Source organism: Amycolatopsis sp. MtRt-6, assembly GCF_017308975.1.
Lineage (GTDB): Bacteria > Actinomycetota > Actinomycetes > Mycobacteriales > Pseudonocardiaceae > Amycolatopsis.
The window spans coordinates 1-54,775 of sequence record NZ_JADWPD010000027.1 but is presented as its reverse complement, the minus strand read 5'-3'; the positions used below and the strand labels follow the sequence as shown (position 1 = coordinate 54,775).

The 54,775-nt window shown below is 66.7% G+C and carries 54 protein-coding genes, 1 tRNA gene and 3 pseudogenes (1 of these 58 cut by a window edge); 33 read left to right on the top strand and 25 right to left on the bottom strand.

All coding sequences use genetic code 11. The features are described 5' to 3' along the window. Nucleotides 1–205, top strand: partial view of a nitroreductase family deazaflavin-dependent oxidoreductase gene (locus tag I4Q55_RS35255; protein ID WP_242547351.1) — the final stretch only. 242 nt of this gene lie to the left of the window's left edge; the window shows 205 of its 447 coding nt (coding positions 243–447); its start codon lies off the left edge, out of view; the stop codon is at nucleotides 203–205. A 1-nt stretch (nucleotide 206) separates the two neighbouring features. On the opposite strand, the gene I4Q55_RS35250 is transcribed toward I4Q55_RS35255, so the two are convergent. Together I4Q55_RS35250 and I4Q55_RS35245 are read right to left on the bottom strand one after the other, a co-directional pair. Further along, nucleotides 207–980, bottom strand: coding sequence for an ANTAR domain-containing protein (locus I4Q55_RS35250; protein ID WP_307793401.1), 774 nt, complete (start codon nucleotides 978–980; stop codon nucleotides 207–209). Nucleotides 981–1,045: 65 nt separating this feature from the next. Continuing rightward, complete coding sequence (locus I4Q55_RS35245; protein WP_206794355.1) at nucleotides 1,046–1,477, bottom strand: Hsp20/alpha crystallin family protein; 432 nt, start codon at nucleotides 1,475–1,477, stop codon at nucleotides 1,046–1,048. Between the two features lie 104 nt (nucleotides 1,478–1,581). Here I4Q55_RS35245 and I4Q55_RS35240 point away from each other — a divergent pair, with 104 nt between their 5' ends. The 3 genes from I4Q55_RS35240 to I4Q55_RS35230 all read left to right on the top strand — a co-directional run bounded on the left by I4Q55_RS35240 (nucleotide 1,582) and on the right by I4Q55_RS35230 (nucleotide 2,671). Next, nucleotides 1,582–2,181 (top strand): DUF3156 family protein, encoded by a 600-nt coding sequence (locus tag I4Q55_RS35240; protein ID WP_206794352.1) that lies wholly within the window; start codon nucleotides 1,582–1,584, stop codon nucleotides 2,179–2,181. A 62-nt stretch (nucleotides 2,182–2,243) separates the two neighbouring features. Next, the gene (locus I4Q55_RS35235) at nucleotides 2,244–2,477 is read left to right on the top strand and encodes a DUF6480 family protein (protein WP_206794350.1); all 234 of its coding nucleotides are present in this window, start codon (nucleotides 2,244–2,246) and stop codon (nucleotides 2,475–2,477) included. Between the two features lie 20 nt (nucleotides 2,478–2,497). Continuing rightward, nucleotides 2,498–2,671 carry a hypothetical protein gene (locus tag I4Q55_RS35230; RefSeq protein WP_167344367.1) on the top strand — a complete coding sequence of 58 codons (174 nt, stop codon included), beginning with the start codon at nucleotides 2,498–2,500 and terminating at the stop codon, nucleotides 2,669–2,671. Here I4Q55_RS35230 and I4Q55_RS35225 read toward each other — a convergent pair whose 3' ends face one another. Genes I4Q55_RS35225 through mdlC form a run of 4 tightly spaced genes read right to left on the bottom strand, consistent with a single transcriptional unit; the run spans nucleotide 2,672 to nucleotide 7,083 of the window. Continuing rightward, a complete protein-coding gene (locus I4Q55_RS35225) occupies nucleotides 2,672–2,830 on the bottom strand; it encodes a hypothetical protein (RefSeq protein ID WP_206794348.1) in 159 nt (52 codons plus the stop codon). A 31-nt stretch (nucleotides 2,831–2,861) separates the two neighbouring features. Then, nucleotides 2,862–4,073 carry an aromatic acid/H+ symport family MFS transporter gene (locus I4Q55_RS35220; protein WP_206794346.1) on the bottom strand — a complete coding sequence of 404 codons (1,212 nt, stop codon included), beginning with the start codon at nucleotides 4,071–4,073 and terminating at the stop codon, nucleotides 2,862–2,864. Nucleotides 4,074–4,084: 11 nt separating this feature from the next. After that, a complete protein-coding gene (locus tag I4Q55_RS35215; RefSeq protein ID WP_206794344.1) occupies nucleotides 4,085–5,512 on the bottom strand; it encodes a benzaldehyde dehydrogenase in 1,428 nt (475 codons plus the stop codon). A 2-nt stretch (nucleotides 5,513–5,514) separates the two neighbouring features. Then, on the bottom strand, nucleotides 5,515–7,083 hold the full coding sequence (mdlC, locus tag I4Q55_RS35210; protein WP_206794342.1) for a benzoylformate decarboxylase: 1,569 nt from the start codon (nucleotides 7,081–7,083) through the stop codon (nucleotides 5,515–5,517). Nucleotides 7,084–7,176: 93 nt separating this feature from the next. Between mdlC and I4Q55_RS35205 the strand changes: the two genes are divergently transcribed. Then, the gene (locus I4Q55_RS35205; RefSeq protein WP_206794340.1) at nucleotides 7,177–8,067 is read left to right on the top strand and encodes a LysR family transcriptional regulator; all 891 of its coding nucleotides are present in this window, start codon (nucleotides 7,177–7,179) and stop codon (nucleotides 8,065–8,067) included. Here I4Q55_RS35205 and I4Q55_RS49660 read toward each other — a convergent pair. Beyond that, nucleotides 8,064–8,615 (bottom strand): cellulose binding domain-containing protein, encoded by a 552-nt coding sequence (locus I4Q55_RS49660; RefSeq protein WP_307793400.1) that lies wholly within the window; start codon nucleotides 8,613–8,615, stop codon nucleotides 8,064–8,066. The genes I4Q55_RS35205 and I4Q55_RS49660 overlap by 4 nt on opposite strands. 531 nt (nucleotides 8,616–9,146) lie before the next feature. Here I4Q55_RS49660 and I4Q55_RS35195 point away from each other — a divergent pair. Further along, a tRNA-Leu gene (locus I4Q55_RS35195) sits at nucleotides 9,147–9,230 on the top strand. Here I4Q55_RS35195 and I4Q55_RS35190 read toward each other — a convergent pair. From I4Q55_RS35190 to I4Q55_RS35160, 7 genes and pseudogenes are all read right to left on the bottom strand, one after another. Next, the gene (locus tag I4Q55_RS35190; RefSeq protein WP_206794338.1) at nucleotides 9,212–10,966 is read right to left on the bottom strand and encodes a recombinase family protein; all 1,755 of its coding nucleotides are present in this window, start codon (nucleotides 10,964–10,966) and stop codon (nucleotides 9,212–9,214) included. The genes I4Q55_RS35195 and I4Q55_RS35190 overlap by 19 nt on opposite strands. Next, a complete protein-coding gene (locus tag I4Q55_RS35185) occupies nucleotides 10,956–11,120 on the bottom strand; it encodes a hypothetical protein (RefSeq protein ID WP_206794336.1) in 165 nt (54 codons plus the stop codon). Before I4Q55_RS35185 ends, I4Q55_RS35190 begins: the two co-directional genes overlap by 11 nt. Next, nucleotides 11,117–13,252 (bottom strand): FtsK/SpoIIIE domain-containing protein, encoded by a 2,136-nt coding sequence (locus I4Q55_RS35180; RefSeq protein WP_206794334.1) that lies wholly within the window; start codon nucleotides 13,250–13,252, stop codon nucleotides 11,117–11,119. The genes I4Q55_RS35185 and I4Q55_RS35180 overlap by 4 nt, the downstream gene beginning before the upstream one ends. Further along, nucleotides 13,245–13,933 (bottom strand): annotated as a pseudogene (locus I4Q55_RS35175) (hypothetical protein). The gene I4Q55_RS35180 and the pseudogene I4Q55_RS35175 overlap by 8 nt, the downstream one beginning before the upstream one ends. Further along, nucleotides 13,930–14,259, bottom strand: a complete 330-nt coding sequence (locus tag I4Q55_RS35170; RefSeq protein ID WP_206794331.1) for a hypothetical protein — start codon at nucleotides 14,257–14,259, stop codon at nucleotides 13,930–13,932. The pseudogene I4Q55_RS35175 and the gene I4Q55_RS35170 overlap by 4 nt, the downstream one beginning before the upstream one ends. Next, on the bottom strand, nucleotides 14,256–14,591 hold the full coding sequence (locus tag I4Q55_RS35165; RefSeq protein ID WP_277992030.1) for a WhiB family transcriptional regulator: 336 nt from the start codon (nucleotides 14,589–14,591) through the stop codon (nucleotides 14,256–14,258). The genes I4Q55_RS35170 and I4Q55_RS35165 overlap by 4 nt, the downstream gene beginning before the upstream one ends. Beyond that, nucleotides 14,588–14,776, bottom strand: coding sequence for a helix-turn-helix domain-containing protein (locus tag I4Q55_RS35160; protein ID WP_206794329.1), 189 nt, complete (start codon nucleotides 14,774–14,776; stop codon nucleotides 14,588–14,590). Before I4Q55_RS35160 ends, I4Q55_RS35165 begins: the two co-directional genes overlap by 4 nt. Before the next feature lie 156 nt (nucleotides 14,777–14,932). Here I4Q55_RS35160 and I4Q55_RS35155 point away from each other — a divergent pair, with 156 nt between their 5' ends. The 3 genes from I4Q55_RS35155 (at nucleotide 14,933) to I4Q55_RS35145 (ending at nucleotide 17,367) form a co-directional block, all read left to right on the top strand. Beyond that, a complete protein-coding gene (locus tag I4Q55_RS35155) occupies nucleotides 14,933–15,313 on the top strand; it encodes a helix-turn-helix domain-containing protein (protein WP_206794327.1) in 381 nt (126 codons plus the stop codon). A 144-nt stretch (nucleotides 15,314–15,457) separates the two neighbouring features. Beyond that, nucleotides 15,458–17,020, top strand: a complete 1,563-nt coding sequence (locus I4Q55_RS35150; RefSeq protein ID WP_206794571.1) for a transcriptional regulator — start codon at nucleotides 15,458–15,460, stop codon at nucleotides 17,018–17,020. After that, entirely contained in the window at nucleotides 17,017–17,367 is a 351-nt protein-coding gene (locus I4Q55_RS35145) for a signal peptidase I (RefSeq protein WP_206794325.1), read from the top strand. Before I4Q55_RS35150 ends, I4Q55_RS35145 begins: the two co-directional genes overlap by 4 nt. Here I4Q55_RS35145 and I4Q55_RS35140 read toward each other — a convergent pair. Continuing rightward, entirely contained in the window at nucleotides 17,356–18,837 is a 1,482-nt protein-coding gene (locus I4Q55_RS35140) for a helix-turn-helix transcriptional regulator (protein ID WP_206794323.1), read from the bottom strand. The two genes, I4Q55_RS35145 and I4Q55_RS35140, sit on opposite strands and share 12 nt — an antisense overlap. 419 nt (nucleotides 18,838–19,256) lie before the next feature. Here I4Q55_RS35140 and I4Q55_RS35135 point away from each other — a divergent pair, with 419 nt between their 5' ends. From I4Q55_RS35135 to I4Q55_RS35125, 3 genes are all read left to right on the top strand, one after another. After that, nucleotides 19,257–19,598: a MarR family transcriptional regulator gene (locus I4Q55_RS35135; RefSeq protein ID WP_206794321.1), complete on the top strand. Its 342-nt coding sequence runs from the start codon at nucleotides 19,257–19,259 to the stop codon at nucleotides 19,596–19,598. Nucleotides 19,599–19,681: 83 nt separating this feature from the next. Beyond that, nucleotides 19,682–20,509: a Scr1 family TA system antitoxin-like transcriptional regulator gene (locus I4Q55_RS35130; protein ID WP_206794318.1), complete on the top strand. Its 828-nt coding sequence runs from the start codon at nucleotides 19,682–19,684 to the stop codon at nucleotides 20,507–20,509. Then, on the top strand, nucleotides 20,506–20,763 hold the full coding sequence (locus tag I4Q55_RS35125) for a hypothetical protein (RefSeq protein WP_206794316.1): 258 nt from the start codon (nucleotides 20,506–20,508) through the stop codon (nucleotides 20,761–20,763). Before I4Q55_RS35130 ends, I4Q55_RS35125 begins: the two co-directional genes overlap by 4 nt. Nucleotides 20,764–22,088: 1,325 nt before the next feature. Here I4Q55_RS35125 and I4Q55_RS35120 read toward each other — a convergent pair. Further along, entirely contained in the window at nucleotides 22,089–23,603 is a 1,515-nt protein-coding gene (locus I4Q55_RS35120; protein WP_206794314.1) for an RNA-directed DNA polymerase, read from the bottom strand. A 325-nt stretch (nucleotides 23,604–23,928) separates the two neighbouring features. Here I4Q55_RS35120 and I4Q55_RS50735 point away from each other — a divergent pair, with 325 nt between their 5' ends. The 4 genes and pseudogenes from I4Q55_RS50735 to I4Q55_RS35100 form a co-directional block, all read left to right on the top strand. Next, nucleotides 23,929–25,050, top strand: coding sequence for a Shedu anti-phage system protein SduA domain-containing protein (locus I4Q55_RS50735; RefSeq protein ID WP_206794312.1), 1,122 nt, complete (start codon nucleotides 23,929–23,931; stop codon nucleotides 25,048–25,050). Nucleotides 25,051–26,043: 993 nt separating this feature from the next. Then, the gene (locus I4Q55_RS35110; RefSeq protein ID WP_206794310.1) at nucleotides 26,044–28,989 is read left to right on the top strand and encodes an NACHT domain-containing NTPase; all 2,946 of its coding nucleotides are present in this window, start codon (nucleotides 26,044–26,046) and stop codon (nucleotides 28,987–28,989) included. Nucleotides 28,990–29,409: 420 nt separating this feature from the next. Beyond that, a complete protein-coding gene (locus I4Q55_RS35105; protein ID WP_206794309.1) occupies nucleotides 29,410–30,900 on the top strand; it encodes a pentapeptide repeat-containing protein in 1,491 nt (496 codons plus the stop codon). 12 nt (nucleotides 30,901–30,912) lie between these two features. Then, a pseudogene (locus I4Q55_RS35100) lies at nucleotides 30,913–31,143 on the top strand (pentapeptide repeat-containing protein); the annotation flags it as partial. Nucleotides 31,144–31,324: 181 nt separating this feature from the next. Here I4Q55_RS35100 and I4Q55_RS35095 read toward each other — a convergent pair. Continuing rightward, nucleotides 31,325–33,781, bottom strand: a complete 2,457-nt coding sequence (locus I4Q55_RS35095; protein WP_206794305.1) for an NACHT domain-containing protein — start codon at nucleotides 33,779–33,781, stop codon at nucleotides 31,325–31,327. 4 nt (nucleotides 33,782–33,785) lie between these two features. Further along, complete coding sequence (locus tag I4Q55_RS35090) at nucleotides 33,786–34,172, bottom strand: hypothetical protein (RefSeq protein ID WP_206794303.1); 387 nt, start codon at nucleotides 34,170–34,172, stop codon at nucleotides 33,786–33,788. 149 nt (nucleotides 34,173–34,321) lie between these two features. Here I4Q55_RS35090 and I4Q55_RS35085 point away from each other — a divergent pair, with 149 nt between their 5' ends. The 3 genes and pseudogenes from I4Q55_RS35085 to I4Q55_RS35075 all read left to right on the top strand — a co-directional run bounded on the left by I4Q55_RS35085 (nucleotide 34,322) and on the right by I4Q55_RS35075 (nucleotide 36,533). After that, nucleotides 34,322–34,660: a CoA transferase gene (locus I4Q55_RS35085; RefSeq protein WP_242547349.1), complete on the top strand. Its 339-nt coding sequence runs from the start codon at nucleotides 34,322–34,324 to the stop codon at nucleotides 34,658–34,660. Then, a pseudogene (locus I4Q55_RS35080) lies at nucleotides 34,651–34,824 on the top strand (response regulator transcription factor); the annotation flags it as partial. The gene I4Q55_RS35085 and the pseudogene I4Q55_RS35080, both read left to right, overlap by 10 nt. Before the next feature lie 509 nt (nucleotides 34,825–35,333). Further along, nucleotides 35,334–36,533 carry a serine hydrolase gene (locus tag I4Q55_RS35075; protein ID WP_206794301.1) on the top strand — a complete coding sequence of 400 codons (1,200 nt, stop codon included), beginning with the start codon at nucleotides 35,334–35,336 and terminating at the stop codon, nucleotides 36,531–36,533. Here the strand turns inward: I4Q55_RS35075 and I4Q55_RS35070 are convergent. Further along, nucleotides 36,512–38,521, bottom strand: coding sequence for an APC family permease (locus I4Q55_RS35070; RefSeq protein WP_206794299.1), 2,010 nt, complete (start codon nucleotides 38,519–38,521; stop codon nucleotides 36,512–36,514). The two genes, I4Q55_RS35075 and I4Q55_RS35070, sit on opposite strands and share 22 nt — an antisense overlap. A gap of 178 nt (nucleotides 38,522–38,699) precedes the next feature. Between I4Q55_RS35070 and I4Q55_RS35065 the strand changes: the two genes are divergently transcribed. Continuing rightward, nucleotides 38,700–39,005, top strand: coding sequence for a hypothetical protein (locus I4Q55_RS35065; protein WP_206794298.1), 306 nt, complete (start codon nucleotides 38,700–38,702; stop codon nucleotides 39,003–39,005). Between the two features lie 7 nt (nucleotides 39,006–39,012). Here I4Q55_RS35065 and I4Q55_RS35060 read toward each other — a convergent pair whose 3' ends face one another. Then, on the bottom strand, nucleotides 39,013–39,249 hold the full coding sequence (locus tag I4Q55_RS35060) for a hypothetical protein (protein WP_206794296.1): 237 nt from the start codon (nucleotides 39,247–39,249) through the stop codon (nucleotides 39,013–39,015). A gap of 427 nt (nucleotides 39,250–39,676) precedes the next feature. Between I4Q55_RS35060 and kdpF the strand changes: the two genes are divergently transcribed. From kdpF to I4Q55_RS35025, 7 genes are read left to right on the top strand one after another with little or no spacing between them, the layout of a single operon-like run. Continuing rightward, nucleotides 39,677–39,778, top strand: coding sequence for a K(+)-transporting ATPase subunit F (gene kdpF / locus I4Q55_RS35055; RefSeq protein ID WP_206794294.1), 102 nt, complete (start codon nucleotides 39,677–39,679; stop codon nucleotides 39,776–39,778). Continuing rightward, nucleotides 39,778–41,436: a potassium-transporting ATPase subunit KdpA gene (gene kdpA / locus I4Q55_RS35050; RefSeq protein ID WP_206794292.1), complete on the top strand. Its 1,659-nt coding sequence runs from the start codon at nucleotides 39,778–39,780 to the stop codon at nucleotides 41,434–41,436. Before kdpF ends, kdpA begins: the two co-directional genes overlap by 1 nt. Continuing rightward, the gene (gene kdpB / locus I4Q55_RS35045; protein WP_206794290.1) at nucleotides 41,433–43,523 is read left to right on the top strand and encodes a potassium-transporting ATPase subunit KdpB; all 2,091 of its coding nucleotides are present in this window, start codon (nucleotides 41,433–41,435) and stop codon (nucleotides 43,521–43,523) included. Before kdpA ends, kdpB begins: the two co-directional genes overlap by 4 nt. A 2-nt stretch (nucleotides 43,524–43,525) precedes the next feature. After that, nucleotides 43,526–44,137 carry a K(+)-transporting ATPase subunit C gene (gene kdpC / locus I4Q55_RS35040; protein WP_206794288.1) on the top strand — a complete coding sequence of 204 codons (612 nt, stop codon included), beginning with the start codon at nucleotides 43,526–43,528 and terminating at the stop codon, nucleotides 44,135–44,137. Between the two features lie 3 nt (nucleotides 44,138–44,140). Next, the gene (locus I4Q55_RS35035) at nucleotides 44,141–46,651 is read left to right on the top strand and encodes a DUF4118 domain-containing protein (protein WP_206794286.1); all 2,511 of its coding nucleotides are present in this window, start codon (nucleotides 44,141–44,143) and stop codon (nucleotides 46,649–46,651) included. Next, nucleotides 46,648–47,343: a response regulator gene (locus I4Q55_RS35030; protein WP_206794284.1), complete on the top strand. Its 696-nt coding sequence runs from the start codon at nucleotides 46,648–46,650 to the stop codon at nucleotides 47,341–47,343. Before I4Q55_RS35035 ends, I4Q55_RS35030 begins: the two co-directional genes overlap by 4 nt. Further along, on the top strand, nucleotides 47,340–47,549 hold the full coding sequence (locus I4Q55_RS35025) for a hypothetical protein (protein ID WP_206794282.1): 210 nt from the start codon (nucleotides 47,340–47,342) through the stop codon (nucleotides 47,547–47,549). The genes I4Q55_RS35030 and I4Q55_RS35025 overlap by 4 nt, the downstream gene beginning before the upstream one ends. Before the next feature lie 193 nt (nucleotides 47,550–47,742). Here the strand turns inward: I4Q55_RS35025 and I4Q55_RS35020 are convergent, their stop codons facing one another. Both I4Q55_RS35020 and I4Q55_RS35015 read right to left on the bottom strand, forming a co-directional pair. Then, complete coding sequence (locus tag I4Q55_RS35020) at nucleotides 47,743–47,889, bottom strand: hypothetical protein (RefSeq protein WP_206794280.1); 147 nt, start codon at nucleotides 47,887–47,889, stop codon at nucleotides 47,743–47,745. Nucleotides 47,890–47,971: 82 nt separating this feature from the next. Further along, on the bottom strand, nucleotides 47,972–48,538 hold the full coding sequence (locus tag I4Q55_RS35015) for a hypothetical protein (protein WP_206794278.1): 567 nt from the start codon (nucleotides 48,536–48,538) through the stop codon (nucleotides 47,972–47,974). Nucleotides 48,539–48,717: 179 nt separating this feature from the next. On the opposite strand from I4Q55_RS35015, the gene I4Q55_RS35010 reads away from it, so the two are divergent. Then, the gene (locus I4Q55_RS35010) at nucleotides 48,718–49,209 is read left to right on the top strand and encodes a hypothetical protein (RefSeq protein ID WP_206794277.1); all 492 of its coding nucleotides are present in this window, start codon (nucleotides 48,718–48,720) and stop codon (nucleotides 49,207–49,209) included. A gap of 56 nt (nucleotides 49,210–49,265) precedes the next feature. Here I4Q55_RS35010 and I4Q55_RS35005 read toward each other — a convergent pair whose 3' ends face one another. The 3 genes from I4Q55_RS35005 to I4Q55_RS34995 all read right to left on the bottom strand — a co-directional run bounded on the left by I4Q55_RS35005 (nucleotide 49,266) and on the right by I4Q55_RS34995 (nucleotide 52,096). Further along, a complete protein-coding gene (locus I4Q55_RS35005; RefSeq protein WP_206794275.1) occupies nucleotides 49,266–50,492 on the bottom strand; it encodes a serine hydrolase in 1,227 nt (408 codons plus the stop codon). An 81-nt stretch (nucleotides 50,493–50,573) separates the two neighbouring features. Next, complete coding sequence (locus I4Q55_RS35000) at nucleotides 50,574–51,335, bottom strand: ABC transporter permease (protein ID WP_206794273.1); 762 nt, start codon at nucleotides 51,333–51,335, stop codon at nucleotides 50,574–50,576. After that, the gene (locus I4Q55_RS34995; RefSeq protein ID WP_206794271.1) at nucleotides 51,332–52,096 is read right to left on the bottom strand and encodes an ABC transporter ATP-binding protein; all 765 of its coding nucleotides are present in this window, start codon (nucleotides 52,094–52,096) and stop codon (nucleotides 51,332–51,334) included. Before I4Q55_RS34995 ends, I4Q55_RS35000 begins: the two co-directional genes overlap by 4 nt. Nucleotides 52,097–52,184: 88 nt before the next feature. Here I4Q55_RS34995 and I4Q55_RS34990 point away from each other — a divergent pair, with 88 nt between their 5' ends. The 5 genes from I4Q55_RS34990 to I4Q55_RS34970 all read left to right on the top strand — a co-directional run bounded on the left by I4Q55_RS34990 (nucleotide 52,185) and on the right by I4Q55_RS34970 (nucleotide 54,717). Continuing rightward, the gene (locus I4Q55_RS34990; protein WP_206794269.1) at nucleotides 52,185–52,511 is read left to right on the top strand and encodes a PadR family transcriptional regulator; all 327 of its coding nucleotides are present in this window, start codon (nucleotides 52,185–52,187) and stop codon (nucleotides 52,509–52,511) included. Next, complete coding sequence (locus I4Q55_RS34985; protein WP_206794267.1) at nucleotides 52,508–52,864, top strand: DUF1048 domain-containing protein; 357 nt, start codon at nucleotides 52,508–52,510, stop codon at nucleotides 52,862–52,864. Before I4Q55_RS34990 ends, I4Q55_RS34985 begins: the two co-directional genes overlap by 4 nt. 1 nt (nucleotide 52,865) lies before the next feature. Next, nucleotides 52,866–53,183 carry a DUF1048 domain-containing protein gene (locus tag I4Q55_RS34980; protein WP_206794265.1) on the top strand — a complete coding sequence of 106 codons (318 nt, stop codon included), beginning with the start codon at nucleotides 52,866–52,868 and terminating at the stop codon, nucleotides 53,181–53,183. Nucleotides 53,184–53,284: 101 nt separating this feature from the next. Then, the gene (locus I4Q55_RS34975; protein ID WP_206794262.1) at nucleotides 53,285–54,232 is read left to right on the top strand and encodes an ATP-binding cassette domain-containing protein; all 948 of its coding nucleotides are present in this window, start codon (nucleotides 53,285–53,287) and stop codon (nucleotides 54,230–54,232) included. Continuing rightward, nucleotides 54,229–54,717 carry an ABC transporter permease gene (locus tag I4Q55_RS34970; protein ID WP_242547347.1) on the top strand — a complete coding sequence of 163 codons (489 nt, stop codon included), beginning with the start codon at nucleotides 54,229–54,231 and terminating at the stop codon, nucleotides 54,715–54,717. The genes I4Q55_RS34975 and I4Q55_RS34970 overlap by 4 nt, the downstream gene beginning before the upstream one ends. Nucleotides 54,718–54,775 lie beyond the last annotated feature (58 nt).

Sequence of the window (54,775 nt, the reverse complement as noted above, 5' to 3'; positions counted from 1 at the left end):
GACCCGGGGCCGCCGGTCGTCGGCCGCCCGGCTGACCGAGCTGCCGGTCGAGGAGCGGCGGCCGGTCCTGCGCCGGCTGGTCGAAACGAGCCCGGCGAGCGTGGGGAAGCGGTTCGTGACCACCGGCTTGGCGGCGGCGCCCACGCCCGACGCCGTCGCGGCGGCCGCGGAGCACATCGCGGTGTTCCGGGTCGAACAGCGCTGAGTCAGCGACGCCGCTCGAGGGTGCGCAGCAACTGCCGGGCCGCGCGGCGGGCCTGGGGGCTCGGGTGGATCGTGCGCTCGCCGTCCGGCTGGGGTGCCGGTGCGCCGGCGAGCAGCTCCACCAGCGCGACGGCGAGCTCCCGGACCTTGACGTTGCACTCCTGGCTCGCCCGGCGCAGCGTGTGCCACGCTTCATCGGGGTCGCAGCGGCGCAGGGCGATGACGATGCCCTTCGCCTCCTCCAGCGCCGCGCGCGACTGCAGGAGATCCAGCATCTGGCCGGTCCGGTCCGGCTGGGCCGCTTCGGCGACGACCAGCGCCATCGCGGCGAGCCGCTCGTGGCGCCGCAGCACGTCCACCGTCTCTTCCGTGGCGGGCCGGTCGAGGGTCACCGACAGGACCAGCGCCCCTTCGGCGTCCCACGTCGACGGCAGGGCCGCGATCCCGCGTAGGCGCGGCCAGTCCGTGGCGTGGGCGGGGTGGTGTTCCAGCAGGCCGCTCAGTGTCAGGGACGGCCAGCGGTCGTCGGCGTAGACGTCGGCGGTCACCACCGGCTCGCCGGTGCGGGCCGCGGTGGGGACCGGGCCGCCGAACCCGTTCAGCTGGGCCGGGACGAGGGCCGTGGAGAGCCCGTGTGCGGCCGCCACGCGCAGGGGGCCGCCGCGGTGGTGCACGGACACCGCGGCGCCGAGGGCGCCCGGTACGTCGCCCGCGATCCGGACGAGGAGTTCGTCCAGCAGGGGAGTGACCCCGTGCCTCGTGGCTATTCCGGTCACCGCAAACCCCTCCTCGGCGCGGTGGAGGCGGGGCCGGTGCGCACCCGGCCCCGCCCCGATCGGGGTCAGGCCTTGATCTGCTTCTGGTCGCCGGCGCCGTCGATCTCGATGCGCCGCGGCTTCGCCTTCTCGACGATCGGGATGCGGACGGTCAGCACCCCGGCGTCGTAGTTCGCGGTGATGTGCTCGGTGTCCAGGGTGTCGCCGAGGAACAGCTGGCGGGAGAACACGCCCAGCCGCCGCTCGGAGACGTGCATCCGGACGTCGTCACCGGTCGGCAGGGGCCGTCGTTCGGCCTTGACCGTGAGGACGTTGCGCTCGACGTCCAGCTCGACGGCGCCGGGATCGACGCCGGGGAGGTCGAAGCACACCACGAACTCGTCGCCGGCGCGGTAGGCGTCCATCGGCATGGCGGCCGGTTTCGACCAGGTGCCGGCGCCGAAGACCTGCTGGGCGAACCGGTCGAGGTCGCGGAACGGGTCGGTGCGCATCAACATCGGGATCCACCTCCTGAATTGACAGCTCTGGTGTCAACACGCAGGTCTGTTCTAGCATGTCGTCAAAACGATGACAAGATGTGGGTCGTCGAAAGGATGACGTGATGGACGCAACCGATCCCACCGGCGCGCTGCGCCGGATCCAGGAGGTGGTCACGGCCGCCCGGGCCGGGGCCGGCGACCGGGAGCAGGTGCTGGCGGCGCTGTCCGGCCTGCGGCTGCTGCGGGAAGAACTGGCGAGCTGGGAACCGGAGCTGATCACGGCGGCCAGGGCGGCCGGCGCCAGCTGGGTGGCGCTCGCGCCCGCGCTGGGCGTCGCCAGCCGCCAGGCCGCGGAACGGCGTTACCTGCGGCTGCAGCCGTCGCACACCGGCGAGAAGACCGGCGAGGCGCGGGTCGACGCGGAACGCGACCGGCGCGCGGGCGACCGGGCCGTCGCCGACTGGGCCCGGCGCAACTCCGCCATCCTGCGCCAGCTCGCCGGCCGGGTCAGCGCGCTCGACGGGCTGGGGCCCGCCGCGCAGGAGAGCGCCGACCGCCTCGGCGCGGCCCTCGGCGACGACGACCCGGCGACCCTGCTCCCGCCGCTGGCCGCCGCCCGGCCGCACCTGACCGGCGCGCTGGCCGAGCAGCTCGGGGAGATCTCCGCCCACACCGACCAGCTGCGCCGGGACGCCGCCGGCAACCGCCGCTCCCGGGAGTGACCGGGTTTGCCCGGCCGCCTGCCGGGCACCCGCCGCGGGAGCGACGGAAGGACGGTGCCGCCATGACCGCCGAACCCCCGGACCCGGATCCCCGCCGGACGCCGGACCTGGAAGCCGGGGGCGGGGTGCCCCCGGGCAGCACGCCCCCCGACTCCGCCCAGACGTCGGGGCTGTCGCGCCCGCAGCCGATGCCGTCCAAGGCGATGCCGGTGCTGTGGCTGGTCCTCACCGGCGTGCTCGTGCTGATGGTCGCCGGACTGGTGATCGCACTCGCCGTCGGCTGGTTGCGCGTCTGAGATCCGGGTACCCGCGAAGCATGGACGACACCCCTGACCGGACGGAAACCCGGGCCGAGCTGCTGCCCGAAGAACAGGCCGTCGACAGCGCGGATCCCGAGGGCCAGGCCCGCGAGGTGCTGCGCGACTCCGACCGCCGCACCGAGCATCCGGAGGCGACGCTGGGGCGCCGCAAGCCCGAGGACACGGTCTAGCTAGTCGCCGCCGCGGAAGTTGTCCTCCGTGGCCGGGTGACCCGGCCGCGACTTCGCGTCCTCGTCTTCCAGGGGCCCGTCGGGCTCGTTGCGGCGCGGCGGTTCGACCGGGTTCCCGCTCGAGTCGACTTCGCCGGTCTCGTCGTGGGGCTGGGACATCGTTCCTCCTCGGGTGGCCGATCCTTCGCGGCTACCCGGCGGACACGCGTGTCAACCGCTCCTCGGCCGGCGTCTCGCGGCGCAGCGTCAGGACCGCGACCAGGCCCAGCGCGGCCACGACGGCGAAGAACCAGAAGCCCCACGGGTAGGCGATCCCGGCCGTGACCAGCGCCCCGGTGACGAACGGGCCGAGGATCGAGCCCAGCCGCCCGACCGCCGACGTCAGCCCGAGGGCGGTGCCCCGGACGTGCGCCGGGAAGGCGTGCGCGACGTAGCCGTAGATCAGCACCTGCGCGGAGAACACGAACACGCCGGTCAGCAGGACGACCGCGTTGAGCAGCACCGCGTTGCCGATCTTCAGGCTCAGCGCCGCGAGCAGGACCGCGCCGGTGCCGAACCAGATCCGCGCGATCGGCCGGATGCCGAAGCGGTCGGCGACCGTCCCGGCCAGCACCAGCCCGAGCACCGCGCCGACGTTGAGCACCAGCAGCAGCGTGATCGACGTCGAGATCGGGTAGCCCGCCGTCCGCATCAGCTGCGGCAGCCACGTGTTGAGCCCGTAGACCAGCAGCAGCCCCATGAACGAACCGGTCCACACGGCGATGCTGATCCGCCGGAACTTCCCGCCCAGGAGGTCTTTGAGCGCCACGCGCCCGGGTTCGTCCTTGGCGGCGAGGTAGGCGGCGGATTCCGGCAGCTTCCACCACATCAGCGGCACGGCCAGCAGGCCGGCGATCCCGCCGCCGTAGAACAGCAGGTGCCAGTCCTCCTGAACGGACAACGCGAGGACCGACGTCAGCACCGCGCCGACGTGGTAGCCGGTCATGGTGAACGTGCTCGCGCTCGCGCGCCGCCGGGCGGGCAGGTTCTCCGACATCACGGTGAGCGCCACCGGCATGCACGCGCCGAGGCCGAGCCCGGCGGCGAACCGGAACACCCCGAACATCGCCACGTTCGGCGCGAGCGGCGTCAGCAGGGTGAACAGCGAGAACAACAGGACCGAGCCGATCAGCAGCGCGCGGCGGCCAAAGCGGTCGGTGAGCGGGCCGAGGAACGCCGCGCCGACGGCCACGCCGATCAGCGACACCGTGGCGACGGCGGTCGCGCCGGCCGCGGTGAACCCGAGGTGGCCGCTCTTGAGCAGGGTCGGGATGGTCGCGCCGAGCGCGACCAGGTCGTAGCCCTCGAGCAGGACGGTCAGCCAGCAGAGGACTGCCGTCCACGCGCCACGAGACGTCGTCATTGCCGTGCTCCTCAGAACGGGTACTGCGCGATGTCCGCGCGGACGGTCAGCCACTGGGTCTCGGTGAAGGCCTCGATGTTGGCCTTGGCGCCGCCGAAGCGGGAGCCGTTGCCGGAGTCACCGACGCCGCCGAAGGGCGCGGTCGGCTCGTCGCCGACGGTCTGCTCGTTGATGTGCACCTTGCCCGAGCGGACCTCCTCGGCCAGCTGCATCGCGGTGCCGACGTCGCCGAGGATGCCGACCGACAGGCCGTACTCGGAGTCGTTGACCAGCCGCGCGGCCTCGTCGAGGTCGCGGTAGGCGCGCACCGGCGCGACTGGCCCGAAGATCTCCTCGCGCCAGGCGGGGCTGTGGTCGTCGAGTCCGAAGAGGACGGTTGGCGGGTAGAACGGCGCGTCGGGCTTCCCGCCCGCCAGCACCCGCGCGCCGGCCGCGACGCTGCGGTCGACGACGTCGGTGACGTGCGCGAGCTGGCGGTCGTCGATGATCGGGCCGAGCGCGACGTCGCCCTCGGCCGGGTTCCCGACGGGCAGCCGGCGCGCCTTCTCCGCGAGCGCCTCGACGTATTCGTCCACTTGGGACTCGTGGACGAGGTGGCGGCCGGTGGTCATGCAGATCTGGCCCTGGTGCAGGAACGAGCCGAACGCGCCGGCGGAGGCCGCCTTGGCGACGTCGGCGCCGGGCAGCACGACGAGCGCGTTGTTCCCGCCCAGCTCCAGGTGCACGCGCTTGAGCGAGCGCGCGGCGGCTTCGCCGACCTTCCGCCCGGCCGCGGTCGAGCCGGTGAACGACACGACCGACACCTCCGGCGCGTCGACCACCGCGGCGCCGACCCCGGCGTCCCCGGGCAGCAGGTGCAGGAGTCCTTCGGGCAGGCTGGCCTCCTCGAAGACGCGCAGGATGCTCACGCCGCCGCACACCGCGGTCCGCAGGTCGGGCTTGAGCAGCACGGCGTTGCCGAGCGCGAGCGCCGGCGCGACCGAACGGATGGCCAGGATCAGCGGGAAGTTGAACGGCGAGATCACCGAAACGACGCCGGCCGGCACCCGCCGGGCCAGCGACCAGCGGGGTTCGCCGGTGCTCAGCACCTCGCCGAGCGGGTGGGTCGGCAGGGCCGCGGCTTCGAAGCAGATCCCGGCCGCCAGCTCGGTCTCGATTCCCGCCTTGGGCCGCGTCGAACCGGCCTCGCGGACGATCCAGTCCTGCACCTCGGCGGCGTGCGCCTCCCACAGCTCGCCGGCGCGGCGCAGCACCGCGGCGCGTTCGGCGGGCTTGCGCCGGGCCCAGTCACGCTGGGCCTTGGCCGCGGTCGCGGCGGCTTCGGCGACGTCGTCCGGCGTCGCGACGCCCACGCTGCCGAGGGTCTCGCCGGTGGCCGGTTCGACGACCGCGTGGGTGCCGCCGGTACCGCCGTCGAACGCGTTCTCGAGCAGGGTCATGATCACTCCGGTGTGGTCGGTTCGGTGTCGACCTGGATCAGCCGCGGGCCGTCCGGGGTCGTCTTGAGCTGGGCGCGCAAGTCGTCGGCGTCGCGGGCGGTGGTGGCCTCGACGCCGTAGCCGGCCGCGATGGCCGTGAAATCGAGCCCGGGGATCTCCGTACCGGGCACGTCCGGCGTCCCGAGCAGCTCGCCGAACCACCGCAGGGCGCCGTAGACGCCGTTGCGCAGGATCACGAAGGTGACCGGCACGCGGTAGTGCGCGGCGGTCCACAACGCCGTGATGCCGTAGTTGGCCGAGCCGTCGCCGACGACGCCGACGACCGGGCGGTCCGGGCTGCCCAGGGCGACGCCGACTGCCGCGGGCAGGCCGAAGCCGAGCCCGCCGGCGGCCGGGAAGAAGTACGAGCCTGCGCGACGCAGGTCCATCTGCCGCCACCAGGCAGAGTTCGTCGACGTCGACTCGACGACGTAGCGCGTGTCGCCGGCCTGGGTGTCGCGCAGCGCGGCGAACACCTGCTCCGGGTGCAGCGCCCGCTCGCCGGTCCTGGGCTCCGGGGTGGCGACGTAGTTCGTCCGCGTGGCGCGGCCGGGCACCTTCGCCAGCAGCGCCTCGATCACCGGCGCGGGGTCGGCGACCAGCGCCTCGCCCATCGGCGCGCGGGCCGCGGCGCCGACGTCGTCGGTGACCTGGATCAGGCGGGTGCCCGCGGGCAGGTAGGCCCCGGGCACGTGCTGGTGGTAGCGGAACACCGGCGCGCCGAGCACGAGCACGAGGTCGTGCCCGGTCAGCGCGGCCGACACCGGCGCGATGCCGGCGGGCAGCACGCCGCGGAAGAGCGGGTGCCGGTTGGGGAAGGGCAGCCGGTACGGCGACGGCGCCACCCAGGTCGGCAGGCCGAGGTGCTCGGCCAGGGCGACGGCCCGGTCGAAGAGCCCGGTGGCGTCGATGTCGCCGCCCAGCACGAGCGCCGGGTTCCTCGCCGCGGCGACGCTCGCGACGAGGTCGCCGAGCTGGGCTTCGCTCGGGCTGAGCCCTCGCTGGACCTGCCGGTCGAGCGTCGCCGTCTCGGTGAGCTCGGCGGCCCAGTCGTCGTAGGGCACGGAGAGGTAGGTCGGACGCCGCTGCAGCTCGGCCTCGAACACCGCCTGCGCGAGGGACCTCGGGACGTCTTCGGCGCAGCTCGGCTCGCCGGCCCAGCCGGCCAGGGGCCGCATCAGCTGCGTCGCGTCGACGTTGGCGAGCAGCGCCTCCGGTCCGATCGCCGTCCGGACCTGCTGGCCGGCCGTGAGCACCAGGGGAGAGCGCGAGGAGACGGCGTTGGTGAGCGCGCCCATCGCGTTGCCGGAACCGGCGGCGGCGTGCAGGTTGACCAGCACGGGACGGCCGGTCGCCTGGGCGTAGCCGTCGGCCATCCCGACGACGGCGCCTTCGTGCAGGCCGAGGACGTAGCGGAAGTGCGCGGGCAGCTCGGCCAGGAACGGCAGCTCGTTCGAACCGGGGTTGCCGAAGATCGTGGTCAGGCCACGGCGGTCCAGGAACTCGTGGGCGAGCCGGCGGACGGTGGGCATCGGTGGCACCTCCTCGAAGTCGGACCGACCCTATGGACGTGCGCCGCCGTGTTCCAATAGATGTTGGCGCGTTGCTTCATAGATGGGATCGATATGCCGGACTTCGACCTGAACCTGGTGCGCACGTTCGTGCTGCTGTACGAGACCCGCAGTGTGACGGCGACGGCCGAGTCCCTGCACGTCACGCAGCCGACGATCAGCTACAGCCTGCAGAAGCTGCGGCGCCGGTTTTCGGACGAGCTGTTCCGCCGCACCGGCGGCGGCCTGGTGCCCACGACGACGGCCCGCGCGTTGTACGAGCCCCTGCACAGCGCGCTGTCGGAGATCGAGACGGCGGTGAGCGGCGCGAAGTCGTTCTCGCCGTCGACGGCCCGGGCGGCGTTCACGCTGTGCCTGTCGGACCTGGGGGAGATCTCGCTGCTGCCGCGCCTGATGGCGGAGCTGCCGTCGCGGGCGCCCGGGGTGACGCTGACGGTCCGGCCGCTGGACGTCGACCGCGCGGCCGACCAGCTCGGCCGCGGCGAGATCGACGCGTTCATCGCGTCCTCGCTGATCAGTTCCCAGCGCATCGCCCGGATCCCGTTGTTTTCCGAGGGCTACCTGGGCATGGTGGCTGCCGACCACCCGCGGCTTTCGTCAGCGGTTTCGTTCGGCCGGCTGGCGGCCGAGCGCCACGTGACGGTGTTCGGCCCGACGGGCCACGACGGCCCGCGTCGCGCGCTGGAGGCGTGCGGCCTGCTCGACCGCGTGGTGCTCGAGGTGACCCGGTTCGCGGCGCTGCCGTACCTGGTCCAGGACGGCGAGCTGGTGGCGATGGTGCCGCGCCTGGTGGCGGAGATGTTCGCGGCCGAGCACCGGGTCCGGCTGTTCGAGCTGCCGCTCGAGGTCGAGCCGGCCCAGGTGTCGGTGTACACGCGGCACACGCACGCCCGCACCCCGGCCCAGCACTGGCTGGTGGGGTTCATGCGCGAGGTGCTGGGTTAGGCGGTGGTGCAGCGCGCGCCGTCGAGGGTGAACCCGACGGGCGTCGGGTTGCCGCGGTCGAAGGAGCCGTTGAAGCCGATGTTGACGGTCGCGCCGGGGGCGAGGCTCAGGTTGTAGGAAACCGCTTTCATGGTGACCCGTGAGCCGCTCTGGGAGAAGTCGCCGTTCCAGCTGTGGGTGACCCGCTGCCCGGCGGTGAAGTTCCAGGTGGTGGTCCACGGGTTGAGCGTCTGGTTGCCGGTGTTGGTGACCCAGAGGTTGGCGGTGAAGCCGTTGGGCCACTGATCGGTGACGGCGTACCGCACGGTGCACGAGGCAACGGGAGCGGGCGGCGGCGGAGCGGCCGGCGGCTGGCTGCCGGCGGTGGCCGTGGTCTTGGGCGCGGTGGTGGTGGGAGAGGCGGAGGTCTGCCGGATGACGGTGGGCACCGGCGTCGGCGTGACGGCGCTGGGCACGGTCCGCGGAGTGGTGGTGGCGGGAGCGAGCGAATCGGGCGCAACGGCCGCCTGCCGGCCGGAAGAGCTCTCGGAGGTGACGGAGATGATCACGAGGCTCCCGACGACGACAAGGCCCCCACAGAGAGCGGAGACCCACCGAATCCGCCGCCCAGCACGCTGCTGCCCAGCGGCGGCCTCCTTGGCACGCTGCTCGAGCCGTTCCCGGTACCCCGTACCGGTGTCGTCCTCCCGCGCCTTCGTGGGGGGAGAGTAGGCCCCCAGCGACCGAGGCATGGCCCCGGTTTCCCGCAGAAGGTCATCAACGGAGATCTCATCATCAGGCCGCCACCCGGCGCGCGCCATAACCGGAACCTCCAGGTCCTGCAGGGGCGCTCGAACGCGCTGGCTTGCCCGGCGAATCCTAGGAAGCGAAGACGGTCTTGTAAACCATGTGGGCCAACGTTTTTCGCAGGTAGGTGACCACTTAACAGCCTGCTTTGACAGGAGGTGCGGGGGTGACGTTCCGCTGCTGGATCGATGCAGGGAGTCGAAACCTGTCGATCATGCCAGAGGGTGCCGGGGTGCTGATGTGCACCCCCCTGAACAAGGGGTTCGGGGGGCCGTATACTCTTTCTTCAGCAGGTCCGAGTGGCGGAATGGCAGACGCGCTAGCTTGAGGTGCTAGTGCCCTTAACGGGCGTGGGGGTTCAAGTCCCCCCTCGGACACACGCACTATCTACACCCGGGCTGGTCGTCGCATAGACGGCCAGCTCTTTTGGTTCGTAGCGTAGCTCCAGGTTCAGCGCTCGGTACAGGCGGCTCAGGCCCGCCGTCGTTGCGTCGGCCAGTGTCCCGCAGACGTCGCCGAGTGCGTCGATCCTCGCGTAGATCTCGGCACGGCTTACTGCCGAGTCGGCCGGAACGCTCTCGATCTGTGCTTTCGCGGCCGCTCGTTCTGCCTGTGCCTGGTTCATTGGCTCGACGAGTGCTTCGGGATCGACGCCGGCCGCGATCGCGGCCTGGTACCGCTGAAGCCTCGCCTCTGCGTCCGCCAGCCGGTTTCGCGCCGCCTCCAGCGGTCCACCGCCGGCCGTGCTTCCGTCCGACCCGAGAAGGGCGGCCGCCGTCCGGTCGCGGTTGTCCGGGTGGAACAGCTCGTGAAGCCATCCGTTGATCGCCTCGACGACCACGCCTTCGCGCAGGTTCACCGTCTTCGGGTGGTCTGCCAGTTGCAGCGAGCCCGGCGCCATCGTCCGCGAGGTGCAGCGGTAGTACGCGCCCTTTCTGATCGTGGCGCCTTGCATCTTCCGGCCACAGATTCCGCATCGGACCAGTCCGCGCAACAGATATGACCGTGCAGTATTCCGGGCGCCTCGCTCGGCCTTGCGTGCCGTCTTCAACCCGCCCGCAGACTTCGACCGCCGCAGTAGTTGAGCTTGCGTGAAGGTCTCCACGGAGACGATCGCCGGATGCGCCTGCTCGCGTGACCGCACAATCCGGTCCGGCGCCGCGCGCTTGAATCGCACCACGTGGCCCGCGGCGACGTCTTCCGGATCAAGCAACGTCTCGTGCTTCGTCCAGCGCCCGAAGATGGCGTAGCCGGTGTACCGCGGGTTATCGAGGATCGCTCGTACGGAGCTTCCTTGCCAGCCGTCGGCTAGCCGGTGCCGATTCTGGTCCGGCCGATGTGCGGAGGGACAAGGAATACCGTCGCGGTTGAGCAGGTTGGCGATCGCTCGATCGCCGTTGCCGTCGAGATACTCGGCGAAGATTCGTTGCACGACGTCCGCCGTCGACTCGTCGATCGCCAGCACTCGCAGCTTGAACCCTTCCGCAGCTTTCCGCGGGTTCGGATGTGGCCCGCTGTCGACGACGACGTACCCGTAGGGCGCCCGGCCACCTTGGTGCCGTCCTTCGTTGATCACCTGCGCGTCCATTGCCGCCCGGACGCGAGCCTGAACGTGCTGGCGCTCGGACTCGCTCATTCCGCCGAGCACGCTCATCAGCATCTTGTGCGACGGGTTCCGCGCGTCGTACTTCCCGCCCAGTTCCGGCACCCAGAGATCAACCCCGTAGGCGGCGAACTTTGGCGCGATAAGCGAGAACTGGTTACCGAACCAACACCGCGTGCCCTCGCCGACGACGATCCCATCCCATCCGCGGCGCGGATTCTTCAACTCGGCGAGCAGCCGTGCACCCTCAGTCCGCCTTTCCCACGGGACAGACCGTGACTGCCCGACGTCGAAGAACTCCGCCACGATCTGCCCGCCGAGCGGCTCGACGAACTTTCGCGCGTTCCCGAACTGCCAGCCGCGGGACGTCTCCGGGTCCTGGTTGTCCTCGGTCGAGCACCGCCCGTAGCCTGCCAGGTTCCCGATTCCATCGTCCGTCACGTCGGCGACCTCAAGGCCCAGGATGTCATCCAGTGTTGCCCACGGATCGCTGATGATTTCAGCTGCCATGGTTCACCTCCTCCGCCGGAACGTCGAGCACCGGCACCTCAGTAACCTCGATCAGAACGGCCAGCAGTGCACGCGCGACCGGAGGCGTCAGATCAGGCAATCCCGCAGGTAGGATAACCCGGATCTGTGGCACTTCGGAACGAGCGGCGCTCATGGTCGACCGTCCTCGTCTGCGATGCTGGCGCCAGCGGTGGCCCGGCTGATCGCGCTTCTGATTTCAGCCGTTCGGTACCCGCGAACCTGCCGCGTCTCGCCGTCTTCGCTTGTCACGCGGTCTCGTGTCGGCCGGCATCCCACCTCGGCCATCTCCTGCGCGAACGTCCGCGAGTCGATTTCCAGAACGTCCAGCAACTCAGCGGTCGGCACAAAGTCTCGGCCGTCTGGCCCGAGATCGTCTCCCAAGTACTCGACGAGCGACGCGAGCACCTCGGGCAGCTCACCGGGCGGCTGAGCTTCGCCAACCGCGTGACCTGCACCGATTGCCTTGACTGCAGCCGCGTGGTCGAGCACAGGCACGGTGTCCTGCCCGGCCGCGTGCCCGGTGAGCGTCCCGGCCGCCTCGCGCAGCGTCCGGCCCTGCTCGCAGATGGTCCGCCAGTCCTCGTTCGGCATGTAGTAGGTCCGAACCGTCATGGCCAGGACATCGGCGCCGGCTGACGTGTCGCCGTCCGGTCGCAGGATGCCGACGCCCTTGTGCGAGGGCAGCAGCCGGCTGGAGTCGAACCCGCGCGTGTTCATCTGCTCGCCGAGAACGATGTTCGAGTCGCGCCAGTCCATGACCCGCAGCGCAAACCGCGACCCGAGTACCGCACGCAGCCCGGACGGGATCGTCTTCGAGTCCGGCCGCTGAGTAGCGAGCACGAGCACGATCCCAGCGGCCGGTCCCTTCTTCGCTAGCCATGTCAGCAGCTCGCCGACGTACTCACCCGCGGTGAGCTTCTTTCCCTGCACATCAACGGGCGTGCGGTCTTCGAGAGGAACCTGAATCTCATCGATGAAGATGGCCGTGATCGGCATGTTCAGCGTCTTGTCACGGGACATCTCCGGCGTCACTTTCGACTCCGGACACGTAAGGTCGTCCAGGTCGCGCATCCGCCGGAACCGCGCCTGAACCTCGCCGACGAGCTCAATCAGCCAGCCAACGAGCGCCAGAACGTGTTCGGGTTCGTCACCGGACATGAAACGGTGCGCCACCAGGCCGGCCGCGTCCCAGTCCTTCCCGGCCTTGAAGTCGGCCACGTACAGCCGCACCCAAGCGTCCAAGATGAGCCCGGCCGCCGCGAGCCGGGCGGCGAAGGTCTTGCCCTGACGGGGGATGGCCCCGACCAGCAGGGATGTCCACACCAGCGGAAGGTCGATCCGCCGGTCCCGCGCATCCCGTCCGAACGGGATCGGCCGCCACGCATCCCACTGCGCCACGCCGAGCAGCGGCGTCCGCAACGGCGGAGAGGCGTACGGGTCCTCATCCGCAACCCACATCGATACCCGTCCGGCGTGCCCACCGTTCCCGCGGACCCGTTCGACGATCAGTTGGACCTCATCGACGGCGAGCGCCGACGCGAGGGCATCGCGGTTCTTCACCACGTCGGCCGCCTTGCGCGTGGCCGGAAGGTCGACGGTGACCGCCCAGCCGTCGCCGACGCGCGTCGCGCGCTCTACGAGCCGCAACGCCTCGTCCTTGCCGATCAGCTTCGCGTCCCGAAACGCGTCCACCAATACCTGCGGGTCCATGGTCCAAGTCAAGGTCCGCGGCCCGGCGAGCGCCGGTTTTCGGCCGGGACTGCCGTCCTTCTTGCGCCCGAGGATCGCTAGCGCCATGGAGGCGGCGGCCCCGCCGATCCACAGAGAATCGGTGCCGTACACCAGGTCAACGATGGCCACCCCGACGGCCGCAACGACCAGGACGGCACCGGTCACCTTCCAGCGGAACAGCGTGAGCGCCCGAATCTCCGTGAACTTGTCAGCCAGCTTCTCCGACTCCTCGGCGGCCGTCCGGTAGTCCCGGACGGTGACCCACCCGCGCCACCACCGAACCCCGACGACCAGGCCGCGAACGACCGCGCCGACGTACCGCCACGGCGATTTCACCAGCCCAACAACAGCATCCTTGCCCGCCTGGACGGCCTGCGGCTTGCTCTTCAACCACAACGGCACCCGCGGAGAGTGCCGCCACCACCGGACGAAGCGGTTCGTTTTCGGCTCCCGCCGACGCGGTTGAGGCAACGTGTCGTCGACCAACTCGCCGTCGAACACGGGATCGGCCTTGACCGGCAATGAGTCAGCCATTGCCCACCTCCGACCGCAGCGCCCGCGCCAGCCGGGGCGACAGGCCCCGCGAGCAGCCGGTAGCCCGCCGCACCCACGCTGGCGTGATCTCGACTTCCGGCGTCCAGCTCTCCCGAGCGATAGCGAGGTAATCGGCGAACAGCACCCGTCGCCCGGTCTCCTGTGGACAGGACGCCGTTCAGCCGCGACCAAGACGGCATCGGTGAGCTTGTCCCGCAGGTCGGTGATCGCCTCGACGGCGACGAACACAACGAGCGGCGGCACCGAGTGCAGCACGATTGCCGCAGCCTCCCCGGCCGCAAACGACGTCCAGGTGTTCATGACGTAGGTGGCGGCAAGCGTGAACCACTTCGCCCGCCGCACCCAGACACCCGTCCGGACCTGGTACCGCGCGGTGACCTGCTCGGCCCGCAGAATTGCCAGCAGAACGAGGGAGACGGTCGGGTCCAGCACCCACGCAGCCAGCCACGGCAGCGACCCCGGCCGAGTGCCGGCCGACGCGAAACCCTGGACGTTGGTCATCGTGAACGCCAACCCGAGCACGATCCCGGACCAGCACATCCAGTCGACCTGCCGCCGCACGCGCTCGATCCGCAGGGCGACGACGTCCGGATCGGTCTGGTAGGCGCGCACCTCCGCGGCTTCGGCGGCGTCCTGCGCGAGCCGTTGCGCCCGGTTCATCGCCGACCACCCCGCTTCGGCGTGTCGACGGTGGTCACCGTCATGGCACGGGTTAGCGCGTAGGACGCGAACAGCGCCGGCAACCCGAGCACGGCGAACAGCAGCCACGGGTTACCCGGGTGAGCGATCACGACCCACTGAACAGCGACGATCAGCCCGGCGTTGAACAGCACCCGCCCGGCCAGCGACACGAACCGCGCCCCGCTCCGAGCAGCTTCGGCAGCGGCCTTCGCCCGCCGGGAACCGGCCCGCCAGACCCAGAGCAGCACGAGCAGCACGCCGACACCGGCGAGAATCTGCATGGGCGTCACGGTGAGTCCGTTCATCGCGCACCCCGATCGGTCCGCTCGCCGCGCCGCAGCCAGAGCGGGTACAGCGCGCGCCGATCGTCGTCGGTCATCCCGCCCCAGACGCCGACCGTGTCGAGGCCGGCCGTCCGCAACTCCAGCTCCAGGCACTCGTCCCGGACAGGGCACCCGCCGCACAGCCGCTCGGCCAGCTCGCCGTCGCTGTCAGCGTCGGGTGGTCCGTCGTCCGGCGGGCGCCACATGCAGACTCCTTCGCTGGTCACGACGTCGGTCAGGACCTCGGTCGGCACCCAACGCAGCCGGTCCAGCCGCCAGGCAATCCCGATCAACTGCAGGTCGTCGGCGCTCATGCGACACCTCCGGCCTGACGCGACCCGAGCAGACGGGCCAGCTCGGTCGACGACACACGGAGACCGGAACGGCAGCGGGTGGCGCGCAGCTCGCGGGTCCGAATCGCCCGGCTCACCGCGGCGCGGGACACGCCGAGCAGCCAGGCCGCTTCTCGAATGGTGTGAAAGGTGATGTGCGAGTTCATAAGAAAGACCAATCTGATGATTTCAATACTATATTGTTGATTTCAGCTCTTCGATGGGCGCGTTTGTCCGACGCGCCGCCAACGAAGTGCTAGGCGACGTGGTGGAAGCGCGAAGAACCGCTAATCTCGGCGCTGAGGCGGAGCGCGGAGGAATACGTGACGGAGGACTGGGCGGCAGTCGCCAAGGCCATCAACATGCGCGTGAACGAACTCGGCTGGCGACAACGCGAGCTGGCCGAGCGGTCGCACGTGTCGCAGGCGATCGTGCGCGAGCTCCAGCACCACACGGTCGAGCGCCGCCGGAGCGCGCGCACGCTCGAAGCGCTCTCGACGACGCTGGGCTGGCACCCACAGCATCTGTTGGCGGTGCTGCAAAACCGCACCCCGCCGCACCCGGACGAGCCGGCCGACGACGGTCACGAGCTGTGGTCCCGGCTGGACGCGCTCGAACAGCGCCTGGCCGAGATCACCGACCGGCTGGAGGACGTCCAAACGAGCCTCGCGACCGTGGTCGAGCACGTGAAGCCGAAGCCTTAGCGGAGGGCGATTCGGGCTGGTGAACCAGGTGATTTCCATACCTAGAATTCAAGGCCGAAACGACGTCCGATCCCATGCACAACCAGTGCAGAAGCAGTGCGCAACCACTGCATATCCGCTGCACAAGAGCGCTTTGGGGTGGCAATGAGCGGGGTAGGTGGCTGGACCGGACGGTCAGCGTCGGCGCTGCAATCCGCCTTGCGGCTGAGCAATGAGAAATTCGCCGAGAAACTCGGAATCGGCGCACGTACGGTCGCCTCCTGGCACCAGAAGCCGGACCTTCGCCCGCAGTCAGAGATGCAACAGGTCCTCGACACCGCGTATGAGCGAGCGTCGGACGCCGAGCGAGCCCGCTTCGCCGAGCTGACCGGCGACGGGCCGGCCGCTCACACCAGGCCGGACACGAAGGAAGCCGATCGACGGCTTGCCGCGGACCCCCACATCGGCGCGGCTCTCGAATGGCTCGACCAGCACGCCTACCGGAGCCCTGGCGCCGCGCGCCGCGCCGTTGCCGAGCAGGCCGCGCGCGTCGATGCGCAGGAGGCCTACGCTCGGGCCACGCGCCGCGCGTGGGTCGACCAGCGCGCCGTGACCGACGCGCTCGCCGAGTACTACGGCCGGCACCATGGTGAACACGGCTTGTACGCCGGAAGCTGCGGTGACCAGGCCGTGAACACCAGCATCCTGACCTGCGCTGATTGGCTCGACCTGGCGTGCGAACTACGCCCACCGCACGACGGGCTCACGATCGCGAGCGCCCGGCCAGACCCGCGGGAAGTGCTGGACGAGCACGCGACGAATGCAGCGGTCAACCGGCTGGCCGAGACGGTGGCCATGAACACGCGGCTTATGAACGCGCCGCTGTACCGACTGCTGAGCACGGACATCCATGAACGCCACCTCGGCGGCACGTTTGGGGTGGACCACTTCGTCCACTACGCCCTGACGATGGACCTGCTCGAAGGCGAGCTGCTCGACGCGCTCGCGGCCGGCGACGCGACGTCGCTGCCCCTGCGTGATCGCTACCTTCCAGACATCGGCGCCGTCCTGAACGTCGGCGGCCGACTCTGCGCAGGCGGAGCCCTCGCCTTGACGGCCATCGCTCGGCCGGCCGACCCGTACCGCGGCGAAGCGGACTACGTGCTCTTGGTCCAGGAACGCTCCGGCCACGTACTCAACGCCACGCGCCGACTCGCCGTCATCCCGAAGGGCTTCCACCAGCCGCTCACCGACGTCCGGCGAGAAACCCAGATCGGCGCCACCCTGCGCCGAGAGATGGAAGAAGAGCTGTTCGGCCGACCGGACGCTGACAACACCGTCGCCGACACGCTGACTGCGGACCCGATGCACCCGACCAGGCTCACGGAGCCGATGCGCTGGCTCCTCGCCGAGCCCGGCCGCCTACGGATGGAGTGCACCGGGTTCGGCCTGAACCTCGTGAGCGGCAACTACGAGTTCGCGAGCCTGATCGTCATCGACGACGAAGAATTCTGGACACGCTACGGCGGAGTGGTCGAAGCAAACTGGGAATCCGCGACTCTTCGTCAGTATTCGACTACCGACGCGGAACTCGTCACCGAGTTGTTGAGTGATGTAACGTGGAGCAACGAGGGACTGTTCGCCATGACGCAAGGGCTTCGGCGCCTTGCGGAAATCGGTGGAGAGCGCGTTAAACTGCCCGCAATCGAATGGGAGATAGGCCAGTGAGCGACGGTTGGACCGCCGGCAACGCCAACGAGGACGCGGCCGACACGCGCGGCTGGTTGGTCGGCCACTTCATCGACCCGTCGCAGGGCGTACGAGCCTCCAAAGACGTCGAAGTCAAGTGGGCCAACCACCCTGCGGGCGACAAGCGGCCCGAGTGGACGTCCGATGACCAGCGAACCACGCTGGTGATGCTGGTCTCCGGCGAGTTCCGCGTAGAGGTCACCGGCGGCGGCAAGATTATGACGCGTCAGGGTGACTACGTGATGTGGGGCCCGGGAATCGACCATTCTTGGGAAGCGTTGGCGGATTCGGTCGTGCTGACAGTTCGCTGGCCCTCAGCAACGTAATTCGACGGCGGGAATATTTACCCGATCACCGCCGATCTCGGCGAGTCGACGTAAACCTTGGAGAAACGCGAACAGTCCTTCGTTGCTCCAGTTTTCGTCACCGATCAGTTCGGTGACCAAGTCACCGTCGAGCGTCGAATACTGCTGTAGGCCGGCGGCCTCCCAGTTCGCCTCAACGTCGCCGCCGAACCGCGGCCAGAACTCCTCATCCTCGATCACGACGAGGCTGGCGAACTCATAGTTCCCGCTGACCAGGTTGAGCCCGAACCCGGTGCACTCCATCCGCAGCCGCCCAGGCCTCTCGGTCAGCCACCGCATTGGAGCGGACAGCCTGGTCGGGTGCATGGGATCGGCGACTCTGAGGTCTCCGGCAGACCGGTCGACGTCCGTCCTGCCGAACAGCTCCTCCTCAAGCTCACGGCGCAGGGTAACGCCGATCCGGGCGTCCGCTCGCCGGTCCGCGAGCGGTCCATGGAAGCTCTTCGGGATCACCGACAGACGGTTGACCGTGTTCACGACCTGCGCGGACCGCTTCTGAACCAGCAGCACGAAGTCGGCATCACCGCTGAACGGGTCCGCCGGCCGTGCGATCGCGGTCAACGCCAGCACGCCACCCGCGCAGAGGCGCCCAGGCAGGTCGAGCACAGCGGCCACGTCAGGCAGCTGGCGGTCGCGGAGCGGCATGTGCCCTGGACGCGCGGTGCGACCGCCCGCCAAGTGCTCGATCAACTCGCGTTCCAGCAGGTCAACGCTAAGCGCGTACTCGGCGAACGACGCGATCCCGACTTTCGTCCGCACTGCCCCGCGCCGCGGGTCGACCTCGATCAGCCGGTACAGGGGAACGTCGGCGATCCGGATGCCGGACGCGGCTGCATCCGCGAGACGCTGCACCGCAGCCCGCTCGTCAACCGCCACGGACGGTCGCGCACCGCTACTCTCGAGGGCGGCCTGCTCGCCTGTGGCCGTCAGCGAGCAGGCGAGATCCAGCCACGCCGGCCGCGTCAGGACGCTGGTGATCACCTCCGTTCGACCACAGCGTGCGGTGTACGGCCGGTGGTCGCTGGTCGGCGGTGCGTAGTAGTCACCCAGGGCATCTGCGATGACGCTTCGCGGCGGATTCGGCCGGTCCCGAGTCGAGATGGCTGCACTCGCGTAGACCTGTTCACGGGCTCGCCCCAGCGGCCACCCGGCGTGCCGATCGAGCCACGTGAACACCGGCTCGAACGAGTCGTCGGGGTCGATCTCACGCGTGACGGCGCTCGGACCGATCAGGGCCTGCAACTCGTCTCGTGAACGACCGAGCACGTTCGCGAGCTTCGGCCAAAGGTAGGGGAGTGGCACGAAGTCGCCCGCCTCCCAGCGCGCAACGGTCGACCGGTCGACGTGCAGCACGTCCGCCAGACGCTCTTGAGTGAAGCCGGCAACCTTACGAGCTGAGATCAGCCCATCGCGACGTCGCCCTACGGGCATGAACGGCCTCCAACCCTGCTTGACCAGATCAATGTAGCAGCAGTAACTGCAGCTCAGACACGCTAGTGCGGCGTAGGCGCCACACAACCGCCGCACTGGTGCTCTGGTCGTCGGATCTGACTCCCGTTTGACTGATTTCATCAGACCAGGAGGTCGAAGGGAGGGGACATGACAGGCACTAGCTGCAGGTCGTTGCATCCAGCGCTCTACATCAGCTGGTACCGGTGCGTCCTGGACGGCCTGACGCACGCGGTCACGGATGAGGAGTTCCTGCGCGGCATCCGCCTTCAGCAAGGCCGGTACCACTCCCTCTGTGGCCACGAAGTGCTGATTCACTCCTGCCTGGCACCGGCCGACCGTTCATGTCCGACGTGTCGTGAACTCGTGAACGCCTCCGCGCGCGTCGCGGTGAGGCGACGATGACGCCGATCTCGCCCCCTTCGCGTACGGACCTTGACGCGCTGTTGCTCCAGCCGGTCCGCCTGTACATCGCCTGCCTGCTGGCCGACACCAGTTGGCGTTCGCAACTCGCAGTTCAGCAGGCTTTGGGGCTTCCCACGCCCGACCTGGAACTGCACATCGAGTTCCTGCGCGCGGCTGGCTACCTCCGTTGCCGTGCCGAATCCCGCGAACTCCGCCTGACCCCGCTGGGCCTGGACCGCCTGCTGGAGCACATCGACGCGCTAAAGACGGTCGCGGCAACAGCCGGCGCTCTGGTGGCGGAGGTCCGAGCTGCGCTCCCTGCCGAGAGCCCGCCCTGACAGCAGGCCACCCAACGCCCGTCCTCAATCCGCAGCTCCCATGCGCGCGCCTGCCGCCAACAGCCCTCAGCAAGGACTCGAAGATGCCCAAGCCGATCATCCGTCCGCCCGCGACTGTTGCCGTCAGCAGCAGCCTGCGCGATGCCCGCAAGCGCCGCGGAATAGGCCTGCGCAGGCTGGCAGAGAAGATCGGTGTTCACCCCGCCGTGCTCTCGGCGTGGGAGCTGGGCGTTAGAGTCGCGCCGGAGACCGCCGTGGCATGGATCCTCGGGTATCTCCGGGTCGATTGTGCCGAGTACGACCGGGTGATGGCGCTCGCCCCGCGCGCTGGCGAAGCGAACCTGATCGACCAGTCTGATCCGCAGCTAGGGCACCTGCTGTGGACATACGAACAGCTCTCCAGCCGCGTCGTGGAGTGGGCACCCTCGTGCATCCCCGAGCTTCTCCAGACCCGGGCGTATGCCGAACGAGCGCTCGACAAGGCCGTGTTCCAGGACGACCGCAGGGACATGGACCTGCTGAGCCGCCAAGTCCGCCAGCAAGCACTGAGCGACGGAAACCGTCGTTACACGTTCGTGATCGCTGACCAGGCACTCCGCAGCATGGACGACCTGCACAGCGAGCAAATCGAGCACCTCCGCGCCGTGGTGCAGCTCAAGCACGTGACTGTCCGGTTCGTGCCGTCAACGGAGACTGCCCTGAAGTCGATCGGCGCCTTTACGCTCTTCGAGGATCGATCCGATCCGATCGCCGTGGTGCTCAGGCACCACCACTGCAACACCTACCTGACCGACCGCAAGATCCTGAGCTGCTACCGCGACACGGCAAGGGGCCTCCTGCGCCGCGCGTTCGATGAGCCGGCGAGCACGTCGGCCTTGAGCGCATCTGCGCTGATTCGAGCGACGCGGTGACCGCGGCAATCTACATCGACCCGCTCATCATCCAGCCGGTAATCGACGGCGAGTGGCATCGGACCCGTCTGACGGAGATCCCGGCGCCTGGACAGATCATCACGATGATCTGTGGCGCCTCCGGCGCCGCGTTGTTCGAGCTGTCCGACGAGCGTCGGCGACACCAGATCCCTCGGCAGTGCGAACGCTGCGACACCATCTATCGACGTGAGCAGGGAATCCCACCTCGGCAGGGTCGGATCGGTCGTCCTTGAGCCACTGACCGCGTACCGCGGCGAGATGGTCGACGCCAGCGAAATTTTCGCCGCCCGACGTGACAGGTACTCTGTCTCGGACTCAAATCCAGCGCCGCAGAGCCCATATGCAACCGCTGTGACGGGTTCAAGGCGAACGCGTCACAGCGGTAACGAGTAACATCTCCGCAGGTCGACACACCTTTATAGCTGTCACGCTAGTGTGACAGCGAGACCGCCCGCAGGACGGATGGGACGGCCAGATACGTGACACTGTTCGTGGCCAATAGCTCAACTCCCCGTGTCATCGTCACGAAACTAGTCTCGAAAGGCTGAAGAGGTCGGCGTGGCCGAACCGGTCCGCGGTGGCTTCGGCAAGAGGCATCCTCGGCCCAGCGGTGGGGGCCCGGCGACATATCGCGGTCGGCGCGCCCGCCGCGAGGGCGGCTGCTGCCCATCCTTCCGCTACCGACCTGTTGTCCTTGCTCGACCAGCGCCTGGACAGGCCATCGCCAACGCGCGCCGCGTCGTGACGCCTGCGATGATCCTCACTCTGCGATCGCCGAACTGGCCGCTGTAACCGACCTTGTCAACGTCCGTCATGTGCTCGACGTCGCAACCACCCTTTTTGTGGAGGTCAGGCGTCCGTCACCGACTTCTGCGGAACCGGCGACGGGCAAAAATTCTGTCACGAGGCAGTCTTCCGACAGAGAGCGCACGACGGACGCCGAATCGCGCGTACCGAAGACTTGAGCCTTCGCTACGGAATGCCAACTGACGAGTCGACGCTGAGAATAAAAGCCCTGCAAGCTGAAAACACCTTTGACAAGGTACTCGCGCCAAGATATAGGTAATTCGCGCCAATCATCACATCGATTCGAGACAGCATAGGACCTATGTTTGCGTTCCCGCGCTGCCTCGCTGTCAGTCTGCCGAGACCGTGTGCCAAGCAGTTGCGGACCTGGATGGCTGCCTCAAATTCTTTCCATCCTGTACATTTGTTCAAGTCTATTCCATGGTGCGTCTTGAAGGTCGACCTCCTGGATGACCATGAGCTGGTCGAAGATACTTCAATTTCTGCAACTAGGCGTGCGAGGACCTCGGAGGAGGTGTCAACTATAGTATTGAACCGGTGCATTGACAGCGCGTCGATGTAAGACTCGGTGATGCTAACGTACCTCAAGAATGAGGAGTGTTCTTCAGTCTGGCGTCCAGCGATATAGTCGCCCGGCGGTCGGATGCGAGGTGTGTTAGTTGCGGCCCGAGATACGCTTTCTGCGTAGACCTTGCCAAGAAGTCGGAGTGCGTCTTCGGTAACCTGAAACCTGGGAGATATCTGCATTTGATTAGCTCTCCAGGATTAACTTGTAGAACGGTGAAGTGCTTTTTACGGCTTGGATTCGGTTCTGCTCTGCATTGCCGCTCGATATCAACTCTCTCATTGCGAGCAGGTACCAGGGCGCAACGGCTTCGGCCCTGACGCGCAACGCAATATCTAGGTCGGAGAACTCAATTGCGCCTTGCTCTGCCAGCGCAAGCGACAGCTCGGCGTGAAATAGGTCGTTTTCTGCCATTTTAAGCTGTGCTGACAGCCAAGCATTGCATAGGCTGATATCGTTTGCGGGAATCTGAATTTCTCGCAACAGGTACGTCAACCAGATTTTTTGCCAGTCGCTCAGGGTTCTCCCGTGGTCATCGGTCAAACCTTTCCAAATGTCCATGACCTCGTCGACGTTCGCGTCGGAAACGGCAATCAGATATTCGATAAGCCTCGGTGTTAGGGACGGTCCATAAAGGAAAAGTCCTGTCACTCGGCCTAATGCGGACTCGTCACCATATTTAGCCAGCGTGCCGAGCGATTTGCGAAGGGTTCGCAAATCGTCGACTGTAAGCTTCGCGAGATTCATCCTTCCTGGCTGTCCTGCTTCTAGGTCCAGTCGTGAAAGTTCGTCGCGAGCTTTCTCGAGCCTCTCCTCGTCATTGAGGTCTTCATAGTCTGCATTGGGATCGAATTCTGCGGGGTCGATGTGAGCGTCTTCATCGTCGGCAGTGGTGGTGGCATAGCGCATAAAATATGTCATTGTACGGTAGATAAAAGTTTTGTTCTCGCCAATAGTTAGACCTAGAGTGCGAGCACTTGCGGCGACTCGCTCCAGTGAGTTTTGAGCCGCGGCGTAACTAGCGGCACCAATTCTGAAGTCGTCGTTGTAGCGCCAGACTTGCAGGCCTTGGCGTACGAGGTCTCGCTCCATGATTGCTATATAGATCTCTGATAAACGATCTGAAGAATCAATAAGCTGAGGTAATCCGAAGGCGGCGTTCTGAATTTCGCCAAGCGCCTCAATCAACGCCCTTGCCTCGTGAACCATGCCGGTCTGGAGCTCTATTTCTTGGCGAAGGATCTCATGGTCAACATACTGATAGAATGCAGTGATGTCGGTCTCGACTACGTACTTCCATCGAGCACGACGAATTCCTGCGGGTGTTGCTGCATTCCCTGTGAAGGTGTCATCGATAGGGCCAAGGACGAAGCGCTTATAGTCTTCCATTGACCTGGCTGGGGGAGATATTTCTGCTAACGCCAAGTTTGTCAACGCGCGAATCGCAACTCGCTCACCTATTCCAACCACAGGTACTGGTCTGATTCCCTGGCTTGGCTTCTTTGCATTTACGATCATTGCTGGGCTGTTTCTCATTCCAGCTCGCAGCCTCGACTCCACCCATCGAGCAATATCGTCTGCCTTCTGTACGCCGATCGGCTGCCATGGCTCCGGCGGCAAGAGGTTTCTCGTCGCTACCGACTCTTGTTGCGTTGCGGTTTTCAGGTCGAGCTTACCGAGGATTGTGTCTGAAATCGGCAACAAGGTTGGTCTCCTGCTCGGTGTTTGTGACTGGCGTCGTCCGGCTCGTTGTAGTTGAGCGCTCTTGCGAAGATCGGTCCAATGAGTTGATCGGTTACTTCTCAGTCTAGGCCGAACGGGTGAACTTGTAGATGTTACTTATGTCCCCGCATGCAGGTTGTTAGGTGACTTTCTGGCGTCGAAGCTCGATGAGTTGCCGCCCGAGGCCATCGATGTTGGGTGAGTTTGCGACGTTCGGAGCGTCGCGGGTTGCGCGTCGGTGTGGAGTTGTAACTCCAGCTGGGCAGTAAGCGATCAATAGTACAACCTCGTCGAGGGAGGACATGTGAGTGAGCCCGGTGATGCCCAGGGGAGCCCTGAAGGCGAGTTAAGGATTTGGGTCAATGGCAGACGTGGAGCACGGCTGCAGCATCGTGGAGCCATACTCAAAGATGGCCGCGATGTCAAGAAGACGGTCGAGTTGACCCACTATGGTAGCCGTGATTCGGGAGAGATTCGTAAGCGGGAGCTGAGGTTTACTAGTTTCGACGTCCGCGTTAGCGGAGACGCAACCCAGGAGGCCGGCGCTAATACAAAGAACTCCTGGCACTGTGAGAACGACGAGATTGACCGTTTGCTAGCTTTCCTATGCAACGACACATCGCGTACTGGTCGATATCAACTTGTTGATGCTGATTCACCTGGGGCGGCACTGCTCGATCTGCTTGCGAAAGGCAAGGTTTCTCCGAATGCAATCGCCGAAGCGCTCGCGCGACATGCATATATTGGCGAGATTGTCAAACTTCTCGCGGATAGCGATGCAGGGATTTCTGCGGCGGGTGCAGCAGTACTTGAGCGTCGTCGCAAGATGGTAGCAAGCCTTCGCAGGCTTACTGACGACGCAAATTGTACAGAGTTGGCAATCCAGAAATTAATAGGCGACGCCTACTGGATCTTTGGGGGTAATTATGTGGGCGTTGCCCAGCGGAGAGCCCTTACAATGCTTGACCAGACGGATATCCCGTTGCTCCGTGCGGACGGAACTCTGCATATCGTCGAACTCAAACGTCCCAGTATTAGTAGACTGGTTGTGCATCATCGCAATCATTGGATCGCGGGCCCTGATGTGCATGAAGCTACAGCTCAGGCTATGAACTATCTCCGGGCGCTTGACGAGCAGGGAATCACTGTTTCGGGTGTTCTTCGAAATGAACTTGGCCAAGAGTACGACATGAGTCGGGTGTTCGCGACCGTCGTCATCGGTCACAGTGGTCACGACAGCCCGTCAGAAGCTCCGGCTAACGTTGTTGCACGGACACTGCGTCAGTACAACGCTGGTATCAACCGAGTAGAGGTCATCACGTATGACCAGCTCGTCGAAAACGCTGAACGCTCGCTCGCCTTCGAACGCGACGCGCAACAGGCGCGCTCGGCGTCTGCTTCTACTGCCTCCGCGCAATCAACTTAGTTGGGGTGGTCGAATAGCGGTGCATGGGGCAACGCGGCCAGTGCAGTGTCGACGCGGTGAGGAGATCGGTGACTCGTTTGGTTGGCACAGGGTCGCACGGATGTGGCTTTGACCAGCTAAAACTTGGCCGATCAGTTGAGCCACAACGTTGTAGATGGTGGGTAAGATCGTCTCGGATGCTCAATTAACCCATAGGGTCGCGCATCGCAGCCGGGGCAGAGTAACAGCAGCTGGTTGCTGACAGTCTCGTCTGCCGTGGTAAGTCTGCATGGTGGGCTGCAGACCTTGGCTTCTCCTGCGGGGTACCACGCAGGATCGACAGGTGACCTGACCTCCGGTAGCCGCGAGCGAGGCCCCGACGTCGCCGATGGACTCGGCGAATTGCGCGAGCCGGCTGACCCCGTCGGATAGACTGTGGCCATCGAACCCACCCGGAGCAAGCTGTTGCGTCGGCTGACCGCGGTCACGACTATGGTCGTCCTGGTCGGTCTTGCCGCGAGGCTAACGTGCCGAACCGAACCGAGGTGCTTGCGACGAGTGCGGATTAGGCCGGACGCGACGGTGAAGGTCTGGTGTGACAGCGGTAGCGGCAGCCACGATTGAACAGCATGTGAAGGTTCTGGTCTTGCGGAACGATCTTGGGCGAAGGTCGTGATACGAGTGGCTTCGCCTTGCGAGTACCGAGACATACCGATGATCATCTATCTCTGATCAGCGACAGGCCTGCCCACCAACACATCCGGGCCAGAATGAAAGGATCAGTCTAACTTCCTCCGGCCTCGCTGCGGGCTGACGAGGCGTAACAGCTGCGTGGATAACTCCGATCATGTATGCATGGCTCTCTTCAACGCGCGTCGCCCTTGTACCTCGCAGCGAGTGCGTGGGTGGAGGATGACGGCAGTCGGTGTGGTGCCGCGACCGGGTGTGGGATGCATTGCCCCCATACTGCAGACTTCGCGGGCTGGCGGCTCGCCGGATAGATGAGGTGCTCGTATGCCTGGCTTCGAAGAAGCACTCGTCGGCCGGCTCCTGGGCCAAGCAGCAAAGCCTGTCTTGCACGGAGTGAGACATGCATTGGCACGAAGAGGGTATGGGCGCACGGATATTTACATGGCTCTTGGTCGCCTTAGTTTGAATCCGACGACGCTCAGTATTCTAGCGCAGATACCGGCTGGGATCACGCAGCGTGACATAAAAGCCGTACTGGATTCGCCAAATGGTATTGAAATTTTCAAGAGAATTATCGCTCTACAGCTTGAGGCTAACAGTCGGCGGAAGACGGGTGGCGAGGAAGATGTAGCCATTGCGCCAGAAACTGGTGCAAAGATAAAGAAGTCGCTTGCATTTCTGATTCGAAGTCAAGTAGCTGCCCGATATAAGACTGATCAACATCAATCGATGAAGTTTCAGGAGGTTCGTTTCGATCAGTTAGAGGCGTATACCTCCGACCTATTTGAACTCTTAGCCGAGCGTGGTAAAGCATGGGCGGAAGCATTGGTTCGCTCTTTGCGTACGCCAGAACGCGCGCTTGACTGGGCCTTTAGGACATTGATCCGAAGCCAACTCGAAGGGATCGACCAATATTTGGAAGTAATTTCAAGAAGCGTCGAACCGGGGATTGTGGACTTCGCTAACTGGAAGCGTGCCTACCGTAAAGTCTTTGAATCTCGTCACTCGACTATCCAGCTTCCGCAGGTTGAGCGACGACTCGTGCCACACGAACAACTTTTCGTGCGAGGCGAGTTTCAACCGTGGAGTCCTAGTGCGCATAACTTGACATCGGGAAGCCGAGTTGAATTTGAAGGATTCTTCAAATTCATCAACAAGGCAGTCGTCCTGGGTGACCCTGGTGCGGGAAAATCGACAACTTCGACCTTGTTGGCTCGACAGTCATTTGGCTTTGGCATGGTACCGTTCATAGTTCGTTTGAGAAATATTCAAGTAGGACTTGACGGATTCTCTGTCGAGTCAGTCATCGAAGAAATTCTCCGCAACCGCTATCAAGCTGGCGCGCCCACTGGTGCAGTGCGTAGAATTTTGACGGAAGGAAAAGCCTTCCTGGTATTCGATGGCCTTGACGAACTGATCGATTCGGCGGCCAGGGAGGCGGCCGCGCAAACTATTGATGCGATAGCCGCTTTATATCCTTTCGTGCGGATCGTCGTTACGTCTAGGCGTGTAGGCTATTCGGTGGCGCGATTAAATCCGGAACTTTTCGACGAGTTTGTCATTAGCAGCTTTAGTCAAGATCAGGTAGGCGAATACGCGCAACGCTGGTTTAGTCTGACCCACGAGTCAGACGATATGCCAATAGCCGGCGTTGTGCGAAAGTTCCTGGAGCTAAGCAGGCCTATCGCAGATCTCCGTACGAACCCGCTGATGCTCGCCTTTATATGCATTTTGTATCAGGAACATGGGAGTATTCCCCACAGGCGAGCGGAGATCTTCCGGCAATGTGTCGACTTGTTCCTCTATCGCTGGGATGGCAAGCGTCGATTCGGTGGACGACCGAACAATCTGGATCTTGTGGAAGTCGCGCTCAGCTATGTTGCATACGCGGTATTGACCGATCGGCACTACCAAGACGGCGTGACCGAGAAAGAGGTCTTTGAACTCGTCGTTGATCCGTTGCTGGCTGAAGGTGTTCCAGACCGAAGAGGTGCTCTAGCTGTCACGCGACAGTTGCTTGAACTGTGCCGTGGTAGAGCTTGGATCTTCGCTAACGTCGACGACGGGCCAAGGCAAGAAGAAACCTTTAGTTTTACGCACGCCAGCTTTATGGAGTATTTCGCTGCGCTTTATGTGGACCGGACGATGGATACGCCGGAGGAGATTGTCCAACTTATTGCGCCTCAAATATCAGCTGGTCGCTGGGAGATACTCGCTCAAGTTTGTATCTCGCTACGCTTGCGAAGCAAAAAGGCTGGTGCCGCGCGAATAATGGAACAGATCCTTGTGCGTGCAGAGTCGATCGTCCAGGCTCGACAGGGATCTACTTTCCGCCCCGTTCCATCGTTGAATGACGAGGACGTCTCCTTAGTTGAGTTTTTGCTACGTGCCTCGGAGACTATGCCCATGGCCTCTGATGTGCTGCGCCGCTTGATGGATATAAGTATTGACCATTTCGCATTAGGGAGAAGTAACGGCCTATCTGCGTTGCTTAATTCTGACTATCAGTATGTGGATGCGGCATACGAAAAGCTGATCGAGACGCTTTCCGCTGCGATAGATAGTCTGGCCAAAGTGCCTGGTCGCGCTGCGCAGGCTAGAGCTTGGATCGCGACGCACTTCGGCTACATGGCTGGCCAGCCTCTTATTCATCACGTAGATTTCGATCGTCTTAGTGGTGCCCGGACAAAGATGGTAAGTGATCACTATATCAACCTACCTATGTCCCCTAGGTCAGTTTTAATTAAGAGTATTCGCTTGCATGCCGGGGGAGCTCTTGATGCAAGGCACTCAAGGTCGTTTGTCGAACTTTTCGAAGGCTGCCACAGTCCAATCATGAGTTTTGGGCCACGCTCAACGGTTGAGTGGATCGTTGACTGCATGTCGGCTCCATTTCGAGCAAGCCTTCCTGCTTCGGCTGCGATCAAGCTGCTGCGTCAGATTCCATCGGCAAATTTTGTCGACAACGATCTGCCAATTGGCGGCGAAGCTCACCAAATCTCTCGTCAAGCCATCGAGAAGGCATGCGGCATTGCTGTTGCGCATGATGATCCAACATTCGCTGGCTGGAGTCTTTTGGCTATGGCTGTCCACGAGCTTTGGGAGATCGACGCTAACGCCTCCCGGGAAGAAATACTTGATATCGGAGAAATGCTCCGATTCTTCCGATATGCGAAGGATCGTGAAATTAAGAGGATTGTCGATGTTGATAGTTGGCTGAAGGGGTTATGGAATATTTGGAAGCATCCTGCTGTGGGATCTGCAAGCTAATCCCAATCTCGGCAGTTGAAAACTCGCAGCATTCAGCAAGGCCTCCACTATTCGCGGCGCCTAAGGGGTGAATTAGTCGATTTCCTTCAATTTTCAGGCTCGTGGTTTTCTGAATCGGTCCATAAGTGGTAAGTTTGCTTAGAGTAGCTGAGCGCGCACACTTCTGATCGCATCTCGGGGTTGCGCTTCGGTTGGGGGGGCCAACTGGAGCGATGATCGCCGGTCGCGTACTTATCCAGGCAACCGTATTCGTGTAGGTAGTGAGCAAGATCGTCCTCGGACACAGTATTACCCCACGGATTGCAGGGAGTCAGGTTGGCGATCCGACTCCAGGCCGCGTCTTAATTTTGGTGTGACAACGAGACCGTTTGGAGCTGGCCGGGTTGTTACAGCGGTCCTGCAGCGGGCGATTGATCGTACATGACGAGGTGGGAGATCAAGCCGGCCCAACGGTCCGCCGTCGGTGTGCTCGCGCTCGGTGGGGTGGCCTTGCTCGCCGGTGCGATTGTGCTGTCTGGATGGGTGGACTGGTCGGCGCTGGGTCGGTGGGCGCGGCCACATGCGACGTCGCTCGCTCTGATCACCGTTGGCGCGGGCGCTTCGGCCGTCGGCGGCTGGATGCTGCGTGGTGACCGGAAGCAGGACAAGCGGCACGCGGGGATGAGCTGGTGGTTTGTCGTCGGCGCGGCCGTCGTGGTGGTCGTCGTGGCCTGGGCCGCGATCAGCTGGCTTCTCGGAGAGGCGGCCTTGGCGAAGGACGCCGGTGCCGCCAGAGTCGAGGCGATCAAGACCGGGCTCGGGATTGGTGCGGGCACCACCGGGATCTTCGCTCTGCTGCTGGCGGTGCGACGGCAGTGGCACAGTGAGAACGACGCGGTCGAGAAGAACCTCACCGAGCTCTACACTAAGGCCGCCGACCAACTCGGCTCCGCCGAGGCTTCCGTGCGTCTGGCCGGTCTCTATGCCCTGGAACGCCTCGCACAGAACAACACCCGCCAGCGGCAGAGCATCGTCAACGTTATTTGCGCATACCTGCGCATGCCCCACGAACCACCTGACACCGCTCGGACCGCCGAAGTCAGGCTCGCTGCTCAACGTATCCTCGCCGACCATCTACTACCGGGCCGCGACGCGTTCTGGGGCCAGATCGATCTCGACCTCACAAACGCGAACCTGGTCGACTTCAACCTGGGCAACTGCCGGGTGCGCAATGTCCGCTTCGGTGGAGCGACGTTCATCGGGGATGCCGCGTTCGGCGGCGCGACCTTCGCCGGAGACGCACGGTTCGGCGGCGCGACGTTCACCGGAAACGCTCGGTTCGGCGTGGCAACTTTCGCGGGCACAGCCCAGTTCGGTGGCGCGAGCTTCACCGGAGAGGCCCGGTTCGGTGTTGCGAAATTCTTGCGTGCTGCCTCATTCGGTTCGGCGACGTTCGCTGGAAGTGCTCAGTTTGGTGATGCGGCCTTCGCCGAAAACGCGCAGTTCGGTGGTGCCGTCTTCGCGGGCGGCGCACAGTTCAAGGGCACGACGTTCGACGGTAACGCCGGATTCGCCGACGTTACCTTCACTCTTCGGGCCGGGTTCCGTGCGGCTCTGTTTCATAGTGAGGCCAGGTTCCGCGACAGCATCTTCGGGGGAGATGCCGCGTTCACCAGGGCGACCTTCGCCGGCGACGCTTGTTTCAGACACGCGACGTTCAGTGGCGGATCCGCATTCGACGACGTGACTTTCGCGCATCGCGCCAGGTTTGGCGGTGCGGCGTTCGCCGGTGGCGCGGGGTTCGACCGGACGACTTTCACGGCCTACGCGGGGTTCGGTCGCGCGACGTTCGTGGGCGACGCCCGGTTCGGCGGCGCGGCGTTCGGTCGCGGCGCCGGGTTCGGTCGCGCGACGTTCGCTGGGGACGTGTAGTTCGATCGGACGAGCTTCACGGGCCGAGCGGAGTTCGGCAACGTGACGTTCGCGGGTGACGCCCGATTCGATGGTGCGGCGTTCAACGACGGCGCCCAGTTCGACGCCGCGACGTTCGACGGCGAGGCCCGTTTCGAGGGCACGAAGCTGAGTGGCGACCTCACGTTCGACCCGTGGCGCAGATGGAAGAACCCTGACCTGCAGGACAACGCCCGCTCAGCAGGTGACGGTTCCCATCCGTAGCGGCTGACCGTCGTCGTTGCGGTCGTCCGACCATTACGCCGCTTTGAGGCCGTTGGCGCACACGTTGTGCCCGCCGGATCAGCTGTACGGCACCGAAACCGTCAAATGGCACCGCGCTCGGTCGCGCGGTCGGCAGCCTGAGCTGCTCGAGCCTCTGCTCGAAGACGGTGCGATTTGGGCTTCACGAGTTCGTAGCACTACCACCGATACCTCCCCGTACACCGGACATCATTTCGATGACTCGGGCCTTGTCGACCGGGTCGGGGATGACGTCAGCCGCTTGCCGCAGTTGAAGCAGAAGGTCTGTACGCGGGCGTCCTCGCCGCTCGGTGAGCTCGAGCACGTAGTGCCAGCCCGCGTCGAACCGGCCGACGGCCATCATGCCGGCTACCCGTCGGGCGAGGTCCTCGTCGTCCCGGGCGTCCTCGACAACCCAACGGGCGGCCAAGTACTCGCCGAAAGTATCCTGGACGACGGCGTACAGAGGCTCTCCGTCAGAAGCCACGCCGGACTCGTAGATCGCGTTAACGGTGCTGTTCAGCTCGTCCAGAAGTTGAGGATGAAAGTAGCTTTCGATTTGTTCTTCCAGAGCGGCGAGGAGCCGGCTCCGCGTGACTCCCGCGGTCCGATCCGCGTCGGATTTCATCCAAGCGGCGAGGAACATCGTGGATCTGACCAGCTCGCGCCGCGGCAAGCTCGCACGGGTAATCCCACGGCGGCGGTCCCGTTCGCCGACCGTCAGATCGAAAGTTGCCTCGTGGAGGTCCAGTTCGCTCTCGAACATCCGTCCGTAGCGCAGGAAGTGCGTGAGACCCCAGCTCAGGAGCAGCGGGTTCGCGGCCCACGGGGGTGATGACGCTGCCGGCGCGAACGCGGTCATGCCGCGAGCATCTGCGCCGGCGAGCCACGCCTGCGAAAATTCTTGGATCTCGTCATCGGTGAACGGGGCAACCTGGAAGGCCGTGAACGCCGCGATCCCGTTGCGCTGCAGCTTCTCGTCAGGCCTGCTGGTAACCAGCACGGCGATCGACGGATAATCCGCGCAGAAGCGCTCGATCGCGGCGACCGCTCGAGCGCGGGAGGGGCGCGGCAGCTCGTCGAGACTGTCCAGAACCAGAACCGTTCTGTACCTCTTGAACAGAGTCTCGAGGACCTGCCGCGGAAGGCGGAGGTTGAACCGCTGACCGATCGACGACGTGACCAGGTCGACGATGTCGTCTTGATCCCGGTAGTGCCGCATTGGGACGGAGAGAGCCAAGCGGTCGGCGTTTTCGGTCGCCAGTTCGAAGCAGATGCGCTCGGCCAGCGTGGTTTTCCCGGCACCGGGACCGCCGAACACCAGCATGCGGGCCTTGGGGTGGAGCTGTTCCTGCCAGCTCGCGGGTACGTCTCCGTGGAGCAGGCGTTGTGGCACGTAGTGAACGTCGCGAGTGTTGGCTGGGTCGACGGAGGCAAACCCTTCGAACCAGCGTGTCTGTGCCAATCGGCGGGTCGACCCGACCGCCGCGCGGTAACCGGTCACGAATTCGTTCAGGATGTGGTCGACGAGGCGTTCCCACGCGTCGGTCGTATCGCTGGGATCGTCGGCCTTGGCCTTCTCGCGGGCGAAGAGTGCAATCAGATCGTGGTAGCGGAACCAAATGCCGTCCGCCGTCTCGGCCAGTTGGGCGTCAGCCAGCTCGTAAGCAGCCATCGCGACCGCGGCTTTATCGTCGTCCAGCAGGGCCGCGAGATCGGCCAGGGAGAACTCGGGTGTGAGGCTGAGGCCAGCTCGCCGGAACGCCAGCTGTGCCGAGTTGGTCAGAGCTTGGTAGCTGAGTTCGAAGGCGCTGCGAACATCGAGGTCGGCTTCCGCGAGAGACGAAAGACGGGTGCGTTCGTCCTGGAGTGATTCGGCCAGGCGTTCATAGCTCAGGTAGGACCGCTTCCTGGCGATGGCGCCAGCGACTCTGATGGCGAGCGGCAGGCGACCGCATACGGCAGCCAGAGCGGCGGCCGCCGGTTCACTGCCGGATGACCTTCCTGCAACGGTGTCCAACAGCGCGATCGACTCTGCTTCGTCGAGCAGTTCCACGCGCTGCAGGTGCGCACCGGCCAGAGTGGTCAAGGGCGATCGACTGGTGATGATGACGACCGACCATGCGTTACTGGGAATCAAAGGGCGTACTTGGGCAGCTTCGCGGACGTTGTCGAGCAAGATCAGACACGGTCCGTTCCGTGTGGATGTCAGGTACCGGGCGCGGAGTTCGTTGATCGGGTGAGCTGGGTTGAACTCGTCCGGTGTCAGTGCGGCGACGAACTGGGCCAGGGCCGCATGGGGTTCTGGATCCGGTGCGGTGCTGAAGTCGAAATACAGCTCCGTCTCGCGGTATATCGACACCCGATGCGCCACGTGAACCGCCAACGCCGATTTTCCGATACCGGGCGGTCCGTACAGGTTGATGATCAGCTTCCGCCGGGCCTTCTCGAGTTGGGCGACGAGGTCGGCCCTTCCGGTGAAATCCGGGATGTCGGGAGGCAGCTGATGGGTCGTCGTGGGCAGTGGGAGCCGGCCGTCGACGAAGATCGGGGCATAGTTGTCGCCCGCGATGTTGACCTGCCTGGCATTGCCGCCGGCGCGTGGCTGGAAGTCGGCCATCGGGTCAGAGGGTGATTCCGCCGTGGTTGTCGCCGGCGATGTTGACCTGCTTCGCGTGGTCGGTGGCCTGCGCGATCACGGTCTGCGCGCCCGGGTCGCGTTGGGCCTGTCCGATGAGCTCGACCAGCGACGCTCGGAACCCGTCATCGTCGGCGGCCGCGGCCGTGATCCGCTTGGCGAGCCAGTTTCGAAGGTCGGTGTCTTGGGGCTCGGCCAGGACCTTTCGGAGCGCGGTTTCGTCGTCCGGCTTGCCTGTGAACTTCGCGGCGATCGCCTCACGCAGCCGTTTGACGCCGTTCCATGCTGCGCTGCCGGCGTCTTTCGCGAAGCCTTCGCCGAATTTGGACGCGAGCAGAGCCGCTGCGGCCAAACCCAGGGTGACGGGATCCATGCCTAGTGGTCGCCGGAGGCCTTGCCATCGTTACTCCTTGCCGAAGGCGCACTTACGGAAGCCACGTAGGCGTTGCGGTTGCCGGTCGAGCCGTACGGCCAGACGACGCCGGTGGACCGTACGACGCCTTTCAGACCCGCGACGGGCAGATGCTGATCGGCGTCCAGAACGACACCGGCTGGCGCACCCTCGTCACCGACGTCCTCGACGCCCCCGCCTTGGCCGACGATGCCCGGTTCGTCACCAACGTCGATCGCGTCGCCCACCGCGCCGAGTGCGACGCCGAGGTCGCGGCCCGCACCTCCCGGTGGTCCAACGCCGAGCTCGACGCCCGCCTCGCCGCGGCCGGCGTCCCCGCCGCGCAACTCAAGGAAGTCGACCAGGTCGTCGACCACCCCAGCTGCGGGCCCGGGACCGCTGGCGCAAGGTCTGCACCGAGCACGCCCAAGTCGATGCTCTCTTGCCGCCGGCGACGTTCGCGCGGCTGACCCCCCGCGAACGGGAGGTGCTCGGCCTGATGGCCGAGGGGCGCTCCAATGCCGGCATCGCGCAGGCGCTGGTGGTCAGCGAGAGCGCCGTGGCGAAGCACATCAACAACATCTTCGCCAAGCTTGACCTGCCCGTGGTCGACGCGGACCACCGCCGCGTCCTGGGCTCCTGGTCGGCGTCCGTCCGCACGCAGCCCCGCCGACCCGCATCCCGGACTGATCGAGAGGTGAACACGTACGCATGCTCCTGCTGCGCTCCCTCGGCGGACACCCGCCCGTACCGTCGTAGACCAGGACCAGGACCAGGCCGCCGCCGAATGGCTCTGTCCATTGGCCTGGCCGTACCCGCCCCCGATGCGGACCTCGACGCCCCGGTCGAACCGGAGAACACCGAGCCTACCGGCGCGGCCGCGCCCGACCCGGTGGCATCGGCCAAGCCGGTGACCAGCGAGTCCGCACGGCGCGGTCGACGCCCGTCACGCACCGCCAACCCTGGGGGGTGACCCCTGCGCGCCCGGCCGTTGCACTGGTTAGGCGTAGCACCTCGCGGCTGGGGATCCGGCGCGGCCGAGCAGTAGCACCGTCGTGTCAGTGCGGTGTCCGCTTCGTGTCAGGGCGTCCCGCGACCGTGGGTGCCGTGACCAGGAGAGCCGACGGACCGGAGGTACCGAAGATGACCAGGGGGATCGTGAACAGGGCGCGAGTGGGGGCGACGGCGCTGGCGGTGGCGCTGCTGGCCGGGACGACCGTGCCGGCGGCCGCGGCCGCGCAGGGCCGGCCGGCGCTGCAAGCGGCGATGCAGGCGATCGTCGACTCCGGATTCACCGGAGTGCAGCTGCGGGTGCGCGACCGGCGCGGCGACTGGACCGGCAGCGCCGGAGTGCGTGAGCTGGGCGCGGCCGCCAAGCCGCCGACCGGCGGGCGGTTCCGGATCGGCAGCACCACCAAGACGTTCACCTCGGTCGTGGTGCTGCGCCTGGTGGCCGAAGGCAAGCTCGGGCTGGACGCCCCGGTGGCCGGCTACCTGCCGGAGCTCGGCTTCGACCCGCGGCTCACGGTGCGGATGCTCCTGCAGCACACCAGCGGGCTGTTCAACTACACCGGCGAGTACTACGACGACGGGACGGTCGCCCCCGGGATCGCGTGGTCGGGCCAGGAGTGGGTGGACAACCGGTTCCGCACCTACCGGCCGCAGGAGCTGGTGCGGTACTCGCTGGCCCGGCCACCGCGGTTCGCCCCGGGCGCCGGCTGGAGCTACGCCAACACCAATTACGTCGTCGCCCGGCTCCTGATCGAGAAGGTCACCGGTCGCTCGTATGCCGACGAACTGCAGCGGCAGATCCTGCGCCCGCTCGGTCTGCGGGACACCGTGGTGCCGGGCACCTCGCCGGAGATCCCCGGCCCGCACGCCCACGCCTACTACCGGTACTCCGACGCCGGGCAGGAGAAGACGGTCGACATCAGCCGGCAGAACCCGTCTTGGATCTCTAGTGCCGGGGAGATGATCTCGACCACCGGGGATCTTGCGACGTTCTACTCCGCACTGCTGGGCGGAAGACTGCTGCCGGCGCCGTTGCTGGCCGAGATGCTGAAGACGCACCCGACGCCCGACCCGACGAGTGACTACGGCCTCGGGGTGTTCGAACTGCACGCGGACGCGAACTGCAGCGGCAACGTGCTGTTCACCCACAACGGCAGCGTGCAGGGTTACGGCACATTGGTGTACAGCGCACCGGACGGCGCTCGGACCATGGTTGCCTCGATCACCTACGTGGACACCGGAATTGCCCCCACGGAGGCCTATCAGAACGCGGTGCGGAGGCTCCTCGCCGAGGTGTTCTGCGCCGGGCGTCAGGTCGACGAGCCGCGCTGAGTGGTGACACCGCGCCGGATGTCGCCGGGCAGCGGGCGGACACGCTGGAGGTCCCGGCGTTTCGTCGAGTGCAGCTGCCAGGGAACGCTGGTGACCATGACGCCGGGTTCGAACAGCAGCCGGCCCTTGAGCCGCAGCGAGCTCTGGTTGTGGAGCACGTTTTCCCACCAGCGGCCGACGACGTACTCGGGGATGTAGACGCACACGACGTCGCGAGGGCTGCTGCGGCGGAGGTTCTTGACGTACTGCACAACCGGCCGGGTGATCTCGCGGTACGGCGATTCAAGCACTTTGAGCGGGATCTTCCGGTCGCGTTGTTCCCACTGCCGTTGCAGTTCGCGGGTGTCGTGATCGTCGACGTTGACGGTGATCGCCGTCAGCGTGTCCGGCCGGGTGGCGCGGGCGAATGCGATGGCGCGCTGGCTCGGCTTGTGCCAAGTGGACACCAGTACGATGGCGTGGACGCGGCTGGGCAGCAGCTCACTCTCCTCGTCGGGCAGCAGCTCTTCGCGGACGTGCGTGTAGTGCCGGTGGATCCCGCGCATGACGACGTACAGCACCGGGATGGCGATCACGACCAGGTAGGCGCCGTGGGTGAACTTCGTGATCATCACGACGACGAGGACAACGGCGGTGAGCACCGCGCCGACGGCGTTGATCAGCCGGGACCGCTGGATGGACAGCCGCGCGCGGGTGTCGGTCGCGGTGACGAGCTCGCGGTTCCAGTGCCGGACCATGCCGGCCTGGCACAGCGTGAAGGACGTGAAGACGCCGAGGATGTAGAGCTGGATCAGCCGGGTCGTGGAGCCGTCGAAGGCGAAGATGAGCACACCGGCGATCACCGCGAGGGCGACGATGCCGTTGGAGAATGCGAGCCGGTCGCCGCGGGTGTGCAACTGCCGCGGAAGGTAGCGGTCTTGGGCGAGGATCGAGGCCAGCAGCGGGAAGCCGTTGAACGCGGTGTTCGCCGCGAGGATCAGGATCAGCGCGGTGGCGGCCTGCAGGAAGTAGAACATCACCGAATGGTCGCCACCGAACACCGCAGCCGCGATCTGGCTGATCACCGTGCGCTGCGGGTCGGTGGCGCAGTCGCCACGGAACCCGGTGAGGTCGCAGGTGTTCTCGGCGATCCGGACGCGGCTGATCATGGCGAGCGCGGTGATCCCACCGAACATCACCACGGCGGTCACCCCCATCGCGGTCATGGTGCGGGCGGCGTTGGCGCTCTTGGGCTTCCGGAACGCGGGCACACCGTTGGAGATCGCTTCGACGCCGGTGAGCGCGGTGCAGCCGGAGGAGAACGAGCGCAGCAGCAGGAACACCAGGGCGAGCCCGGTCAGGCCGACCTGTTCGGGCCGGACGTCGTAGCCGGCGCTCTCGGCGACGGGAGCGTGACCGGCGACAGCCCGCCCGAGGCCGAGCGCGATCATCAGCATGACCCCGCCGATGAACAGGTATGTCGGGATGGCGAACGCGCGCCCGGATTCGCGGATCCCGCGCAGGTTCATCGCCATCAGAATCAGGACGAATACAAGATTGAGGGCAATGCGGTGTTCGTTCAGGCTGGGGACGGCGGAGATGATGTTGTCCACACCGGACGCCACCGACACCGCGACGGTCATGATGTAGTCGACCATCAGCGCCCCGGCCACCACCAGGCCCGCGGAGCTCCCCAGGTTGCGGGAGGCAACCTCGTAGGACCCGCCGCCGCTCGGATAGGCCTTCACGACCTGCCGGTAGGACAGCACAACGACGGTCAGCAGCACGGCGACAGCCAAGCCGATCCACGGCGCGAGCGTGAGGTAGGCGAGCCCGCCGATGGACAGGATCAGCAGGATCTCCTGGGTCGCGTAGGCGACCGACGACAGCGGGTCACTGGCGAAGATCGGCAGTGCGAGCCACTTGGGCAGGAGTGTCTCGCCGAGGGTGTCGCTCCGGAACGGCCGTCCGAGTACCAGCCGTTTGAGCCATGACGTGGATGCTGGCACGTACGGCAGCGTGCCTGGCGTGTCCGGGGATCGGCGTATGGATTCCATCAAGAACCGGTTCCCGGCGTAGGGATTCCGTCAACGTGTCCTGATTGGTCGTCAGGGTTGCGTCAACGGTGCTTCGCGCTCTCGGCCGGATGCTTAACGTCCCCCGGCACACCACCTCCTGGGGGCTGCTATGGCCGACGACCACCTCGCGCGGGTGATCTCCTGTCCGGGTGCGGTCGAACTCCTCGACGAGCTGGCGATCGGTCCCCGCCGGTTCGCCGCGCTGCGCCGGACGGTCCCGCGTCGGATGCTCGGGCCGGCTCTCCGCGTTTTGGCGGCCGAGGGCGCTCTCCGCCGTCAAGACGCGGGAAGCTGGGACCCGTGTCCGGGCGATGACGCGCTCATCGTGCTCACTGGGCCGGGACGGCAGCTGGTGGTCGAATTGTCTGATTTGGACGTCTGGGTGGCCGTATACGACCGTTACTTCAACGGTTAGGCCGGGATCACGACAGGGCTGGTGGGTCGAACAACGCCTGGGCCGAGTGGATGCAGTCGAGGATGTCGCGCGCCAGCTGCGCGGCAGGCCGCCGGGTGGCGGACTCGGTCAGTTGGAGGTCGCGGACCTGGCCGTCCAGTGTGACGACCACCGAGATCACGCCGTCGTGGCTGGTGTGGCTGATCTGGACGTTGCTGCGGTGCCGCGGGGGAGCGGGTTGACGGGTGTCTGGGTCGGCGGCCAAGGGGAACTCCCGGGGTGAGATCCGGTTGGGGGTACCGGAACCGTTGATCGTTCAAGGTTGGCGCGGAATTCCCGGCGTGGCGAGCCGTTCACCCGGCCGACGCCGAGTTGTGACCAATTCCGAAGTGGACTCCCGACGACCGCCCGCATTCCGCTCGACGACCTCGATTGGGTGGTCGAGGTCTCACTGCGTAGTCGCCCCGTCAAGAACGCGTCAACGGGGTGCTGTGCCGCGTCAAGACTCTGTCAGGTGACACCCGGTTGGGAACTCCGGCAGGCACGCTTCCGCCAGTCCGGTCACCATTCGGTCGACCTCGGACTTGTCGTGCGTGAGAAGGGAGCAGTTGCATGGCCGATCTGGCTTATGTGCTGCTGGCGATCGTCGTGTTCGCCGTGCTGGCCTTGACCCTGCGTGGATTGGAACGGTTGTGAGCGGCACCGGCGTGTTCGCCAACGTCCTCGGCGGCGTCCTGGCATTGGCCCTGATCGTCTACCTGTTCATCGCGTTGATCAAACCGGAGAAGTTCTGATGTCCTCGACGTGGGCCGGCCTCGGACAGGCCGGCCTCCTGCTGCTCGCCCTGGCGCTGGTGTACCGGCCGCTGGGCGACTACATGCACCGCGTGTTCACGAGCACTAAGCACTGGCGGCTGGAGAAGGCCGTCTACAAGATCGTGCGCGCGGATCCGGAATCCGAGCAGCACTGGAAGACCTACGCCTCCGGCGTGCTGGGCTTCTCGTTCGTCTCGGTGCTGTTCCTGTACCTGCTGCAGCGCATCCAGCCGCTGCTGCCGCTGAACTTCGGCCGCACCGTCGACCCGGGCGTCGCCTTCAACACCGCGATCAGCTTCGTCACCAACACGAACTGGCAGTCCTACATCCCCGAAGGCGTCATGGGCCACGTGGTCCAGATGGCCGGGCTCACCGTGCAGAACTTCGTCTCCGCCGGCGTCGGCCTGGCCGTGGCGATCGCGCTCACGCGTGCGTTCGTCCGGTCGAAGAGCGACCGGCTCGGCAACTTCTGGGTCGACCTGACCCGCGGCACCGTCCGGATCCTGCTCCCGCTGTCGTTCGTCTTCGCGATCGTCCTGGTCGCCCTGGGTGTGGTACAGAGCCTCAAGTCCGGCGTCGCGGTGCTCAACCCGGACGGCTCGGCGAGCACCATTGCGCTGGCCCCGGCGGCGAGCCAGGAGGCCATCAAGGAGCTCGGCACCAACGGCGGCGGCATCTTCAACGCCAACTCCGCGCACCCGTTCGAGAACCCGAACTCGTGGTCGAACCTGATCGAGATCTTCCTGCTGCTGGTGATCCCGGTCAGCCTGACCCGCACGTTCGGCAAGCTGGTGGGCAACACCAAGCAGGGCTACGTCCTGCTCAGCGTCATGGGCGCGCTGTGGGCGGGCATGCTCGCGGTGATCTGGTGGGGCGAGACGCACGCGAACGGCGCCGCGGCACGGCTGGCCGGCGCGGCCCTGGAGGGCAAGGAGACCCGGTTCGGGATCGCGGGGTCGGCGTTGTTCGCCGATTCGACCACCGGTACCTCGACCGGTGCGGTGAACTCGATGCACGACAGCTTCACCGGCCTCGGCGGGTTCGGGACGCTGCTGAACATGATGTTCGGCGAGCTGTCACCCGGCGGGGTCGGCACCGGCCTCTACAGCATTCTGGTGATGGCGATCATCGCGATGTTCCTGGCCGGGCTGATGGTCGGGCGGACGCCGGAGTACCTGGGCAAGAAGCTCGGCAAGCGCGAGGTCACCTGCGCCTCGATCGCGATGCTGGCGATGCCTGCCGTGGTGCTGATCGGCGCGGGTGCGGCGCTGCTGATCCCGGGCAACACCGCCGCGTTCAACAACCCGGGCGCGCATGGCTTCTCGGAGTTGCTCTACGCGTACACGTCGGCGGGCAACAACAACGGCAGCGCGTTCGCCGGCATCACCGTGACCAACGACTGGTACCAGTCGACGCTCGGCGTCTGCATGGCGCTCGGCCGGTTCATCCCGATCCTGGCCGTCCTCTGCCTCGCCGGCTCCCTGGCAGCGCAGCGGAAGGTCCCCGAGACCGAAGGAACGCTGCCGACCACCAGCCCGCTGTTCGCCACCATGCTCGCCGGCACGGTCGTGCTGGTCGCGGCCCTGACCTTCATCCCCGCCCTGGCCCTCGGGCCGATTGCCGAGGCTCTCGCATGACCATGACCACCGAACGCACTCCCGAGGAAGCCACCCAGCACCACGTCGAGAACGCGGGCCGGGTCGGCGCGGGCGTGTTCAACCCCCGCCAGCTCTGGACGTCCCTGCCGGACGCCCTCCGGAAGCTGAATCCCAAGCACCAGCTGGCCAACCCGGTCATGTTCGTGGTGTGGGTCGGCTCGGCACTGGTCACCGTGTTCGCGGTGACGAACCCGACCGTGTTCAACATCGGCGTCGCGGTGTGGCTGTGGTTCACGGTGCTGTTCGCCAACCTCGCCGAGGCGGTCGCCGAAGGCCGCGGCAAGGCCCAGGCCGAGTCCCTGCGCAAGACCAAGAAGGACACCGTCGCCCGCCGCCTGACCGAAGACGGCTCCGAGGAACGCGTACCCGGTGCCGACCTGAGGATCGGCGACCTGGTGGTCGTCGAGGCCGGCGAGGTCATCCCGGGCGACGGCGACGTCGTCGAGGGCATCGCGACCGTCGACGAGTCGGCCATCACCGGCGAGTCCGCGCCGGTCATCCGCGAGTCCGGCGGCGACCGGTCGGCCGTGACCGGCGGCACGACGGTGCTGAGCGACCGGATCGTCGTGAAGATCACCACCAAGCCGGGCGAGTCCTTCGTGGACCGCATGATCGCGCTGGTGGAAGGCGCCTCGCGGCAGAAGACGCCGAACGAGATCGCGCTGACCATCCTGCTGGCCGTGCTGACGATCATCTTCGTCCTCGCGGTCGTGGCGCTGCAGCCGATGGCGAACTACTCCGGCGGCCAGCAGTCGGTGATCGTGCTGACCGCCCTGCTGGTCTGCCTGATCCCGACGACGATCGGCGCGCTGCTGAGCGCGATCGGCATCGCCGGGATGGACCGCCTCGTCCAGCGGAACGTGCTCGCCACGTCGGGCCGGGCGGTCGAAGCCGCCGGCGACGTCTCCACGCTGCTGCTGGACAAGACCGGCACGATCACCTTCGGCAACCGGCAGGCCACCGAGCTGATCCCGGTCGGCTCGTCCACCGTGGAGGACCTGGCGATCGCGGCCCGGCTGTCCAGCCTCGCCGACGGCACGCCCGAAGGCCGCAGCATCATCGACCTCTGCGCGCGCGAGAACGGCCTCGCGGCAGAGCCGTCCGAAGCCGAGAAGTCCGGCGAATTCGTCCCCTTCACCGCGCAGACCAGGATGTCCGGCATCAACCTGAACGGCCGGATCGTGCGCAAGGGCGCCGCCAGCGCCGTGCGCACGTGGGTGGCCGAGCACGGTGGCATCGTGCCGGACGAGGTGCACGAGACTGTCGACAAGATCAGCGCCGAGGGCGGCACGCCGCTCGTCGTCGCCGAGCAGGTCGAGGGCACCGCGGTGGTGCGCGGTGTGGTGCGGCTGTCCGACGTCGTGAAGCCCGGCATGCGGGAACGGTTCGCCGAGCTGCGCACGATGGGCATCAAGACCGTGATGATCACCGGCGACAATCCACTCACAGCCCGCGCGATTGCCGGGGAGGCCGGGGTGGACGATTTCCTCGCCGAGGCCAAGCCCGAAGACAAGATGGCGCTGATCAAGAAGGAGCAGGAGGGCGGGCGACTGGTCGCGATGACCGGTGACGGCACCAACGACGCTCCTGCGCTGGCGCAGGCGGACGTCGGGGTGGCGATGAACACCGGGACCATGGCGGCCAAGGAGGCCGGCAACATGGTCGACCTCGACTCGAACCCGACTAAGCTGATCGAGATCGTGGAGATCGGCAAGCAGCTGCTCATCACCCGCGGCGCGCTCACGACGTTCTCCATCGCCAACGACCTCGCCAAGTACTTCGCGATCCTGCCCGCCATGTTCGCATCGATCTACCCGCAGCTGGGTGGCCTGAACGTGATGGGCCTGCACTCGCCGGACTCGGCGATCCTGTCCGCGGTGATCTTCAACGCGCTGATCATCGTGGGCCTGATCCCGCTGGCCCTGCGCGGCGTGCGCTACAAGCCCTCCAGCGCGAAGGCGCTGCTGCGGCGCAATCTGCTGATCTACGGGCTCGGCGGCATCGTGACGCCGTTCGCCGGGATCTGGCTGATCGACCTGCTCGTCCGACTCATCCCGGGAATGTGACCATGAAGGTGCTGTACAAGCAGACCGTCGCCGGCCTGAAGATGCTGCTGGTGCTGACCGTGCTGCTGGGCGTGGTCTACCCGCTGGCCGTGTGGGCGGTGGCTCGCATCCCCGGCCTGTCGGACCAGGCCGAGGGCTCGATCGTCACGCAGAACGGCCAGGCCGTCGGGTCCTCGCTGATCGGGGTCGACCCGGTGGCGAAGGACCCGGCCCACGACCCGTACTTCCACAACCGGCCCTCGGCCGGGTCGAAGGACCCGCTCGGGCCGGGTGACCCGTCGACCTCGGGTGCTTCGAACAAGGGCACCGGCAACGACGACCTGCTCGCGCTGGTCAAGCAGCGGCAGGAGCTGATCGCCAAGAGGGAAGGCGTCGACGTGTCGAAGGTGCCTGCCGATGCCGTGACTGCGTCGGCGTCCGGGCTCGACCCGCAGATCAGCCCGGCCTACGCCGAGCTGCAGGTGCCTCGGGTCGCGCGGGAGAACGGCCTGGGCGAGGACGAGGTCCGCAAGCTCGTCGCGGACAACACCACCGGGCGCGGGCTCGGTGTGCTCGGTGACCCGGCGGTCAACGTGCTGCAGCTCAACCTCGCCGTCGCGGCGGCCAGGCACTGACCCGTGACGACAGCGGACGCGCCCAAGCGTCGTCGCGGCGAGCTGCGGATCTACCTGGGGGCCGCCCCGGGCGTGGGGAAGACCTTCGCCATGCTCGGGGAGGCCCGCCGCCGGCTCGACCGCGGCACCGACGTCGTCGTCGGCCTGGTGGAGACGCACGGCCGCCGCAAGACCGCCGAGCTCCTGGCGGGGCTCGAAGCCGTCCCGCGGCACACGCTGGAGTACCGCGGGCACACCTTCGAAGAGATGGACGTCGACGCGATCCTCGCCCGCGCCCCGGAGGTCGCGGTGGTGGACGAACTGGCGCACACGAACGTGGCCGGCTCGCGCAACGAAAAGCGCTGGCAGGACATCGAGGAACTCCTGGACGCGGGTATCGACGTGCTCTCGACGGTGAACGTGCAGCACCTGGAGAGCCTCAACGACGTCGTCGAACGGATCACCGGCATCGCCCAGCAGGAGACCGTCCCGGACGAGGTCGTGCGCCGCGCCGAACAGCTCGAGCTGGTCGACATCACGCCGGAGGCACTGCGGCGGCGGCTCGCGCACGGCAACGTCTACCCGGCCAACCGGATCGACGCGGCGCTCGGCAACTACTTCCGGCCCGGCAACCTCACCGCGCTGCGCGAGCTGGCCCTGCTGTGGGTGGCCGACCAGGTCGACGTCGCGCTACAGCGCTACCGCAGCGAACGCGACATCACCGACACCTGGGAGGCGCGGGAGCGCGTGGTCGTCGCCATCAGCGGCGGCCGGGAGAGCGAGACGCTGATCCGGCGGGCCCGGCGCATCGCGAAGCGGGCCGGCGCCGAGCTGCTGGTGCTGCAGATCCTGCGCGGCGACGGCCTGGCCGGTGTGTCCCCGCAAGCGCTCGCCGAATACCGCAAACTCGCCGAAGACGTCGGCGCCACCTTCCACACCGTCGTCGGCGACGACGTCCCGACCGCGCTGCTCGACTTCGCCCGTGGCGTGAACGCGACGCAGGTCGTGGTGGGCACGTCCCGGCGCTCCCGGGTGGCGCGGCTGTTCGACGAGGGCATCGGCGCGACGGTGGTCCAGGAATCCGGGCCGATCGACGTGCACATGGTCACCCACGACGAGTCCGGCGGGCGGCTGCGCGCGAAGCTGTTCCCCCGCAGTTCCCTGGCTCGGCGGCGGCAGCTCCTCGGCTGGGCGCTCGCACTGCTACTGCCCGCGGTGGCGACGCTGATCGGCGTGGTGCTGCGACAGACGCTCATCCTGTCCACCAACGTGATCGACTACTTCCTCGCGACGATCATCGTGGCGCTCGTCGGCGGCCTCGGGCCCGCGCTGTTCGCTTCTATCGCGAGCGCGTTGCTGCTGAACTTCTTCTTCACCCCGCCGCTGTACACGCTGACCGTGGACGCCCAGCAGAACGTGATCACGCTGGTGGCGATGGTCGTGGTCGCGGTGGCGTTCGCGCTCGTCGTCGACCGGGCTTCCCGCCGAGCCGACGCCGCCGCGCGGGCGCGGACCGAGGCCGCGCTACTGGCCTCCTACGCCCGGACCGTGCTCGGCGACGGCGATCCGCTGCAGCGGCTGCTGGAAAAGGTACGGGAGAACTTCGGGCTGGAATCCGTCTCGCTGCTGGAGAAGCAGAACGACGAATGGCTCCGCGCGGCCTGCACGGGGGAGCGGCCGTGCGACGACCCGGACGAGGCGGACGTCGATGTTCCGGTGACCGACGACGTCCACCTGGCGCTGCGCGGCCGGACGCTGCCGGCGCACGACCAGCGCGTCCTCGAGGCCGCGGCGGGCCAAGCCCTGCTCGCCCTGCGGCAGCAGCGGATGGCCGCTCAGACGCAGGAGGCGCAGCGCCGGGCGGAAACCACCGAGTTGCGCACGGCGCTGCTCTCGGCCATCGGCCACGACCTGCGCACTCCGCTGACCTCCATCAAGGCCGTCTTCGGCGGCCTTCGTGCCCACGACGTCAGCCTGTCCGAAGAGGACACCGAGGAACTGTTGAGTGCCGGCGAAGAGTCGACGGACCGGCTTTCCGGGCTGGTCGACAACCTTCTGGACTCGTCGCGCCTGGCGACCGGTGCGGTGCAGCCGGTGCTGCGGCCGGTCGGCTACGACGAGGTCGTCGCGACGGCGCTGGCCGCGGTGGACGGCAGCGCCAAGGTCGCGGTCGACATCGACGACCGGCTGCCCGCGGTCACCGCCGACGCCGGCCTGCTGGAACGGGCGATCGCCAACGTGATCGACAACGCGCTACGCCACGGCGGCGGTGAGGTCGCCGTGCGCGCGAGCGCGTACGGGGGCCGCGTCGAGCTGTGGATCGTCGACCACGGCCCCGGCTTGCCGAAAGGCGCGGCCGACTCGGCGTTCGCGCCGTTTCAGCGGCTCGGCGACCGCAACACCACGACCGGTGTCGGGCTGGGCCTGTCGGTCGCGAAGGGGTTCGTGGAGGCGATGGACGGGGACATCCGGGCCGAGGACACCCCGGGTGGCGGCCTGACGATCGTCGTGTCCCTGCCGGCGGTGACGCGATGACGTCCGTGCTCGTGGTCGACGACGAAACCGCGCTCGTGCGGGCGCTGCGGATCAACCTCACCGCCCGCGGCTACTCGGTGGTCACCGCCGCCGACGGTGCCTCCGCGCTGCTGGCCGCGGCGACCGAGCACCCGGACCTGGTGCTGCTCGACCTCGGGCTGCCCGACATCGACGGCTTCGAGGTGATCCGCGAGCTGCGCACCTGGAGCGCGGTGCCGATCATCGTGCTCTCGGCCCGGGACCGGTCCGCCGACAAGATCCGGGCCCTCGACACCGGCGCCGACACCTATGTCACCAAGCCGTTCGGCATGGAGGAGCTGCTGGCGTGCTTGCGCGTCGCGGAACGCCGGCTGGCCCTCGGCGTGCCGCCCGAGCCGGGCTTGGTCGTCGGGACCGCTGCGTTCACGGTGGACGTCGGCGCCAAGATCGTCCGCCGGGGTGACGCGCCGGTGCACTTGACCCGCACGGAATGGGCCATCCTCGAACAGCTCGTCCGCAACCCCGACTCCCTCGTCAGCGGCACGCACTTGCTGACCACGGTCTGGGGGCCGGACTACGCGGATCGCGGGCACTACCTGCGCGTCTACATGGCGCAGCTGCGGCGCAAGCTCGAACCCGAGCCGTCCCACCCGCGGTACCTGATCACCGAAACCGGTATCGGGTACCGCTTCGTCCCGGAGGAGTCACCGTGATCGATCCCGACGTAGCCATCGAGCTGGCAGCCGAGCGTGGCGACACCGCCGAACTGCGCCGGTGGGCCGCCGCCGGGCACTCCGACGCTGTCGACCTGCTCATCGAGCTCGCCACCGAACGGGAAGACCTCGACGAACTCCGTCGGCTCGCCGACGAAGACAGCCAAACCGCAGCCGAGGTACTCGCCGAGCTCGAAGGCGAATAGCAGGATCGGTCGACCCGTGTCCGAAGGGGCCGAGGTGGTGGCCCAGCCGGCGAACCCGGAGACGAGGGTGCTCGGCGGCGCCTAAGACGACGGCAGGCTGCCGGCCAAGGCGTACGCGGCCGCGGTCGATCCGGCGGCGATGGCGAAGCTGTCCGGGTCAGCGAAGCCTGACGATGCCCGCCAAAGACCGGAGCTAGTGCCGCTCGTCGCGGCTCACCCGCGCCGAGGCGACCTCGTCCCGGCGTGGGTGTTCCTCGCACCAGCGTTCCGCCGCGCGCAGCACCACGGTCAGCACGACGAAACCGCCGATCAGCATCAGCGTATAGGCCAGGTCGCTCATCGAAACCCTTCGGATCGCCGAAACTCCGTCACCGAACGATGGCGCGCTGCGGACGGCATCACACATCGCATCAGCACGTCTTTCACGCTGCGCTCTCGGAACTTGACGCCGGATTGATCCGCCTTCGTACGCGGAAGAAGGCACGCGACGCCGGCAGCGCCAGCAGGACGATCACCAGCAGGGAACCGGCCGTGGTCAAGACCAGCTTCGCGCCGTCGACGACGGAAAGCCAGCTCGGCATGGCCGCACGCGCGGCCTCGACCAGCTTCGGGACGTCGACCTGCCCGAGCACCGGATCGCCGGAGTCCCGGAAGCTCGCGGCGAGGAACGAGGCCGTGAACAGCTGGGCCGGCACGATCAGCGCCCCGGCCACGGCCAGCAGTGGATGGAAGACCCAGGACAGCACCTGGCCGGCTCGCCGGCCGGTCAGGTTCAGCAGCGCCAGCACGACGAGGACGGCGATGATCGCGGCCGGCAACGGCGTTTCGGCGGTGTTCGAGCCGAAGCTGACCGCGTGCTCGGCGAGCAGGGAAGCGGGCAGCCCCTGCCGGGTGAGCTCGGCTTCAGCCGCGACCTGTGCGTCGGCGCCGAAGGTCCAGACGACGATGATCGACAACAGGAACGGCAGCACGGTCAGCAACTGGGTCACGACAACGAAGACGACGGCGCGTGGTCTTGTCGGCGGTAGCAGCACGGCACCCCCTTTGCCAGATTCACTGATTCTGGCGGGTAGGGAAGCCGGCATGCAGCAAACTGGTCTGGAGTCAGGGAAAAATCAGGGTCCGCCGACGCCGGGCTCTTTGCTCGGGACAAATGTTCATGTGCACTGTGCGCGCCATCATGATCTGGTGCGGCCTGGCCGCGGCGGGCTCTCTAGTAGGAATCATCGACTCGTTCACCATGAACGCGCCCCATCTCCCTGATGCCGTGTGGGTGATCCCGCTGGTCGGCTTCTTCCCCGTCGCGCTCGTCGTCGCGGCGAAGCTGCTGTTCCACCGTGACAGTGAGTCGCCTGCGCGCGGTCTGGCTGAAGGCGTGAAGTCGTTGCCGCAGTGGGGGAGGTGGAGCGCGGCAACCCTGTCCCTGGCAGCGGGGACGGTCGCCGCGGTCGCTGCCGCGGGCCTGCGCAACGGCACGCCCGAGCTGACCGCCACCGGCTATCAGCTCTACACCCGGCTGGGCAGCACGCCGATCACCCACGCCGAGTACCTGCACGAGCTTGCCGGCAGCGAGCTGCTGTTCGCTGCGCTCGGACTCGGTCTCGTCGTCTTGCTCGCTGCCGTTGCCGCGGCAGTCGGACGGAGGGCGCCGGATCGGTGACGCCTGCCCACCACGGCGTCGAATGCCGTGGTGGGCAGTACGTTTCAACCAGGCAGTCAGCCGAGGCAGGACCGGACGGCCTTGGCGAGGTTCGCCGCGCGGGGGTCGTCGGGGCGGTAGTTCCAGAGGTTGGTGACGTAGCCGAAGCCGACGCCGGCGTCGGGGTCGGCGAAGGCGATCGATCCGCCGGAGCCCGGGTGGCCGAAGGAGCCCGGTCCGAGCATCGGCAGTGGCGGGCAGGCTCGCCAGAACCCGAGGGACATGTTGAAGGAGCGGTCGGCTGGGATGTCGAGCCCGGCCGGCACTCCGTACATCGTCGTCTTGTCGGTCTGGACGGCGGTCATCGTCTCGACGGTCGACGGGTCGAGCAGCCGGAGGCCGTCGACGTCGCTGACGGTGGCGGCGTACATCCGGGCCAGCGAGTGGGCGTCGGCGACCATGTTCGCGGCGGGGAACTCGGCGGCGCGCCAGGCGCGGGTGCGGAAGTATCCGGTGGCCGGGTCCATGGCGCCGCCCAGCACACCGGCGTGCATCTGGATCGCGTCCGGGGTCCACATGGATTCGACCCACTTGGTGACGGTGTCCGGGTCGAGGCCGGTCGTCGCGATCATCCCGGCGAGCAGCTCCTCGACGGTGAACGGAGCGGCGTCTTCGAACTGCGCTACGCGGGGCTCGTGCTCTTCCGGCAGCCCGATCCAGGCGCTGAGCCCGAGTGGGGCGGCGACCTCTTCGGCGAAGAACGTGCCCAGGGACTTGCCGGTGATCCGGCGCACGACCTCGCCGACCAGGTACCCGTAGGTGACGGCGTGGTAGACGTGCTGCGTGCCCGGCTCCCACAGCGGCTTCTGCGCTTCCAGGGCGTGGATGACCGGGTCCCAGGCGCAGGCCTGCTCGAACGTCAGCGGCCCGTCGACGACCGGCAGGCCGGCCTGGTGCGACAGCAGCCAACGCACCGGGATCTCGTCCTTGCCCGCCGCGCCGAACTCCGGCCAGTACCGGATCACCGGGGCGTCGAGGTCCAGCTCGCCGCGTCGCACCAGCAGGTGGGCGCAGATCGCCGCCGCGCCTTTCGTGGTGGAGGCGACCTGGGCGATGGTGTCTTCGCGCCACGGCCGGTTCGCCTCGCGGTCGGCGAGGCCGCCCCAGAGGTTGACGACGGGACGGCCACCGGCGTAGACGCTGCAGGCCGCGCCGATCTCACCGGGAGCGTCGAAGTTCGCGCGGAAGACGTCGGCGACCTTTCCCCAGCCCTGCTCGACGTCACCGCGTTGTTCGATGGTCATGCTGTGGTCCTCTCGGAATTCGATGATGGATGCACGATGTCCGGCCGCCCTGACACCGGGCAGCCACCGCGCTGACACGGCTCAGGAGACCTTGCGGCGGTAGGCCGCGGTGGCGAAGACGTAAGCGACGACGAGGATTCCCGCGCACCAGGCAAGCGCGGTCCAGATGTCGGTGCCGGCCGGTTGCTGGGTGAACAAGGCGCGGATGGTGTTGACGATGGAGGTCACCGGCTGGTGCTCGGCGAACCACCGCACCGGCCCCGGCATCGTCGCCGTGGGCACGAACGCCGAGCTCAGGAACGGCAAGAAGATGAGCGGGTAGGAGAACGCGCCGCCGCCTTCCGCCGTCTTCGCGGTGAGGCCGGCGAGTACCGCGATCCAGGTCAGCGCCAGGGTGAACAGGAGCAGGATGCCGGTGACCGCGAGCCAGGCCTGGCCGCCGGCGCTCGTGCGGAAGCCCATGAGCAGGGCGACGCCGAGGACGATCACGAGCGAGATCAGGTTGGCGACCAGCGAGGTCAGCACGTGCGCCCACAGCACGGACGATCGGGTGATCGGCATGGAGTGGAAGCGTTCGAAGATCCCGCTCTTGAGGTCGGTGAAGAGCCGCAGCGCGGTGTAGGCGATGCCTGAAGCGATCGTGATCAGCAGGATGCCCGGCAGCATGTAGTTCACGTACGAGGCCGATCCGGTGTTGATCGCGCCGCCGAAGACGTAGACGAACATCAGCATCATGGCGACCGGCGTGATGACGGTCGTGATGATGGTGTCCAGGCTGCGGGTGACGTGCCGCAGGGAGCGTCCCAAGAGGACGGTGGTGTCGCCGAGGACGTGGGTGGTCATCGTTTCTCGCTTTCCGTGCTGGCGCCGACGACGGCGAAGTAGACGTCTTCGAGGGTCGGCTGCTTTTCTACGTATTCGACCCGGGCGGGCGGGAGCAGCTGCTTGAGTTCGGCGAGTGTGCCGTTCACGATGATGCGGCCCTCGCGCAGGATCGCGATCCGGTCGGCGAGCTGTTCGGCCTCGTCCAGGTACTGGGTCGTCAGCAGGACCGTCGTGCCGCGGGCGGCGAGGCCCTTCACTGCGTCCCACACCTCGATGCGGGCCTCGGGGTCCAGCCCGGTGGTCGGCTCGTCCAGGAAGATCACCGGCGGATCGCCGATGAGGCTCATCGCGATGTCCAGGCGGCGGCGCATCCCACCGGAGTACGTCGCGACCTTCCGCGTGGCCGCGTCGGTCAGGGAGAAGCGCTCCAGCAAGTCTTCGGCGATCTTGCGGGGGTGATCGAGGCGCCGGAGCTTGGCGATGAGGACGAGGTTTTCCCGCCCGCTGAGGACTTCGTCGACGGCGGCGAACTGCCCGGTGAGGCTGATGGCCGCCCGCACGTCGTCGGCCTGCTTGACCACGTCGAAGCCGTTGATCGCGGCGGTCCCCGCGTCCGGCTTCAGCAGCGTGGACAGGATCCGCACCGCGGTGGTCTTGCCGGCGCCGTTGGAGCCGAGGAGGGCGAAGATGCTGCCCCGCTCCACGTCGAAGTCCACTCCGCGCAGGACCGGCAGTGTCTTGTATGACTTCTCGAGGCCTCGAACTTGAATCGCTGTCATCGGTCTCCCTCGTCGGACTACTCAGTAGTGCTGAGTACTGGTATACAGTAGTACTGACTAGTGGCGCCAGGGCAAGCTCGGAGGTGCGATGGACGACCTGACGGAGATGTTGAAGGGCACCCTTGAAGGCTGCGTGCTCGAGATCATCGGCGGCGAGGAGACCTACGGCTACGCCATCACGCGCCGGCTGAACGACCTCGGCTTCGGCGACGTCGTCGAGGGGACCGTGTACACGATCCTGTTGCGCCTGGAGAAGAACAAGCTCGTCCAGGTGACGAAACGGCCGTCCGAGAAGGGGCCGCCGCGCAAGTTCTACCGGCTCAACGACGCGGGTCGCGAAGAACTCGGCCGGTTCTGGGCGAAGTGGCAGTACGTCTCGTCGCGCATCGACAAATTGAAGGAGGGCGGGAAATGAACTTCTGGGAGACCATCACCGGCAGCGACCTCACCCGGGACTATCAGGCGTTCGAAGCCAGAGCCGGGGCGCTGCCGGAGGACTACCGGGCGGCGTGGGAGCAGATCAAGGCGCACCTCTTCCCCTACGGGGACTTCACCGGCCGGAACCTGATGCCGATCCTCGACGGTGCGCTGGGGCTGCTGGAGGAAACCGCGGCGGAGGGACAGAGCGTTCACGACGTGCTGGGGGACGACATCGCGGGCTTCTGCGCGGCGCTCGCCGGCGGTGAAGGGGCCCGGAACTTCCGTGACCGGTGGCGGAAACAGCTGAACAGGAATGTGGCGAGAAAACTGGGCCGGCGGGGAGGCTGACATGGGCATCCAGGACATCATCGAAGGCAAGAAGCAGTGGCGGGTGCATCAGGCGCGGGTCAAAGCCCTCCCGCCGGACTACCAGATCGTCTACAAGGAGATGCAGAAATACCTGTTCAAGGTCGGGCCGGTCGACCTGCTCGAGGGGAATCTGCTCTCGGGGATCGTCGACTTCTTCGAGGAGGGCGCCGCGACCGGCAGGGGAGTCCTGGAAGTGATCGGCGAGGACGTCGCCGCCTTCTGCGACGACCTGATCAAGGATTCGCGCACCTACGCCGACATCTACCAGGAGTCGATCAAGGAGAAGCCCGGGAAGTAGCCGATCAGGGTGGAAAGCGGCTTGAAACCAGGCTGAAACCGGGGCCGCGCACCCTCGTGAGGGTCGTGGCCGCCGAGGTCACGGCGGACGAGAGGAGAACCGTGACCACCCCGGCGATAGCGGCCAGCGGGCTGCGCAAGTCCTTCGGCGACCAAGTCGTGCTCGACGGCATCGACCTACAGGTCGCCGAAGGCACGATCTTCGCCCTGCTCGGGCCCAACGGCGCTGGCAAGACGACCGCCGTGCGAATCCTGTCCACCCTGATACGCGCCGACGGCGGGCAGGCCTCGGTCGCTGGACACGACGTGGCCGCCGAGCCGGACGGGGTTCGCGCGGCGATCGGGGTCACCGGGCAGTTCTCGGCGGTCGACAACCTGCTGACTGGCGAGGAAAACCTGCTGCTGATGGCCGACCTGCACCACCTCGGCCGCGCCGAAGGCCGGCGGAAGGCCGCCGAGCTGCTCGAGCGGTTCGACCTCGCCGAGGCCGCGGGCAAGCTGGCCTCGGCCTACTCCGGTGGGATGCGGCGGCGGCTGGATCTGGCGATGACGCTCGTCGGCCGGCCGCGCGTGCTCTTCCTCGACGAGCCGACCACGGGCCTCGACCCGCGCAGCCGGCACACGATGTGGCGGATCATCCGCGACCTCGTCGCCGGCGGCGTCACCGTCTTCCTGACGACGCAGTACCTGGAGGAGGCCGATGAGCTGGCCGGCCGGGTCGCGGTGCTCGACCACGGGCGGGTGGTCGCCGAAGGCACGCCGGACGAGCTGAAGCGGCGGGTGCCCGGTGGGCACGTCCGGCTGCAGTTCGCCGACGCCGCGAGCCTCGACGCCGCCGCCCGGGCGCTCGGGGAGGGCACCCGGGACGAGTCCGCGCTTACGCTCCAGGTGCCTGGCGACGGCGGGGTCCGGTCCCTGCGCACGTTGCTCGACCGCTTGGACGGCGCGGGCGTCGACGTCGGCACCCTGTCGGTACACACCCCGGATCTCGACGACGTCTTCTTCGCCCTCACCGGCCACCCCACCACCGAGAAGGAACCCGTCCGATGAGCACCCTGTCGTTCGCCGCGCGCGATTCGGCGACCATGCTGCGACGCAACCTGAAGCACCTACGCCGCTATCCCGGCATGATGATCATGTCGCTGGGCATGCCGGTCCTGCTCCTGCTGCTGTTCGTCGGGGTGTTCGGCGGTGTCATGCAAGTGGGCGTCGGCGCCGGGGCGTACGTCGACTACCTGGTGTCGGGGATCCTGCTGATGACCGTGGGGTACGGCGCGTCGATGACAGCGCTGGCCGTGAACCGCGACATGACCGAGGGGATCATCTCGCGGTTCCGGACGATGGCGATCGCGCGGGTGTCGGTGCTGACCGGGCACGTCCTGGGCGCGGTGCTGCGCACCCTGTTCAGTGCCGTGCTGGTCGTCGCGGTCGCGCTGCTGTTCGGGTTCCGTCCCGCGGCAGGCTTCGGCGGCTGGCTCGCGACGCTGGGCATGGTGCTGCTTGTCAAGCCCCGGGTTTCGTGGAGAGTGGATTAGCTGGTTTCCTGGGTTGCGGTGACCGGATGGGTCATCGCGTGTAGCGCCTCGTACTCGG

What these genes read in the sequence shown, in the direction of transcription:
- I4Q55_RS35245 (WP_206794355.1), bottom strand. Translation starts at nt 1,477, where the DNA reads ATGTTGATGCGCACCGACCCGTTCCGCGACCTCGACCGGTTCGCCCAG.
- I4Q55_RS35240 (WP_206794352.1), top strand. Translation starts at nt 1,582, where the DNA reads ATGGACGCAACCGATCCCACCGGCGCGCTGCGCCGGATCCAGGAGGTG.
- I4Q55_RS35235 (WP_206794350.1), top strand. Translation starts at nt 2,244, where the DNA reads ATGACCGCCGAACCCCCGGACCCGGATCCCCGCCGGACGCCGGACCTG.
- I4Q55_RS35230 (WP_167344367.1), top strand. Translation starts at nt 2,498, where the DNA reads ATGGACGACACCCCTGACCGGACGGAAACCCGGGCCGAGCTGCTGCCC.
- I4Q55_RS35225 (WP_206794348.1), bottom strand. Translation starts at nt 2,830, where the DNA reads ATGTCCCAGCCCCACGACGAGACCGGCGAAGTCGACTCGAGCGGGAAC.
- I4Q55_RS35220 (WP_206794346.1), bottom strand. Translation starts at nt 4,073, where the DNA reads ATGACGACGTCTCGTGGCGCGTGGACGGCAGTCCTCTGCTGGCTGACC.
- I4Q55_RS35215 (WP_206794344.1), bottom strand. Translation starts at nt 5,512, where the DNA reads ATGACCCTGCTCGAGAACGCGTTCGACGGCGGTACCGGCGGCACCCAC.
- mdlC (WP_206794342.1), bottom strand. Translation starts at nt 7,083, where the DNA reads ATGCCCACCGTCCGCCGGCTCGCCCACGAGTTCCTGGACCGCCGTGGC.
- I4Q55_RS35205 (WP_206794340.1), top strand. Translation starts at nt 7,177, where the DNA reads ATGCCGGACTTCGACCTGAACCTGGTGCGCACGTTCGTGCTGCTGTAC.
- I4Q55_RS35190 (WP_206794338.1), bottom strand. Translation starts at nt 10,966, where the DNA reads ATGGCAGCTGAAATCATCAGCGATCCGTGGGCAACACTGGATGACATC.
- I4Q55_RS35185 (WP_206794336.1), bottom strand. Translation starts at nt 11,120, where the DNA reads ATGAGCGCCGCTCGTTCCGAAGTGCCACAGATCCGGGTTATCCTACCT.
- I4Q55_RS35180 (WP_206794334.1), bottom strand. Translation starts at nt 13,252, where the DNA reads ATGGCTGACTCATTGCCGGTCAAGGCCGATCCCGTGTTCGACGGCGAG.
- I4Q55_RS35170 (WP_206794331.1), bottom strand. Translation starts at nt 14,259, where the DNA reads ATGAACGGACTCACCGTGACGCCCATGCAGATTCTCGCCGGTGTCGGC.
- I4Q55_RS35165 (WP_277992030.1), bottom strand. Translation starts at nt 14,591, where the DNA reads ATGAGCGCCGACGACCTGCAGTTGATCGGGATTGCCTGGCGGCTGGAC.
- I4Q55_RS35160 (WP_206794329.1), bottom strand. Translation starts at nt 14,776, where the DNA reads ATGAACTCGCACATCACCTTTCACACCATTCGAGAAGCGGCCTGGCTG.
- I4Q55_RS35150 (WP_206794571.1), top strand. Translation starts at nt 15,458, where the DNA reads ATGAGCGGGGTAGGTGGCTGGACCGGACGGTCAGCGTCGGCGCTGCAA.
- I4Q55_RS35140 (WP_206794323.1), bottom strand. Translation starts at nt 18,837, where the DNA reads ATGCCCGTAGGGCGACGTCGCGATGGGCTGATCTCAGCTCGTAAGGTT.
- I4Q55_RS35135 (WP_206794321.1), top strand. Translation starts at nt 19,257, where the DNA reads ATGACGCCGATCTCGCCCCCTTCGCGTACGGACCTTGACGCGCTGTTG.
- I4Q55_RS35130 (WP_206794318.1), top strand. Translation starts at nt 19,682, where the DNA reads ATGCCCAAGCCGATCATCCGTCCGCCCGCGACTGTTGCCGTCAGCAGC.
- I4Q55_RS35110 (WP_206794310.1), top strand. Translation starts at nt 26,044, where the DNA reads ATGCCTGGCTTCGAAGAAGCACTCGTCGGCCGGCTCCTGGGCCAAGCA.
- I4Q55_RS35105 (WP_206794309.1), top strand. Translation starts at nt 29,410, where the DNA reads ATGACGAGGTGGGAGATCAAGCCGGCCCAACGGTCCGCCGTCGGTGTG.
- I4Q55_RS35095 (WP_206794305.1), bottom strand. Translation starts at nt 33,781, where the DNA reads ATGGCCGACTTCCAGCCACGCGCCGGCGGCAATGCCAGGCAGGTCAAC.
- I4Q55_RS35090 (WP_206794303.1), bottom strand. Translation starts at nt 34,172, where the DNA reads ATGGATCCCGTCACCCTGGGTTTGGCCGCAGCGGCTCTGCTCGCGTCC.
- I4Q55_RS35085 (WP_242547349.1), top strand. Translation starts at nt 34,322, where the DNA reads ATGCTGATCGGCGTCCAGAACGACACCGGCTGGCGCACCCTCGTCACC.
- I4Q55_RS35075 (WP_206794301.1), top strand. Translation starts at nt 35,334, where the DNA reads ATGACCAGGGGGATCGTGAACAGGGCGCGAGTGGGGGCGACGGCGCTG.
- I4Q55_RS35065 (WP_206794298.1), top strand. Translation starts at nt 38,700, where the DNA reads ATGGCCGACGACCACCTCGCGCGGGTGATCTCCTGTCCGGGTGCGGTC.
- kdpA (WP_206794292.1), top strand. Translation starts at nt 39,778, where the DNA reads ATGTCCTCGACGTGGGCCGGCCTCGGACAGGCCGGCCTCCTGCTGCTC.
- kdpB (WP_206794290.1), top strand. Translation starts at nt 41,433, where the DNA reads ATGACCATGACCACCGAACGCACTCCCGAGGAAGCCACCCAGCACCAC.
- kdpC (WP_206794288.1), top strand. Translation starts at nt 43,526, where the DNA reads ATGAAGGTGCTGTACAAGCAGACCGTCGCCGGCCTGAAGATGCTGCTG.
- I4Q55_RS35030 (WP_206794284.1), top strand. Translation starts at nt 46,648, where the DNA reads ATGACGTCCGTGCTCGTGGTCGACGACGAAACCGCGCTCGTGCGGGCG.
- I4Q55_RS35020 (WP_206794280.1), bottom strand. Translation starts at nt 47,889, where the DNA reads ATGAGCGACCTGGCCTATACGCTGATGCTGATCGGCGGTTTCGTCGTG.
- I4Q55_RS35005 (WP_206794275.1), bottom strand. Translation starts at nt 50,492, where the DNA reads ATGACCATCGAACAACGCGGTGACGTCGAGCAGGGCTGGGGAAAGGTC.
- I4Q55_RS35000 (WP_206794273.1), bottom strand. Translation starts at nt 51,335, where the DNA reads ATGACCACCCACGTCCTCGGCGACACCACCGTCCTCTTGGGACGCTCC.
- I4Q55_RS34995 (WP_206794271.1), bottom strand. Translation starts at nt 52,096, where the DNA reads ATGACAGCGATTCAAGTTCGAGGCCTCGAGAAGTCATACAAGACACTG.
- I4Q55_RS34990 (WP_206794269.1), top strand. Translation starts at nt 52,185, where the DNA reads ATGGACGACCTGACGGAGATGTTGAAGGGCACCCTTGAAGGCTGCGTG.
- I4Q55_RS34985 (WP_206794267.1), top strand. Translation starts at nt 52,508, where the DNA reads ATGAACTTCTGGGAGACCATCACCGGCAGCGACCTCACCCGGGACTAT.
- I4Q55_RS34980 (WP_206794265.1), top strand. Translation starts at nt 52,866, where the DNA reads ATGGGCATCCAGGACATCATCGAAGGCAAGAAGCAGTGGCGGGTGCAT.
- I4Q55_RS34970 (WP_242547347.1), top strand. Translation starts at nt 54,229, where the DNA reads ATGAGCACCCTGTCGTTCGCCGCGCGCGATTCGGCGACCATGCTGCGA.